At 59.7% G+C, this 56,481-nt stretch carries 53 protein-coding genes (2 of these 53 cut by a window edge); 20 read left to right on the forward strand and 33 right to left on the reverse strand.

Features of this window, described 5'->3' with window-relative positions; translation table 11 throughout:
• The 8 genes from KGA81_RS10515 to KGA81_RS10550 form a co-directional block, all read left to right on the forward strand.
• Nucleotides 1–1,208, forward strand: partial view of an NAD(P)/FAD-dependent oxidoreductase gene (locus tag KGA81_RS10515; protein ID WP_223545734.1) — the 3' portion only. 76 nt of this gene lie to the left of the window's left edge; the window shows 1,208 of its 1,284 coding nt (coding positions 77–1,284); its start codon lies off the left edge, out of view; it ends in the stop codon at nt 1,206–1,208.
• 362 nt (nt 1,209–1,570) lie between these two features.
• On the forward strand, nt 1,571–2,704 hold the full coding sequence (locus KGA81_RS10520) for a branched-chain amino acid ABC transporter substrate-binding protein (RefSeq protein ID WP_223545735.1): 1,134 nt from the start codon (nt 1,571–1,573) through the stop codon (nt 2,702–2,704).
• Nucleotides 2,705–2,944: 240 nt separating this feature from the next.
• A complete protein-coding gene (locus tag KGA81_RS10525) occupies nt 2,945–3,859 on the forward strand; it encodes an ABC transporter permease subunit (RefSeq protein WP_223545736.1) in 915 nt (304 codons plus the stop codon).
• A 3-nt stretch (nt 3,860–3,862) separates the two neighbouring features.
• Entirely contained in the window at nt 3,863–5,146 is a 1,284-nt protein-coding gene (gene livM, locus KGA81_RS10530; RefSeq protein WP_223545737.1) for a high-affinity branched-chain amino acid ABC transporter permease LivM, read from the forward strand.
• Nucleotides 5,143–6,018: an ABC transporter ATP-binding protein gene (locus tag KGA81_RS10535; RefSeq protein WP_223545738.1), complete on the forward strand. Its 876-nt coding sequence runs from the start codon at nt 5,143–5,145 to the stop codon at nt 6,016–6,018. Before livM ends, KGA81_RS10535 begins: the two co-directional genes overlap by 4 nt.
• The gene (locus KGA81_RS10540; RefSeq protein WP_223545739.1) at nt 6,015–6,731 is read left to right on the forward strand and encodes an ABC transporter ATP-binding protein; all 717 of its coding nucleotides are present in this window, start codon (nt 6,015–6,017) and stop codon (nt 6,729–6,731) included. The genes KGA81_RS10535 and KGA81_RS10540 overlap by 4 nt, the downstream gene beginning before the upstream one ends.
• Nucleotides 6,732–7,037: 306 nt before the next feature.
• On the forward strand, nt 7,038–7,286 hold the full coding sequence (locus KGA81_RS10545; RefSeq protein ID WP_223545740.1) for a hypothetical protein: 249 nt from the start codon (nt 7,038–7,040) through the stop codon (nt 7,284–7,286).
• A 376-nt stretch (nt 7,287–7,662) separates the two neighbouring features.
• A complete protein-coding gene (locus tag KGA81_RS10550) occupies nt 7,663–8,424 on the forward strand; it encodes an SDR family oxidoreductase (protein ID WP_223545741.1) in 762 nt (253 codons plus the stop codon).
• Between the two features lie 33 nt (nt 8,425–8,457).
• Here KGA81_RS10550 and KGA81_RS10555 read toward each other — a convergent pair whose 3' ends face one another.
• The 7 genes from KGA81_RS10555 to KGA81_RS10585 all read right to left on the reverse strand — a co-directional run bounded on the left by KGA81_RS10555 (nt 8,458) and on the right by KGA81_RS10585 (nt 13,638).
• The gene (locus KGA81_RS10555; RefSeq protein ID WP_223545742.1) at nt 8,458–9,591 is read right to left on the reverse strand and encodes an AGE family epimerase/isomerase; all 1,134 of its coding nucleotides are present in this window, start codon (nt 9,589–9,591) and stop codon (nt 8,458–8,460) included.
• A gap of 165 nt (nt 9,592–9,756) precedes the next feature.
• The gene (locus tag KGA81_RS10560) at nt 9,757–10,329 is read right to left on the reverse strand and encodes a HupE/UreJ family protein (RefSeq protein ID WP_223545743.1); all 573 of its coding nucleotides are present in this window, start codon (nt 10,327–10,329) and stop codon (nt 9,757–9,759) included.
• Between the two features lie 27 nt (nt 10,330–10,356).
• Nucleotides 10,357–10,971 carry an urease accessory protein UreG gene (ureG, locus tag KGA81_RS10565; protein ID WP_223545744.1) on the reverse strand — a complete coding sequence of 205 codons (615 nt, stop codon included), beginning with the start codon at nt 10,969–10,971 and terminating at the stop codon, nt 10,357–10,359.
• A gap of 23 nt (nt 10,972–10,994) precedes the next feature.
• Nucleotides 10,995–11,669, reverse strand: coding sequence for an urease accessory protein UreF (locus tag KGA81_RS10570; protein WP_223545745.1), 675 nt, complete (start codon nt 11,667–11,669; stop codon nt 10,995–10,997).
• Entirely contained in the window at nt 11,666–12,166 is a 501-nt protein-coding gene (gene ureE / locus KGA81_RS10575; RefSeq protein ID WP_223545746.1) for an urease accessory protein UreE, read from the reverse strand. The genes KGA81_RS10570 and ureE overlap by 4 nt, the downstream gene beginning before the upstream one ends.
• A 280-nt stretch (nt 12,167–12,446) precedes the next feature.
• Entirely contained in the window at nt 12,447–13,079 is a 633-nt protein-coding gene (locus KGA81_RS10580; RefSeq protein WP_223545747.1) for a TetR family transcriptional regulator, read from the reverse strand.
• A 172-nt stretch (nt 13,080–13,251) separates the two neighbouring features.
• Nucleotides 13,252–13,638 carry a hypothetical protein gene (locus tag KGA81_RS10585; protein ID WP_223545748.1) on the reverse strand — a complete coding sequence of 129 codons (387 nt, stop codon included), beginning with the start codon at nt 13,636–13,638 and terminating at the stop codon, nt 13,252–13,254.
• Between the two features lie 378 nt (nt 13,639–14,016).
• Between KGA81_RS10585 and KGA81_RS10590 the strand changes: the two genes are divergently transcribed.
• Entirely contained in the window at nt 14,017–16,086 is a 2,070-nt protein-coding gene (locus tag KGA81_RS10590; RefSeq protein WP_223545749.1) for an AsmA family protein, read from the forward strand.
• Nucleotides 16,087–16,155: 69 nt separating this feature from the next.
• Here KGA81_RS10590 and KGA81_RS10595 read toward each other — a convergent pair whose 3' ends face one another.
• The 3 genes from KGA81_RS10595 to KGA81_RS10605 form a co-directional block, all read right to left on the reverse strand.
• Nucleotides 16,156–16,845 carry a hypothetical protein gene (locus KGA81_RS10595; RefSeq protein WP_223545750.1) on the reverse strand — a complete coding sequence of 230 codons (690 nt, stop codon included), beginning with the start codon at nt 16,843–16,845 and terminating at the stop codon, nt 16,156–16,158.
• A 79-nt stretch (nt 16,846–16,924) separates the two neighbouring features.
• The gene (locus KGA81_RS10600) at nt 16,925–17,695 is read right to left on the reverse strand and encodes a hypothetical protein (RefSeq protein ID WP_223545751.1); all 771 of its coding nucleotides are present in this window, start codon (nt 17,693–17,695) and stop codon (nt 16,925–16,927) included.
• Nucleotides 17,696–17,892: 197 nt separating this feature from the next.
• Nucleotides 17,893–18,795, reverse strand: a complete 903-nt coding sequence (locus tag KGA81_RS10605; RefSeq protein WP_223545752.1) for a LysR substrate-binding domain-containing protein — start codon at nt 18,793–18,795, stop codon at nt 17,893–17,895.
• Nucleotides 18,796–18,916: 121 nt separating this feature from the next.
• Between KGA81_RS10605 and KGA81_RS10610 the strand changes: the two genes are divergently transcribed.
• The 3 genes from KGA81_RS10610 to KGA81_RS10620 all read left to right on the forward strand — a co-directional run bounded on the left by KGA81_RS10610 (nt 18,917) and on the right by KGA81_RS10620 (nt 20,848).
• Nucleotides 18,917–19,555 (forward strand): FMN-dependent NADH-azoreductase, encoded by a 639-nt coding sequence (locus KGA81_RS10610; protein ID WP_223545753.1) that lies wholly within the window; start codon nt 18,917–18,919, stop codon nt 19,553–19,555.
• On the forward strand, nt 19,556–19,861 hold the full coding sequence (locus KGA81_RS10615) for a DMT family transporter (protein ID WP_223545754.1): 306 nt from the start codon (nt 19,556–19,558) through the stop codon (nt 19,859–19,861).
• Nucleotides 19,862–19,957: 96 nt separating this feature from the next.
• The gene (locus KGA81_RS10620; RefSeq protein ID WP_223545755.1) at nt 19,958–20,848 is read left to right on the forward strand and encodes an esterase/lipase family protein; all 891 of its coding nucleotides are present in this window, start codon (nt 19,958–19,960) and stop codon (nt 20,846–20,848) included.
• A gap of 145 nt (nt 20,849–20,993) precedes the next feature.
• On the opposite strand, the gene KGA81_RS10625 is transcribed toward KGA81_RS10620, so the two are convergent.
• Nucleotides 20,994–21,869 carry a DMT family transporter gene (locus KGA81_RS10625; protein ID WP_223545756.1) on the reverse strand — a complete coding sequence of 292 codons (876 nt, stop codon included), beginning with the start codon at nt 21,867–21,869 and terminating at the stop codon, nt 20,994–20,996.
• 97 nt (nt 21,870–21,966) lie between these two features.
• Between KGA81_RS10625 and KGA81_RS10630 the strand changes: the two genes are divergently transcribed.
• The 3 genes from KGA81_RS10630 to KGA81_RS10640 all read left to right on the forward strand — a co-directional run bounded on the left by KGA81_RS10630 (nt 21,967) and on the right by KGA81_RS10640 (nt 24,386).
• Nucleotides 21,967–22,761 (forward strand): AraC family transcriptional regulator, encoded by a 795-nt coding sequence (locus KGA81_RS10630; protein WP_223545757.1) that lies wholly within the window; start codon nt 21,967–21,969, stop codon nt 22,759–22,761.
• A 64-nt stretch (nt 22,762–22,825) separates the two neighbouring features.
• Nucleotides 22,826–23,137: a PsiF family protein gene (locus KGA81_RS10635; RefSeq protein ID WP_223545758.1), complete on the forward strand. Its 312-nt coding sequence runs from the start codon at nt 22,826–22,828 to the stop codon at nt 23,135–23,137.
• Between the two features lie 235 nt (nt 23,138–23,372).
• Nucleotides 23,373–24,386: an AI-2E family transporter gene (locus KGA81_RS10640; protein ID WP_223463633.1), complete on the forward strand. Its 1,014-nt coding sequence runs from the start codon at nt 23,373–23,375 to the stop codon at nt 24,384–24,386.
• Between the two features lie 114 nt (nt 24,387–24,500).
• Here the strand turns inward: KGA81_RS10640 and KGA81_RS10645 are convergent, their stop codons facing one another.
• Nucleotides 24,501–25,775 carry an Hsp70 family protein gene (locus KGA81_RS10645; RefSeq protein ID WP_223545759.1) on the reverse strand — a complete coding sequence of 425 codons (1,275 nt, stop codon included), beginning with the start codon at nt 25,773–25,775 and terminating at the stop codon, nt 24,501–24,503.
• A gap of 298 nt (nt 25,776–26,073) precedes the next feature.
• On the opposite strand from KGA81_RS10645, the gene KGA81_RS10650 reads away from it, so the two are divergent.
• The 3 genes from KGA81_RS10650 to KGA81_RS10660 all read left to right on the forward strand — a co-directional run bounded on the left by KGA81_RS10650 (nt 26,074) and on the right by KGA81_RS10660 (nt 32,717).
• Complete coding sequence (locus KGA81_RS10650) at nt 26,074–27,021, forward strand: DnaJ C-terminal domain-containing protein (RefSeq protein WP_223545760.1); 948 nt, start codon at nt 26,074–26,076, stop codon at nt 27,019–27,021.
• Nucleotides 27,022–27,044: 23 nt separating this feature from the next.
• Nucleotides 27,045–27,350: a chaperone modulator CbpM gene (locus tag KGA81_RS10655; RefSeq protein WP_223545761.1), complete on the forward strand. Its 306-nt coding sequence runs from the start codon at nt 27,045–27,047 to the stop codon at nt 27,348–27,350.
• 285 nt (nt 27,351–27,635) lie between these two features.
• Entirely contained in the window at nt 27,636–32,717 is a 5,082-nt protein-coding gene (locus KGA81_RS10660) for an NEL-type E3 ubiquitin ligase domain-containing protein (protein ID WP_223545762.1), read from the forward strand.
• Nucleotides 32,718–32,761: 44 nt separating this feature from the next.
• Here KGA81_RS10660 and ureC read toward each other — a convergent pair whose 3' ends face one another.
• The 11 genes from ureC to urtA form a co-directional block, all read right to left on the reverse strand.
• On the reverse strand, nt 32,762–34,462 hold the full coding sequence (gene ureC, locus KGA81_RS10665; RefSeq protein WP_223545763.1) for an urease subunit alpha: 1,701 nt from the start codon (nt 34,460–34,462) through the stop codon (nt 32,762–32,764).
• Between the two features lie 169 nt (nt 34,463–34,631).
• A complete protein-coding gene (locus KGA81_RS10670; RefSeq protein WP_223545764.1) occupies nt 34,632–34,937 on the reverse strand; it encodes an urease subunit beta in 306 nt (101 codons plus the stop codon).
• Complete coding sequence (locus KGA81_RS10675) at nt 34,937–35,470, reverse strand: GNAT family N-acetyltransferase (RefSeq protein ID WP_223545765.1); 534 nt, start codon at nt 35,468–35,470, stop codon at nt 34,937–34,939. Before KGA81_RS10675 ends, KGA81_RS10670 begins: the two co-directional genes overlap by 1 nt.
• A 7-nt stretch (nt 35,471–35,477) precedes the next feature.
• Nucleotides 35,478–36,011 carry a GNAT family N-acetyltransferase gene (locus tag KGA81_RS10680; RefSeq protein ID WP_223545766.1) on the reverse strand — a complete coding sequence of 178 codons (534 nt, stop codon included), beginning with the start codon at nt 36,009–36,011 and terminating at the stop codon, nt 35,478–35,480.
• Between the two features lie 9 nt (nt 36,012–36,020).
• Nucleotides 36,021–36,323, reverse strand: coding sequence for an urease subunit gamma (gene ureA, locus KGA81_RS10685; protein WP_223545767.1), 303 nt, complete (start codon nt 36,321–36,323; stop codon nt 36,021–36,023).
• Between the two features lie 42 nt (nt 36,324–36,365).
• The gene (locus KGA81_RS10690) at nt 36,366–37,205 is read right to left on the reverse strand and encodes an urease accessory protein UreD (protein ID WP_223545768.1); all 840 of its coding nucleotides are present in this window, start codon (nt 37,203–37,205) and stop codon (nt 36,366–36,368) included.
• A gap of 30 nt (nt 37,206–37,235) precedes the next feature.
• Nucleotides 37,236–37,934, reverse strand: a complete 699-nt coding sequence (gene urtE / locus KGA81_RS10695; protein WP_223545769.1) for an urea ABC transporter ATP-binding subunit UrtE — start codon at nt 37,932–37,934, stop codon at nt 37,236–37,238.
• A 130-nt stretch (nt 37,935–38,064) separates the two neighbouring features.
• On the reverse strand, nt 38,065–38,934 hold the full coding sequence (urtD, locus tag KGA81_RS10700) for an urea ABC transporter ATP-binding protein UrtD (RefSeq protein WP_223545770.1): 870 nt from the start codon (nt 38,932–38,934) through the stop codon (nt 38,065–38,067).
• Nucleotides 38,931–40,010 (reverse strand): urea ABC transporter permease subunit UrtC, encoded by a 1,080-nt coding sequence (urtC, locus tag KGA81_RS10705; RefSeq protein ID WP_223545771.1) that lies wholly within the window; start codon nt 40,008–40,010, stop codon nt 38,931–38,933. The genes urtD and urtC overlap by 4 nt, the downstream gene beginning before the upstream one ends.
• The gene (gene urtB, locus KGA81_RS10710; protein ID WP_223545772.1) at nt 40,010–41,512 is read right to left on the reverse strand and encodes an urea ABC transporter permease subunit UrtB; all 1,503 of its coding nucleotides are present in this window, start codon (nt 41,510–41,512) and stop codon (nt 40,010–40,012) included. Before urtB ends, urtC begins: the two co-directional genes overlap by 1 nt.
• A 163-nt stretch (nt 41,513–41,675) precedes the next feature.
• A complete protein-coding gene (gene urtA, locus KGA81_RS10715; protein ID WP_090328640.1) occupies nt 41,676–42,941 on the reverse strand; it encodes an urea ABC transporter substrate-binding protein in 1,266 nt (421 codons plus the stop codon).
• A gap of 389 nt (nt 42,942–43,330) precedes the next feature.
• Here urtA and KGA81_RS10720 point away from each other — a divergent pair, with 389 nt between their 5' ends.
• Nucleotides 43,331–46,708, forward strand: coding sequence for a DUF4329 domain-containing protein (locus tag KGA81_RS10720; RefSeq protein ID WP_223545773.1), 3,378 nt, complete (start codon nt 43,331–43,333; stop codon nt 46,706–46,708).
• A gap of 138 nt (nt 46,709–46,846) precedes the next feature.
• Here the strand turns inward: KGA81_RS10720 and KGA81_RS10725 are convergent, their stop codons facing one another.
• The 10 genes from KGA81_RS10725 to cbiE form a co-directional block, all read right to left on the reverse strand.
• Complete coding sequence (locus KGA81_RS10725; protein ID WP_223545774.1) at nt 46,847–48,226, reverse strand: PepSY-associated TM helix domain-containing protein; 1,380 nt, start codon at nt 48,224–48,226, stop codon at nt 46,847–46,849.
• Nucleotides 48,227–48,373: 147 nt separating this feature from the next.
• Nucleotides 48,374–50,491 carry a TonB-dependent copper receptor gene (locus tag KGA81_RS10730; RefSeq protein WP_223545775.1) on the reverse strand — a complete coding sequence of 706 codons (2,118 nt, stop codon included), beginning with the start codon at nt 50,489–50,491 and terminating at the stop codon, nt 48,374–48,376.
• A gap of 103 nt (nt 50,492–50,594) precedes the next feature.
• Nucleotides 50,595–51,038, reverse strand: a complete 444-nt coding sequence (locus KGA81_RS10735) for a DUF2946 domain-containing protein (RefSeq protein ID WP_223545776.1) — start codon at nt 51,036–51,038, stop codon at nt 50,595–50,597.
• A gap of 21 nt (nt 51,039–51,059) precedes the next feature.
• The gene (locus tag KGA81_RS10740; RefSeq protein WP_223545777.1) at nt 51,060–51,539 is read right to left on the reverse strand and encodes a copper chaperone PCu(A)C; all 480 of its coding nucleotides are present in this window, start codon (nt 51,537–51,539) and stop codon (nt 51,060–51,062) included.
• 47 nt (nt 51,540–51,586) lie between these two features.
• Nucleotides 51,587–51,985: a DUF2946 domain-containing protein gene (locus tag KGA81_RS10745; RefSeq protein WP_223545778.1), complete on the reverse strand. Its 399-nt coding sequence runs from the start codon at nt 51,983–51,985 to the stop codon at nt 51,587–51,589.
• Nucleotides 51,986–52,084: 99 nt separating this feature from the next.
• Nucleotides 52,085–52,375 carry an addiction module antidote protein gene (locus KGA81_RS10750; protein ID WP_007994260.1) on the reverse strand — a complete coding sequence of 97 codons (291 nt, stop codon included), beginning with the start codon at nt 52,373–52,375 and terminating at the stop codon, nt 52,085–52,087.
• A gap of 3 nt (nt 52,376–52,378) precedes the next feature.
• On the reverse strand, nt 52,379–52,681 hold the full coding sequence (locus KGA81_RS10755) for a type II toxin-antitoxin system RelE/ParE family toxin (RefSeq protein ID WP_223545779.1): 303 nt from the start codon (nt 52,679–52,681) through the stop codon (nt 52,379–52,381).
• Nucleotides 52,682–52,882: 201 nt separating this feature from the next.
• Nucleotides 52,883–53,599 carry a cobalt-precorrin-6A reductase gene (locus KGA81_RS10760; RefSeq protein WP_223545780.1) on the reverse strand — a complete coding sequence of 239 codons (717 nt, stop codon included), beginning with the start codon at nt 53,597–53,599 and terminating at the stop codon, nt 52,883–52,885.
• A complete protein-coding gene (locus KGA81_RS10765; RefSeq protein ID WP_223545781.1) occupies nt 53,596–54,693 on the reverse strand; it encodes a cobalt-precorrin-5B (C(1))-methyltransferase in 1,098 nt (365 codons plus the stop codon). Before KGA81_RS10765 ends, KGA81_RS10760 begins: the two co-directional genes overlap by 4 nt.
• On the reverse strand, nt 54,686–55,897 hold the full coding sequence (cbiE, locus tag KGA81_RS10770; protein ID WP_223545782.1) for a precorrin-6y C5,15-methyltransferase (decarboxylating) subunit CbiE: 1,212 nt from the start codon (nt 55,895–55,897) through the stop codon (nt 54,686–54,688). The genes KGA81_RS10765 and cbiE overlap by 8 nt, the downstream gene beginning before the upstream one ends.
• A 214-nt stretch (nt 55,898–56,111) precedes the next feature.
• Here cbiE and KGA81_RS10775 point away from each other — a divergent pair, with 214 nt between their 5' ends.
• Nucleotides 56,112–56,481, forward strand: partial view of a hypothetical protein gene (locus KGA81_RS10775; protein WP_223545783.1) — the 5' portion only. Its footprint extends 305 nt past the window's final position; the window shows 370 of its 675 coding nt (coding positions 1–370); it begins with the start codon at nt 56,112–56,114; the stop codon falls past the right edge of the window.

Raw genomic sequence — 56,481 nt, forward strand, 5'->3', positions numbered from 1 at the left:
TCACGGTGGATGTCTGCGTCATCGGCGCCGGTTTTACCGGTCTGTCGGCGGCGGTACATCTGCTGGAGCAAGGCAAGACCGTTTGTGTGCTGGAGGCCCATCGCGCCGGTCACGGTGGTTCGGGGCGCAACGTCGGGCTGGTCAACGCCGGGATGTGGATTCCACCGGACGAGATCGAAGCCGGGTTTGGTACCCAAGTCGGCAGTCAACTCAACCGCATGCTGGGTGCTGCACCCTCCCTGGTGTTCAGCCTTGTGGACAAGTACGACATCGATTGCCAGTTGCGCCGCGAAGGCACGCTGCACATGGCGCACAATGCCCGTGGCGAAGCCGACTTGCGCAGTCGTGAAGAACAATGGAAACGCCGCGGGGCGCCGGTAGAGTTATTGACCGGTCAGGCCTGCGAACAAGCCACGGGCACGAAAAAGATCGCCGCTGCGCTGCTCGATCGCCGTGCCGGTACGCTCAACCCGATGGCCTATACCTCGGGGCTGGCCAGAGCGGCCATCGGCCTGGGCGGTCAATTGTTCGATCATTCCCCGGTCACCCGACTCGAACGTCAGGGCCAGCGTTGGTCAGTGCAAACCGCCCAGGGTTCGGTCATGGCCGAGAAAGTGGTGATTGCCTCCAATGCCTACACCGAAGGCGACTGGACGGAACTGCGGCGCAATTTCTTCCCCGGGTATTACTACCAGGTGGCTTCGGTCCCGCTGACCGAAGAGGCCGCTCGGCAAATTCTTCCCGGCGGCCAGGGTTCCTGGGACACCCGACAGGTCCTGAGCAGCATTCGTCGGGATAAAGACGGACGCCTGCTGCTGGGCAGTCTCGGTAATGGCAATCGGAAACCCGCCTGGTTTCTCAAGGCCTGGGCCGATCGGGTACAGCAACATTATTTCCCGTACCTAAAGCCGGTGGAATGGGAGTGCACCTGGACCGGTTGCATCGCCTTCACCCCTGATCATTTGATGCGCCTGTTCGAACCGGCGCCCGGTTTGGTGGCAGTCACCGGCTACAACGGGCGGGGCGTAACCACGGGAACGGTGGTCGGCAAGGCCTTCGCCGATTACCTGTGTAACGGAAATCCTCAATCGCTACCGATTCCTTTCGCGCCCATGCAGCCATTGGCCGGGGCGGGGTTGCGCAGCTGTCTGTATGAGGCGGGATTCTCGCTGTATCACGCAGGCCAGTGCCTGCGGATCGTGATCTGAAGGTTGATTTTTGCAGTGGGAAGCGGCGCTTTTTCGATCTGCGGCTAGCCTGTAGTGGTGCGGGTTGTAGCAGTCCCGCACCAGCAGTGTGCACTTCGGTGACGCACGTTGTTACAGGCTGGTTGCACGTCGTTTAAAGCCGCGGTTGCAATGATGGCGCAGGCGGGTTGCGCCTCAGAAAAATAATGGTTTTACCTTCCGCGGTCTAGACGGTTGCACGCCCAATGAAAATGGGCCCGAAACAGTCGAAATAACAAGAAAGCAGCGACTTTTTTCAGAATAAAAAACCGATGGCACGGCCCTTGCTCTGAGCATTCAGTGAAATCGCAGTGCCAATTAAAAAAACCATGGAGCACCACCTCATGTCCCAGACGTTTTACAAGAAAGGCTTTCTGGCCCTCGCAGTGGCAACTGCGCTGGGTGTTTCTGCGTTTGCCCAGGCTGACATCAAGATCGGCGTAGCGGGACCAATGACGGGCGCCAACGCGGCATTTGGCGAACAGTACATGAAGGGTGCACAAGCGGCGGCCGACGCGGTCAACGCAGCGGGCGGCGTGAACGGGGAAAAAATCGTACTGGTCAAGGGCGATGACGCCTGCGAACCGAAGCAGGCTGTGACAGTCGCCAAGGACCTGACCGAAAAGAAAGTCGTTGGTGTGGTAGGCCACTTCTGCTCCTCGTCGACCATCCCGGCCTCCGAGATCTACGACGAAGCCGGCATCATCACGATCACCCCGGGTTCCACCAACCCCAAGGTCACCGAGCGCGGCCTGAGTGCCATGTTCCGCATGTGCGGGCGTGACGACCAGCAAGGTATCGTGGCTGGCGACTATATCGTCGACATGCTCAAGGGCAAGAAAGTCGCCGTACTGCACGACAAGGACACCTATGGTCAGGGGCTGGCGGACGCCACCAAGGCTCAGTTGGAAAAACGCGGCGTGAAGCCTGTGCTGTACGAGGGGCTGACCCGCGGCGAGAAAGACTTCAGTGCCGTCGTCACCAAGATCCGTGCGGCCGGTGCCGACGTGGTCTACTTCGGCGGCTTGCACCCGGAAGCCGGTCCACTGGTTCGGCAACTGCGTGAACAGGGCCTCAAAGACGTCAAGTTCATGTCCGATGACGGCATCGTGACTGACGAACTGGTGACCACCGCCGGTGGCCCGCAGAACGTTGATGGCGTACTGATGACCTTCGGCGCCGACCCACGCCTGCTGCCAGACAGCAAGACTGTGGTAGACGCTTTCCGCAAGGCTGGCACCGAACCTGAAGGCTACACCCTGTACGCCTACGCTTCGGTCCAGACCCTGGCCGCAGCCTTCAACGGCGCCAAGTCCAACAAGGGCGAAGACGCTGCTGCCTGGCTGAAGAAAAACCCGGTCAAGACCGTCATGGGCGAGAAGACATGGGATAGCAAGGGCGACCTGAAAGTGTCCGACTACGTGGTTTACGAGTGGGACGCGACAGGCAAATATCATCAGCTGGAAAAACAGAAGTAAGGGCTGACTTGATCGGCTGAACCCCATTGATCCTTGTAGGAGCGAGCTTGCTCGCGAATGCGCCAGATCAGTCGACATCAATGTTGGCTGATACAGCGCTTTCGCTGGCAAGCCAGCTCCTACAGGGGGGCGGTGGTGGGCTACCTGATCGTGGCTGACATTGCTCCGACGTAAATCTGTATTTTCCTTAGAAGAACCGCACAGCCACCTGTGCAGGTTCTCATTGCGTGAGATTGCGTTATGGATGGTATTTTCCTGCAGCAACTGGTCAACGGCCTGACCCTCGGGTCGGTCTATGGCCTGATCGCCATCGGCTACACAATGGTCTATGGCATCATTGGCATGATCAACTTCGCCCATGGCGAGGTTTACATGATTTCCGCTTACCTCGCGGCAATCAGTCTGGCTCTGCTGGCATACTTCGGTATTGAATCCTTCCCTCTATTGATGCTCGGCACACTGATCTTCACCATCGTCGTCACGGCGGTGTATGGCTGGGTCATCGAGCGTGTTGCCTACAAACCCCTGCGTAACTCCACCCGACTGGCACCACTGATCAGCGCCATCGGCATCTCGCTGATCCTGCAAAACTATGCACAGATCGCCCAGGGTGCCCGCCAACAAGGCGTTCCGACGCTGCTGACCGGTGCATTGCGAGTAGACGTCGGGACCGGCTTCGTCCAGCTCACTTACACCAAGATCTTCATTCTGATTGCAGCGTTTGTCGGGATGGGCCTGCTGACCTATGTCATCAAGTACACCAAGCTCGGCCGCATGTGCCGCGCAACCCAGCAAGACCGCAAGATGGCCTCGATCCTGGGGATCAACACCGACCGCATCATTTCGTACGTGTTCATCATTGGTGCAGCGATGGCGGCCCTGGCCGGCGTGCTGATCACCATGAACTACGGCACGTTCGACTTCTATGCAGGCTTTGTCATCGGCATCAAGGCGTTCACCGCCGCGGTGCTCGGCGGGATTGGCTCGCTGCCTGGCGCCATGCTCGGCGGGATCATCCTTGGCATCTCCGAGTCGCTGTTCTCCGGCCTGGTCAACTCGGACTACAAAGACGTCTTCAGCTTCTCGCTGCTGGTTCTCGTTCTGGTCTTTCGGCCCCAAGGCCTGCTTGGCCGTCCTCTTGTGTCGAAGGTGTAAGCGATGTCTTCAACCACTGAAAAAACCATTGATATCAAAAGAAGTCTGGTTGACGCGATTCTTGCCGGCCTCGTGGCCCTGATTGTGTTCGGCCCGATTGTCGGCATCGTCCTCGACGGCTACGGCTTCAACTTGCAGCCCACTCGCGTGGCCTGGATTGTCGCTATTGTCATGGCCGGTCGTTTTGCCTTGAGCCTGTTCCTGCAAACCCCAAAGGGCCTGAGAGTTCTCGAGGGCTTTGAAACCACCGGCTCCGGGGTTCATGTACTGGCGCCTGATTACAAATCCCGGTTGCGCTGGGTCATCCCGCTGGTCATCGTGATTGCCGTGGTGTTCCCGTTTTTCTCCAACTCCTACCTGCTGGGCGTGGTCATCCTCGGGCTGATCTACGTATTGCTGGGGCTGGGTTTGAACATTGTGGTCGGCCTGGCCGGCCTGCTCGACCTGGGTTACGTGGCGTTCTACGCCATCGGCGCCTACGGCCTGGCGCTCGGTTATCAGTACCTGGGGCTGGGTTTCTGGACCGTGTTACCACTGGCGGCGATCACCGCCGGCCTGGCCGGTTGCATCCTGGGTTTCCCGGTGCTGCGTCTGCACGGTGACTATCTGGCGATCGTGACCCTGGGCTTCGGTGAAATCATTCGGTTGATCCTCAATAACTGGCTGTCCCTGACCGGCGGCCCGAATGGCATGGCAGCGCCATTGCCAACCTTCTTCGGCATCGAGTTCGGAAAAAGGGCGAAAGAAGGCGGGGTGCCGTTCCATGAGTTCTTCGGTATCGCCTACAACCCTGACGTGAAGTATTACTTCATCTACGCCGTGTTGTTCCTGGTGGTCCTGGCCGTGCTGCACATCAAGCATCGCCTGACCCGCATGCCGGTTGGCCGCGCCTGGGAAGCCCTGCGCGAAGACGAAATCGCCTGCCGCTCCATGGGCCTGAACCACGTACTGGTCAAGCTCTCGGCATTCACCATCGGCGCTTCGACTGCCGGGCTGGCCGGGGTGTTCTTCGCCACTTACCAGGGCTTCGTCAATCCGACGTCGTTCACTTTCTTTGAGTCGGCGCTGATCCTTGCCATCGTGGTACTCGGCGGCATGGGCTCGACCATCGGTGTCGTCATCGCGGCATTCGTGCTGACCGTGGCTCCGGAACTGCTGCGTGGCTTCGCCGAATACCGCGTGCTGCTGTTCGGCATCCTGATGGTATTGATGATGATCTGGCGACCGCGCGGCCTGATTCGGATCAGCCGCACCGGTGTGACCCCGCGTAAAGGAGTAGCGCCATGAGCGAAGTCGTACTCAGTGTCGAAAAGCTGATGATGCACTTCGGCGGCATCAAGGCGTTGAACGATGTCAGCCTGAAAGTCCACCGCAATTCGATCTTCGCTCTGATCGGGCCCAACGGCGCCGGCAAAACCACGGTGTTCAACTGCCTGACCGGGTTCTACAAGGCCTCCGGCGGCAAGATCGAACTCAATGTGCGTGGTCAGCAGACGAACGTCATCAAATTGCTGGGCGAATCGTTCAAGCCGATCGATTTCGTGTCGCCTAAATCGTTCGCCAGTCGGCTGTTCTACAAGGCGTTCGGCGGCACCCACCTGGTGAACCGTGCCGGGCTGGCGCGTACGTTCCAGAACATTCGTCTGTTCAAGGAAATGTCGGTGCTGGAAAACCTGCTGGTGGCACAGCATATGTGGGTCAACCGCAGCATGCTGGCCGGCATCCTCAATACCAAGGGCTACCGCAAGGCCGAAAGCGATGCGCTGGACCACGCGTTCTACTGGCTGGAGGTAGTGGACCTGGTGGATTGCGCCAACCGCCTGGCCGGTGAACTGTCCTACGGCCAGCAACGCCGCCTGGAAATCGCCCGTGCCATGTGCACCCGTCCGCAGATCATCTGCCTTGACGAGCCGGCCGCCGGCCTCAACCCCCAGGAAACCGAAGCGCTGAGCGCGATGATCCGGCTGCTGCGCGACGAGCACGATCTGACCGTGGTGCTGATCGAACACGACATGGGCATGGTAATGAGCATTTCCGATCACATCGTGGTGCTGGACCACGGCATCGTCATCGCCGAGGGCGGACCTGATGCGATTCGTAACGACCCGAAAGTGATTGCGGCCTACCTGGGCGCCGATGAAGAGGAAGTGGTGCTATGAGCAAACCCATCCTCGAACTCAAGGAACTGGATGTGTTTTACGGGCCGATCCAGGCCCTGAAGAAAGTCTCGCTGCACATCAAGGAAGGGGAAACCGTCAGCCTGATCGGCTCCAACGGTGCCGGCAAGTCGACCCTGCTGATGTCGATCTTCGGCCAGCCGCGAGCGGCGGACGGGCAGATCCTTTATCAGGGTGTGGACATCACCCACAAGTCGTCCCACTACATAGCCTCCAATGGCATCGCGCAATCGCCGGAAGGGCGGCGGGTGTTTCCCGACATGACCGTCGAGGAGAACCTGCTGATGGGCACCATCCCTATCGGTGACAAGCACGCCAAGGAAGACATGCAACGCATGTTCGAGCTGTTCCCGCGGCTCGAAGAGCGGCGCACCCAGCGGGCGATGACCATGTCTGGCGGCGAGCAGCAAATGCTCGCCATCGCCCGGGCACTGATGAGCCGGCCCAAGTTGTTGCTGCTGGATGAACCGAGCCTGGGCCTGGCGCCGATTGTGGTGAAACAGATCTTCGCGACACTGCGGGAACTGGCCAAGACCGGCATGACCATCTTTCTGGTGGAGCAGAACGCCAACCACGCCCTGCGGTTGTCGGACCGGGCGTACGTGATGGTCAACGGCGAAATCCGCATGACGGGTACCGGCAAGGAGTTGCTGGTCAACGAGGACGTGCGTAACGCCTATCTCGGCGGGCACTGAGTCTGCTTTGTTGTGCACAAGCCCCGGCGCGCAATCGTCGGGGCTTTTTTACATCTCCAATCCAGTTAATCCCCCTGTAGGAGCGAGCTTGCTCGCGAAGGTCTCTAGGGCAACGCGTTCATCCAGAATGTTCGCGTTATCGTTGACGCCCATTGCGAGCAAGCTCGCTCCTACAGGGTTCGGTGGCGGCATTCAGGGAGATTGTGGAAAACAATATTCCAAAGCTCGCGAAGCGCGACATAAAGCCGCTGCAAATAGTTGTTTTGTCACAGTTTTGACTTGTCCCCGTTTGCTGTGGAGCCGGCTGTGAATAACGTGGGAGTAGCTGGCTGGAGGCCTTTAAAGTCGTGGCTTGTAGAGGTGTGGTTGTTTTTTGAACAGGTGCTTTTGCGCAACTTCAAGGCTGCTTTGTCAACCTTTTTGTTCGGGACGAAAGTGCGTGGAATCGGCATGGGCAAGCCTGTGGATAAGTCTGTGACTAAACTCTGGAAAGACCCGGCTGAAGGCCGTGGTTACTGGCTTGGCGCCATCGCGGGTTTGACCCGTCAGTCATGAAAATGGCCATGGGCTACACAGCAGGTGGTTGAGGGTCAAGCAAAAAAGTTTTAAAACCCCACGCAAAGCCTTGTGGATAGCGGCCTGCAGCTTTTCCACTTGCCCCCAAAGACTGTGGACCGGCCTGTGGATAACGTGCGCGCACATGGCTACAGGCCACACTGGTCGAGGGTTTGCAAGGATTGATCGATTTTTATACAGAAAGTGCGATAAACGTAGGAGCTGCCGCAGGCTGCGATCTTTTCCACAGGCGCAGGGCAAGATCAAAGGGTCGCAGCCTGCGGCGCAAAGGTTGCCGGTATGAGCGTGGCCGGGCATGCTGCCCGCTGATTTTCTATTCCAATGGCTGGCGATCAGCCGAAGCAAGGAGAACACGATGTCCAACACCCTGTTTATTACCGGCGCGACTTCCGGTTTTGGTGAAGCCTGTGCCCGTCGTTTTGCCGAGGCCGGCTGGAAACTGGTGCTGACTGGTCGTCGTGAAGAGCGCCTCAATACGCTGTGCGCCGAGCTGTCGAAGCAGACCGAAGTCCATGGCCTGGTGCTCGATGTGCGTGATCGCAAGGCGATGGAAGAGGCGATTGCCGGTCTCCCGCCATCCTTCGCCAAACTGCGCGGGTTGATCAACAACGCCGGCCTGGCCCTGGGCGTCGATCCGGCCCCCAAGTGCGACCTGGACGATTGGGACACCATGGTCGATACCAATGTCAAAGGCCTGATGTATAGCACCCGTCTGCTGTTGCCGCGCCTGATCGCCCGCGGTCGTGGTGCCGGCATCGTCAACCTGGGGTCCATCGCCGGCAACTATCCGTACCCGGGCAGCCATGTGTATGGCGCGACCAAGGCGTTCGTCAAACAGTTCTCCCTGAACCTGCGCTGCGATTTGCAAGGCACGGGCGTACGGGTCAGCAACATCGAGCCGGGCCTGTGCGAGAGTGAGTTCTCGCTGGTGCGTTTTGCCGGGGACCAGGAGCGTTACAACGCCACTTACGCCGGTGCCGAGCCGATTCAGCCGCAAGACATCGCCGAGACCATTTTCTGGGTACTCAATGCGCCTGCGCACATCAACATCAACAGCCTGGAGCTGATGCCGGTGAGCCAGACCTGGGCCGGGTTTGCTATCGAGCGTAAGTCTTAATTGCGGCGAGGGGCTTGCCCCCTCACCACAAGGTCAGCCGAGATATTGCACCAACCCGCGATAGCAGGTTGCCAGGTGATAGGGCGTGGTCGACGGCATGTCGCGGCGGCTGACTTCACCCTGTTCCTCACGGCATTCGTACCAGCCGCCGGCATGCAGCCAGCGCTGCTGCAACGCCTGTAACTGGCGCAGCACATCGGCTTCGCTGTGCGGGCGCAGCGTCAATGCGCGCAGGTATTCAGCCTGGGCCCAGATACGCTGCGTGGCGTCCCGGACGCCGCCATCCGGTCCGAAGTCGAGCATCGCCCGCACAGCGCCAGTCGGCTGATCGACGCCCATGTGCTCGGTAAAGGCGAAGGCCCGCTCCAGATCGGCGTGCAGCGTCGAATTACATAGCAGCGGCGAGGATTCCAGCAGGAAATACCACTCGAACTGATGCCCCGGTTCAAACCAGTTATCCACAGACCCCAGCGGCTTTTCCATCAACACACCGTGTTGCGGATCGATGAAGCGCGCGTGCATGGCTGTGCATAACTCGACGAGCGCCTGTTGCACGTCGAGGTCTTCACGGACTTCCAGTGTGGCGAGGAATGCTTCGGCCAGGTGCATCAGCGGGTTTTGCAAAGGGCCGCTGTCCAGAGATGCCCAGTCGCGGTCGAGCGTGGCTTCGTACAGACCGTCGTCGGTGGCGAAACGCTGTGCAATCACCTCCAGCGAGGCGTTGAGTACCGACTCCACCAGCGGCTCGCGAACCTTGTCCCAGTAATGGGCGCAGGCGAACAGGATGAAGGCGTGGGTGTAGAGGTCTTTGCGCGGGTCCAGTGGCGCCCCTTGTGCATCGACGCTATAGAACCAGCCGCCATGCTCGGCATCGTGGAAGTGCCGCTGCAACGAGCGGAACAACGCGGCGGCACGCTCTTCGGCGCCCTGCACCTGACCGATCAGGCTGGCAAACAGATACAGCTGTCGCGCACAGGCCATGGCCCGGTAGCGTTGCGGTGGCAGCGGTTGGTGTCCGGCATCCAGCGCTTCATAAGGCAACGCCATGTCGGCGTTCCATCCCGGGCCTTGCCAGAGCGGCACGATGACGTTCAGGAAGTGCTGTTGCACCGAGGCGAACAGGGCGGTCAATTCAGGCTGAGAGGCGGAGCGGGAAACAGGCGGCATTGGCTGGCGTCGTCACGGCAGGGGCGATTGCGCGACATGTTAGCAGGCCTGAGCATCGCGGTGTCTGTCAGGCCGCCTTCGCGGGCAAGCCCGCTCCCACAGGATTCGCGCAATACCTGTAGAAGCGGGCTTGCCCGCGAAGAGGCCTTCACAGACGCTAGAGAATCAACCCGCCAGCAACCACACCCCGGTCGCCGCCGATGCCGCACCCGCCAGTCGAACCAGCGGTGCTGCGGCCCGCGGCAACACCCGCACCAGCGCATAACCTGCTGCATGCAACGCTGCTGTGGCCGCTACGAAACCAGCGGCATAGGTCCACGGACTGGACATGTCCGGCAGTTCCAGCCCATGGGCGACCCCATGAAACAGCGCAAACAACGCCGTCGCACCCACCGCCATCACCAACGGCGGACGCACTGCTAACGCCACCGCCAGGCCTAACGCCAGTACCGATGCGGCAATCGCGCTTTCCAGTGCTGGCAGGTTGAGCCCTTCAAAACCCAGTATCCCGCCGATCAACAGGGTGCCGACAAAGGTACACGGCAGCACCCAGCGTGCGGCACCTTGTTGCTGTGCGGCCCACAGACCGACCGCGAGCATCGCCAGCAAGTGATCGAGACCGCCAAGCGGATGGCTGATGCCGGCGATCAAGCCGTTGTCGCCGTGCCCCGGATGGGCGAAGGCCAGGGCCGGAGTCAGCAACAGAGTCAGAGCGCCGAGAATGCGTTTGAGTGTCATGGATAAGCTTCCTTGTTGAAGTCGTGATCAGGCCGCGTTCAGCAAACCCTGGCGTTCGATGAAGGCGATGATCTGTTCCAGACCCTGGCCGGTTTTCTGATTGCTGAAAACGAACGGCTTACCATTGCGCATGCGCTGGGTGTCGGTGTTCATCATCTCCAGCGAGGCACCGACCAGCGGCGCGAGGTCGATCTTGTTGATCACCAGCAGGTCGGATTTGCAGATCCCTGGTCCACCCTTGCGCGGCAGCTTGTCGCCGGCCGAGACGTCGATCACGTAGATCGTCAGGTCGGACAGTTCCGGGCTGAAAGTCGCGGAAAGGTTGTCGCCCCCGGACTCCACGAGAATCAGGTCCAGCCCCGGAAAGCGGCGATTGAGTTGATCCACGGCTTCGAGGTTGATCGAGGCGTCTTCGCGGATGGCCGTGTGCGGGCAGCCGCCGGTTTCCACGCCAATGATGCGTTCCGGCGCCAGGGCTTCGTTGCGCACCAGAAAGTCGGCGTCTTCGCGGGTGTAGATGTCGTTGGTCACCACGGCCAGGTTGTAGCGCTCGCGCAGGGCCAGGCACAGGGCCAGGGTCAGGGCGGTTTTGCCGGAGCCGACCGGGCCGCCGATACCGACACGCAGGGGTTGTGTGTTCATGTGACTCTCCAAAATAAAAGGCCCTAGGAACGGAACAGACGACTGTATTGGCGTTCATGGGCCATGCACGCCAGGGACAGGCCGAAAGCGGCGCTGCCGTAATGAGCGGGATCGACTTGAGCGGCGTTCTGCTGGGCTTGTTGAAGTAGCGGCAACAAGTCGCTGGTCAGGCGCTGGGCGGCTTGCTGACCCAATGGCAAGGTCTTCATCAATACTGCCAACTGGTTTTCCAGCCAGCTCCACAGCCATGCGGCCAATGCATCCTGCGGGCTGATCTGCCAGGCTCGCGCGGCCAAGGCCCAACCCAGGGCCAGATGGGGCTCGCTGCGTTGTTCAAGGAAGGCACGGGCTCGCTCGTCAAGCTCCGGCAAGCCATTGAGCAATTGCTGCAACGAGTAGCCCATCTGCCGGCTCTCCTGATGCAGCTCGCGGGTTTCGCGACTGGCGCGGTGTTCCTCGCAGCGTTGCAGCAATTCGTCCCAGTTTCCCTCGCTGGCGGCCACGCAATGGGCGAGCAACAGCGGTGCTTCGAAACGCGCAAGGTTCAGCAGCAACTGATCACTGATCCAGCGTCGCGCACTGTCGGGGTCGTGAACCCGGCCGTTGTCCACCGCCATTTCCAGCCCTTGAGAGTAGCTGTAGCCGCCAATCGGCAATTGCGGACTGGCCAGGCGCAACAGCGCCCAGGCCGGGTTCATGGGCGGACGCCGAACTGGTGCAGTTTCGGTGCGTAGTTGAAGTTTTCATCGCCGTGGCGCGAATGATGATGGCCGCCGCCGTAGGCGCCATGTTCCGGCTGGAACGGCGCCTCGATGTTCTCGGCATGGGCGCCGAGTTGTTCGAGCATGGCCTTGAGCACGTAATCGTCGAGCAGGCGCAACCAGCCGTCGCCGACTTGCAGGGCGACATGGCGATTGCCCAGGTGATAGGCCGCGCGGGTCAATTCGAAGGCATTGGCGCAGGTGACGTGGAGCAATTGTTCGGGGCGGGCGCAGACACGCACGATCCGCCCGTCTTCGGCTTGCAGGCATTCGCCGTCATGCAACGGTGGCTGGCCGCGCTGCAAAAACAACCCGACGTCTTCGCCCTCGGCACTGAAACAGCGCAAACGGCTTTTGCTGCGGGCTTCGAACGTCAGGTGTAGTTCAGCGGCCCAAACGGGTTGAAGGTCGATTCTGCGATGAATCACCAGCATCGGAAGGCTTCCAGCAATGGACAATGCTCAGGCTAGAGCAAGGGGCTTGCCAATCGGGGGAAGGCGTAGGAAATGGCTGTCGGAAGTGTGGGGCGCACTTGTGTGGGTTGAGTAATCGGGTGAAGTTGGTGCGCTGTTTCCGATTTACGCACCAAGATGATGCGACGCGTTTCAGTGTGGGCGCGAGCTCGCGATGGCGGTGGAACTGTCACATAGAGAGTGGATGTCATGCCCTCATCGCGAGCAAGCTCGCTCCCACAGGGATTTCATCCACAGAAAGTTACTCGGTGCTGCCAAGCCCTTGCCAGTGCTTGAGTCCGATAAAGACAAACCGCAGTTGCTGGGTGATTTTTGCCTGGGGTGTCAGGTGCTCGGGCAAGGCTTCGGCGGGCGGGTCGATAATGTCCGGCAGGGTGGCGAACACGCTTTTGACAATCAGGTCCGCCATGACACTCAGGTCGGCGATGTCCAGATGCTGCAGCTTCGGCATCAGTGACAAGTCCGCCGCCAGGTCCGAACTGATGTCTTCACGCAGGCGGCCGATGGCCTGGCGCACCGGCAGCGAACCGCCGTATTGCTCGCGGGCGAGAAACAGGAACTGCGAACGGTTGGCGCTGACCACGTCGAGAAAGATCCGCACCGAGGCATCGATGATGCCGCCCATCACGAATTCGTTGTGTCGTACCAGGCGAATGGTTTCGCGGAAGGTCTGGCCGACCTCGCTGACCAGCACCAGGCCCAGTTCATTCATATCGGCAAAATGGCGGTAGAAACCGGTGGGCACGATACCGGCGGTTTTCGCCACTTCACGCAGGCTCAGGCTGCCGAATCCTCGGCCGCCATCCATCAGATGCCGGGCAGCATCCATCAGAGCGTTACGGGTTTGTTGTTTCTGTTCGGCGCGAGGCAGCATCGCAAGAGTGTTTTCTGGACAGGGACGCGGCGCACTCTAGCAAATCGGCTTTGCCGGCGTCGAACGACTGTGGAGGGATCGAGCAGGGAAGTGTGGCATCTATCAAGCGGACCGCTGAAAAGTCAAAAGCCCAATCCGGGGATTGGGCTTTTTTTCAGGACGGCCATGGGGCTTAGCTCGCGGCGCTGTTGCGTTCGATCACACGGTCACCACCGCCTTCGGCGAGGGTTTGACCTTGTGGGGTGCGATCCGAACCGCCTTCAGCGAGGGTTTGGCCTTGAGGAGTGCGATCCGAACCCCCTTCAGCGAGGGTTTGACCTTGAGGAGTGCGATCCGAACCGCCTTCAGCGAGAGTTTGGCCTTGTGGGGTGCGGTCCGAGCCATCCTGAGTGATCAGGCCTTTTTCTTTCAGGCGATCATTACCGCCTTCGGCGACGGTCTGGCTGAACACCGAGTGGTTTTGTTTCACTTGTGGCGTGGCCTGATCAGCGGCTGGCAGGGCAAAGGCAGTGCTGGCCAGCATCGAGAGGGTAAGGCTAAGCAGTAATTGGCGTTTCATGATTGTTTTGCTCCTTGGGAGGGCGAAAAAGTGGGTACGAGAACAATGCTACTCTCGATAAGTCGATATGAAAGTTCATAAACGCAATGGTAATAATCAATGGAATTGATTGTTTGCTGCGAAGGCTCTAGGCCGGACGTTTCCTGCGATCTACCTGGCGCCGATTTGGGTATTTTCGACTCACTAGAGACATGCAAAAGTGCGGGGTAGGTAACGCTGATTGACTATATGGTCACGGTGTGACTGGTCGGAATCTGTCTACCGATTAAACCTGCCGGATTTTTATCAGTCCTAGACTTCATGGCGAGCCGCTTGCGGCTCACCGTTTCACATGTGCGTCGCAGTCGGGGCGCCCGGTCGTATCAGGAGCCCTGTGCAATGACGCGCACTCAAAAGACATTTGTCTGGACCCTTTCCTCTTTCCTTACCTTGTTGGCGGTGCTGGTACTGATCATCGTGTTCTTCGATTGGAACCGGATCAAACCGCCGCTCAACGCGAAAGTTTCCGAAGAGCTGCACCGCACTTTTGCCATCAACGGCAACCTGTCCGTGGTCTGGCGGCCCGAACCCGATGAAAGCGGCTGGTGCGCCTGGGTGCCGTGGCCCCACGTAGTGGCCGAGGACCTCAGCCTGGGCAACCCGGACTGGTCGAGGCAACCGCAGATGGTCACCCTCAAGCGAGTAGAACTGCGTATTTCACCCTTGGCAATGCTGGCGCAGCGGGTGGTGATCCCGCGTATCGACCTCACCGAGCCGAATGCCGAGCTGCAACGCCTGGCTGACGGGCGCGCCAACTGGAGCTTCCAGTTCGATCCCAAGGACCCGAACGCCGAGCCTTCCAGTTGGGTGGTGGATATCGGCGCGATCGGTTTCGACAAGGGCCACGTCACCCTCGACGACCAGAGCCTGAAGACTCAACTCGATGTGCTGATCGACCCCTTGGGCAAACCGGTTCCGTTCAGCGATATCGTTGGCGACAAAGCGGCGAAAACCGCACAGGAAAAGGGCTCGTCGCCCCAGGATTATGCGTTCGGCCTCAAGGTCAACGGCCAGTATCACGGCCAGAAACTCGCGGGCCAGGGCAAGATCGGCGGGTTGTTGGCGCTGCAGGACGCGACACGGCCGTTTCCGCTTCAGGCTCAGGTGAAGATCGCCGACTCCAGCGTCGAATTGGCCGGCACCCTGACCGATCCGCTGAATCTCGGCGCCCTGGACCTGCGTCTGAAACTGGCCGGTACCAGTCTGGGCAACCTCTACCCGCTGACCGGCGTGATCCTGCCGGACACGCCACCCTATGCTACCGACGGCCACCTGATTGCCAGGTTGCACGAGGCCGGTGGCGCGGTGTTCCGCTACGAGGAATTCAACGGCAAGATCGGCGAAAGCGACATCCATGGCAATCTGACCTACGTGGCCAGACAGCCACGGCCAAAACTCAGCGGCTCGCTGTTGTCCAATCAATTGCTGTTCGCTGACCTGGCACCGCTGATTGGTGCCGACTCCAACGCCGAACAGAAGGCCCGAGGCGGTGACAGCAAACAACCGGCCGATAAAGTGCTGCCGGTCGAAGAGTTCAAGACCGATCGCTGGCGCGATATGGACGCCGATGTCGAGTTCACCGGCAAGCGCATCGTGCACAGCGAAAAACTGCCGTTCAATGACCTCTATACCCATCTGCTGCTCACCGATGGTGTGCTCAGCCTCGAGCCGCTGCGCTTCGGCGTGGCCGGGGGCAAGCTGGATGCGCAGATTCGCCTGAACGGCCACACCGATCCACTGGAAGGCCGGGCCAGGCTCACGGCGCGGGGCTTCAAGCTCAAGCAGTTGTTCCCTGGTTTTGAACCGATGAAAACCAGTTTCGGTGAGCTCAACGGCGATGCTGATATCAGCGGGCGTGGCAATTCGGTGGCCAAACTGTTGGGCAGTGCCAATGGCAATCTGAAAATGCTGATCAACGATGGCGCCATCAGTCGCGAATTGATGGAGCTGGCGGGCCTGAATGTCGGCAACTATGTGGTGGGCAAGATCTTTGGCGACAAGGAAGTGAAGATCAACTGCGCAGCCGCCGATTTTGGCATCCAGTCCGGCCTGGCGAGTACCCGCTTGTTTGTATTCGACACCGAGAACGCCATCGTCTACATCGACGGCACCGCGAACATGACGACTGAACAGCTGGACCTGACCATCACCCCGCAATCCAAGGGGTGGCGCCTGATTTCATTGCGTTCGCCGCTGTATGTGCGCGGCAAGTTCATCAAGCCCGATGCCGGGGTCAAGGCCGTGCCGTTGATGCTGCGTGGAGCCGGGATGGTGGCGCTGGGCGTGATCGCCGCACCGGCGGCAGGTTTGCTGGCGCTGGTGGCACCGAGTGGGGGGGAGCCGAACCAGTGCGCGCCATTGCTGGAGCAGATGAAGGCGGGCAAGGCGCCCAAGACCGTCAATAACTGAAGGTTGCCGGTGAGCAGTGTTCAAGCGCCCCGATTCAGGGCGCTTGAACGGCCTGCGAGGCTTGAATTTTCATCTCAAGTCGGTAGGCGCATGGATTTGCAATAGCTCCGTTTCCATCCTGTTACCCAGTTTCTTGAGGACGTCATCCCTTACGCGATTGTATTGGCGTCCATCCAACACGCTACTCATTAGCCAAATGTTGGTCTTGTGTTCGTTGGTGCTGTTAAAAACCGGCTGCTCGAGAATATCTATAGTAATCTCTTGGTCTGTTTTGAACGCCACTTGCAGGGTTACCACGGTTTTATCGTTGCGAATAATCGTCAGCAGAACAGCCGTTGAAACCAACGTATCCGGAGTGGTGTTGGTCACCGTAGCGTTTTGCTGAAGTTTTTCGACGATTGTCCTGGCCGCTGGCGAATCACTCTGGAGATTGACCAGTTGAACCAACGCATTAGCCAGCGCTTGCCGCTCATTTTGTGGCAGGGCACTCCCGGCGCTTTGTTCGACAATATTCAAAAGACTACTGTTTTCAAACTCGAGTTGCTGGGTCTCCCTGCTATTGACAGTCCAGGCAATTTTTTGAACGGTATCTATATAAGTGGGCCAGGAAACTTCACGGGTTTTGCTTTTTTGTGCTGCCACCAGCTCGCCTAACAGGCTGGACGCTAGAATATCTTTTTTAAAGCTGTCCGTATGTGAGCCGCAAAAAATCGTTATGTTGCCATTGATCAACCAAGTATCAATTGCTGTTTTTTTCATGTTTTTACCTATGCGCAGGTGGGCGCAAGAAATTGTTTAAATCGGCGCGCTATGGCCGATTTAAACAAGTCGGTCGCTGTTAGAAGTCAGGCAGGTCTTCAATGAACTTCTTGCCGCTGTCGCTGAATTTCCTGTACAGATCACCACGCAGGCCGGAAAAAACTTTATTGTCCAGGTAAGTGCGCACAGCGCCCGTTTTTATCGTGGTGGACTGGCGGGTCGACTTCCAGAACAGGATGCCGCGGGTGCTTTCCCTTGCATCCAGGGAGATGCAGTTGAGGACCATGTTCGCTTGCCCGTTCTTATCAAGCCAGACGGGTGCGATATCGAATTTTGCCTGAGTGCCCAGCTTAGTGTTGCGGTCAAAAATCTGAATGGCACCGGGATTTTTCTGCACCTCCTCAATGGCCTTTTTCGCAACATTAGCCAGCACTTGAGCGGCATTGGCGCCAATCAGTCCTGCTGCCACTTCCAGGGCCACCTGATCCATCGTCAGGCCAACTCGCTTGATTGTGACTTCCTGGATGTTCCTGTTTTGAGTCACCCAGCCCAGTTTGCTCAGACCATCGACATAGTAGCGATACCATTCGAAAAGTTGTGCATCTGCGGGGAAAAGTTTGGTGGCCGCGTTTTGCATGACCAGTTTGCACAAGTTGACGTCGTCGATGATTTCCTGTGAAACACCCGGCAGGAAGGCATCGATGGTGTCAGGCATGGCACTGGCGGTTGGTTTGTTAATGTCGTGCTCAGGCTTTTCGGAAAATTCAGCCGGTGAAAATAACGAGCGCTGCGCGATGACTGGCAAGGTTGGCAGGGAATCAATAAATTCGAGTCGTTGTTCAAGTAGCATGAAAGTAATCCTTTACTTGTTGATGTGAACAGCCGGTTGGCTGTGGCTGTTAGAATAAGTTCATTCGTTTTAATGTCTAGCTGGGGTTTGTAACTTCAGGTTTTATTTGTATTTGGTGTTTGTGGTTTTTTAATTCATGGCAGGAAGCTTAAGTTGTCGTTCAACTTGAAAGTACTTGAGCGGGTGTCGAAGCCCGATCAGCGCACAGCATGCCCGGACAACAAGGCCTCTTCACGCAGCCACGCAAAAAACGCCCGAACCGGTGGATGTCGCTCACGCCCCGGCACACACAGTGCGCTGTAGCCGGCGCCATCGACCTGGATTTCCCCCCGGTACGGCAACAACAGACCACTGGCCACGCTTTGCGACACCAGAATATTGCTCGCCAGCACCAGGCCTTGGCCGGCAATCGCCGCTTGCAGGGCGTAATGCTCTTCGTCGTATTCGCGCACGGCGGGCCGGCCGCTCAACCAGGTTTCGCCGGATCGCGCGCACCAGGCCTCCCAACCGTGGGCATAGAGTCTGGAGTTGTGCCAACGCACACTGATCAGCGTAGGTGTGCGACTCGACGCCAGGGTCACTTGTTCGGGCGACCCATAGACGCCGAAGGATTCGTCGAACAGGCACAAACCGTACAGGTTGGGGTAATCATCAAGGCTATAGCGCAGCACCAGATCGACACTGGCGTCCTGATGCAGGTCGATGACTTCGCAGTGGGTATCCAGGCGCACATTGATGTTCGGGTGCCGAGCGTAGAAGCGTCCCAACCGTGGCACCAGCCACAGGGCGGCGAAGGCGGCGGTTGTGGAGACCGTCAGGCTGGCGCCGCTGCGTTGCGGGCGCAAGGTGTCGACGCTTTGAGCCACCTCCAGAAAAGCCCCGTGCAGGCTGTGGAACAGCCGTTCGCCGCATTCGGTCAGGCGCACCTGACGTGGCAGGCGTTCGAACAGCGGCACACCGAGCCAGGTCTCCAGAGAGCGGATCTGATGGGACACCGCCGTCGGGGTGACTGACAGTTCTTCGGCGGCAGCCTTGAAGCTCAACAGGCGTGAGGCGGATTCGAAGGCGCGCAGGGCGGTCAACGGCAAAGAGGCAAACATTCAACACTCCATGGATGAAATTAATTCATCCAGATTGATTTCTGCTCATTTGAACGAGGACGGTGGCGAGTTTCAAACTGCACGCCACAAGCCGTTTCAGTTTAGCCCTGAGGAGAGACAGATGAGTAGAATTCTTGCTGTTCACGCCAGCCCCCGTGGTGACCGCTCGCACTCCCGCCGTTTGGCCGAAGTGTTTCTGTCGGCCTGGCAGGCCCGCCATCCACACTCACAGTTGACCCGGCGCGAAGTCGGTCGGGCGCTGATTCCGCCGGTCAACGAGGCATTCGTGGCCGCCGCGTTTTACCCCGAACCCGACGCTCGGCCGCTGTCGATGCAGGCTGACCTGGCGCTCAGCGACGAATTGGTTGGCGAACTGCTTGGCCACGATGTGTTGCTGATATCCACGCCGATGCACAACTTCAGCGTACCCAGCGGCCTTAAGGCCTGGATCGATCAGATCGTGCGCGTCGGGGTGACCTTCGATCACACCCTGGACAATGGCGTGGCTCAATACCAACCCTTGGTGCAGGGCAAAAAAGCCCTGATCGTCACGAGCCGTGGCGGCTTCGGTTTTGGCCCGGGCGGCGAACTGGAGGCCATGAACCATGCCGACACGCTACTGCGCACGGTGCTCGGATTCATCGGCATCACGGACATCACCGTGGTGGCTGTCGAGGGCGAAGAGTCCGCCGAGCGCACCTTCGAAATCTCTGCCGCCGAGGCTGAGCAGCGCTTGTTGGCGCTGGCCGGGGAGTTCTAGATGGCCTGGCTGTTTCTGCTGGTCGCCGCCGGGTTCGAAGTCACTTTCGCCATGGGCATGAAGTACGCCGAGGGCTTCACCCGGCCCTGGCCTTCGCTGATCACGGTGGCAGCCGCTGTGGGCGGGATCTACTTCCTGACCCTGGCCATGCGCGAGTTGCCGGTGAGCATTGCGTACCCGATCTGGACCGCCTTCGGTTCGCTGGGCACGGTATTTCTCGGCTTCGCGTTGCTGGGCGAAAGCCTGACCGTGATCAAGCTGGTCTCGGTCGGGCTGATCGTGGCGGGCGTGGCGGGGTTGAAGTAGGGCGGATGACATAGACTTGTCATCTTCGCTGGCGATGCTTGGCGGATGTCTTGCATCCCGCCTTGCGTCACCACCCGACCATCAGGATGTCCGCCCATGTCGCAAGGTTCTGCCCCGCGCTACCCGTTGGTGCTGGTCCCGGGAATGCTCGGGTTCATCCGCCTGGTGCTTTATCCCTATTGGTACGGGATCGTCGCGGCGTTGCGCCGTGGTGGTGCCGTGGTGTTCGCGGTGCAGGTCTCGCCGCTCAACTCGAACGAAGTGCGCGGCGAGCAACTGCTTGTGCGTATCGACGAAATTCTGCGGGAAACCGGGGCCGCCAAGGTCAACCTGATCGGCCATAGCCAGGGTTCGCTGAGCGCCCGTTATGCAGCGGCCAAACGCCCGGACCTGGTGGCATCGGTGACCTCGGTGGCGGGGCCGAACCACGGCTCGGAGCTCGCCGATTACCTGCATGAGCATTATCCCCATGACAGTGTCCGTGGTCGTTTGCTGTGTTTTTTGCTGCGGATGGTCGGTGCGTTGATAGCTTTGCTGGATACCGGTTACCGCGGGCCGAAGCTGCCGGTGGATATCCGTGCATCCCATCACTCCCTCACTACCGCTGGCGTGGCGCTGTTCAACCAGTGTTATCCACAGGGCTTGCCTGAAACCTGGGGCGGTCACGGTGCCGAGGAGGTCAACGGCGTGCGCTATTACTCCTGGTCCGGCACCTTGCAACCGGGCATTACCGATCGCGGGGGCAATCTGCTGGATGGCACCAACCGCAGTTGCCGGTTGTTCGCCAAAACCTTCATCCGCGAAGCCGGGCATTGCGACGGCATGGTCGGGCGCTATAGCTCGCACCTGGGGACGGTGATTGGCGACGAATATCCGCTGGATCACTTCGATATCGTCAACCAGTCGCTGGGGCTGGTGGGCAAGGGGGCCGAACCGATCCGGTTGTTTGTCGAGCATGCGGCGCGGCTGAATGCGGCCGGGCTGTAGACCGCCCTGTGGCGAGGGAGCTTGCTCCCGTTCGACCGCGCAGCGGTCGCAAACCGATCATTGAGTCTTGGGTGAATGAATAGGGGCTGCTGCGCAGCCCAACGGGACGGTGCGGCGATCCGACAAGCTCCCTCGCCACAAAAAACTAGGTGCGCCCCAACACCGTCGTCCAGCGCTCGGAAACAATCACCCCACCCAAGGTCAGCACCCCGCCCACCAGGTGATATATCGCCAGCTGTTCGTGCAGCACCACCGCCGCAATCAATGCGGTAATCAACGGCAGCAAATTGAAAAACTGCGTGGTCCGGCTCGGCCCTAAACGTACCACGGCCTGCATCCACGCCAGCGGCGCGACCATCGAAGCCAGCAGGCAGGCGTACAGCACCAGTGGAATGTTTTGCAGGGTCGGGCCGACTTTCGGTGAAGCGAGGAACAGCGGGAACAGCACCACCACGGCCACCAGCACCTGCAGGTACAAGAGCACCAGTGGCGGCAGTTTCAGCTGCCATTTTTTCAACAGGGTGCTGTAGACCGCGTAGGCCAGGGTGGCGATCAGCATCATCGCGTCGCCCAGGTTGACCCCGTGTTCCAGCAATGCGCCAAGGCTGCCGGACGACACCACCACCAGGACACCGGCGAATGACAGCACCGCACCGGCCAGGGCCCCCATGGTCAGGCGCTGGCCGAGGCTGATGATCGCCATGGCGAGCGACATCAGTGGCATCAGCGACAGGATGATGCCCATGTTGGTGGCCGAGGTCAGGCCCGCGGCGAAGTACGCCAGGCTTTGATAAACAGCCATGCCCAGTACACCGAGGACAAAGATCTTGCCCAATTTCGGGCGGATCAGCGGCCAATGGGCGAGCACCGGTTTGAGCATGAAGGGCGTGAACAGCAACCCGGCCAGCAGCCAGCGGTAGAAACCGATCTCGGCGGGGAAGATCGCCCCGGCCGACATTTTGGTGATCACGGTGTTGCCGGCCCAGATAAGAATGGCCAGCAGGGGGTAAGCGTATTGCATCGGGAAAAGCCAGAACGTTAATGAGGGGCAATTATCCGCTTGTCTGGATGCAAGCCTATACTTCAATCCAGACAACCGGCCCTTGATGACGGACAGCATGAGCAGTAAACACATCGACCTGCTGGATTTCAGCGAACTGCCGTCGGCGGTGTACTTCCGCTATGCCGATTTCGACGCCCACGAATACGCCGCGCCCCACCGGCATCCCTGGGGAACGCTGGAATACGCCGCCCACGGCGTGCTGCACATGGACGTCGAGGGCAACCGCTTCATGTCGCCGCCGCAATACGCGGTGTGGGTGCCGCCACAGATCGAGCACAGTTTCTACAGTCGCCAACCGGTCAACTACCGCGCGGTGTGCCTGGCCCCCAAGGTGTGCGCCGATCTGCCGCCGCGAGCCTGCACCCTTGCCATCAGCGACATTCTCAAGGCGATCCTCAAGGACTTCGCCGCCCGTGACGTGAAAATTCCCGAGCAGGCTGCGGACCAGCGTCTGGCCCAAGTCCTGGTGGACCAACTGCAACAGGCACCGGTGCACGAGTGCTACCTGCCCTACGCCAGCAGCCCGGGACTGCTGGGGATTCTGGAGTCATTGCAGGCCGATCCGGGGGATAACCGACCGCTGTCGGAATGGGCCGCACGCATTCATGTCAGCGAGCGCACCCTGGCACGGCAGTTCGTGCGGGAACTGGGCATGAGTTTCGGCGAGTGGCGCCAGCGCCTGCGTTTTCTGGCAGCGATCGAAGCGCTGGATAGCCCGCGCAGCATTCAGGAGATCGCCTTCGACATGGGCTACAGCACCGGTTCGGCGTTTATCGCGATGTTCCAGCGTCAGGCCGGTTGTACGCCGGAGCAGTATCGACGCAGCCATGTGGAGAGCAGGAAGGTGTAACAGGGGTTGTCTACACTCCAGTACAAGGCCGCGCTCCTCGGCGCGGCGACAAGGAGAAAACTTCATGACGATATTGCGTGTTCCTTTGTTGATGATCAGTTTGCTGCTCTGCTCCCAGGGCTTCGCCGCCAACACAGCCCAACAGGAGAAGATGACCACCTGCAACGCCGACGCCACTGCGAAGAGCCTCAAAGGCGACGAGCGCAAAGCCTTCATGAGCACTTGCCTGAAGGCCGCACCGGCGGCAAACGATGCCGGCAAGGCCTTGACGCCGCAGCAAGAGAAAATGAAAACCTGCAACGCCGACGCCGCCACCAAGGCTCTCAAGGGTGACGAGCGCAAGGCGTTCATGAGTGATTGCCTGAAGAAAAAATAAGATCGGCTCAAGGACAGTCGTGGCTGTGCTGGCCCCATCGCGAGCAAGCTCGCTCCCACATTTGTCCGGCGTACTCAGTTCCACTCTGGGAGCGAGCTTGCTCGCGATGGGGCCGCAGAAGGCGCTGCAAAAAATCCTGAACCACCACTAAGGTCGACCCACACAATCCCTAGTGCTCGCACTCGATCGCTGGCAGACTGCCAATCCTTTTTACGCCGTTCGTTTTTGAGGCTGTATGCCAACGTTTTCTCAGCGTCAAGTTTTGCTGGTCATCAGCTGGGTCATCATTTTTGGCGGGCTGCTGCTGGTCATCCCGCTGCGATTGCTGCCCAGCCTGCTCGCCGGGTTGCTGGTATTCGAGCTGGTCAACATGCTCACCCCGCAACTGCAACGGTTGATCGAAGGCCGGCGCGCGCGCTGGTTGGCGGTGGCGTTGCTGGGGACTCTGATTGTCAGCGTGCTGACGCTGATCTTTGCCGGCGCCATCAGCTTTCTGCTGCACGAAGCGGAAAACCCTGGCGCTTCCCTCGACAAGTTCATGGGTGTGGTCGATCGCGCACGCGGGCAACTGCCGCCGTTCATCGACGCTTATCTGCCAGCCAGTGCCGCGGAGTTTCGTGTGGCGATTGGCGAGTGGGTGAGCAAGCACCTCAGTGATTTGCAACTGGTGGGCAAGGACGCGGCACACATGTTCGTGACGCTGCTGATCGGCATGGTGCTCGGCGCGATCATCGCCTTGCAGCGCGTTCCGGACCTGACCAAGCGCAAACCATTGGCCGCCGCATTGTTCGAACGTCTGCACCTGCTGGTCCAGGCGTTTCGCAACATCGTGTTCGCCCAGATCAAGATTTCCCTGCTCAACACCGTCTTCACCGGGATTTTCCTGGCGGTGATCCTGCCGCTGTTCGGCATCAAGCTGCCACTGACCAAAACCCTGATCGTGCTGACGTTCCTGCTCGGCCTTCTGCCGGTGATCGGCAACCTGATGTCGAACACCCTGATCACCATCGTCGGCCTGTCGCTATCGATCTGGGTTGCCGTGGCGGCACTGGGTTATCTGATTTTTATCCACAAGCTCGAATACTTCCTCAACGCGCGCATCGTCGGCGGGCAGATCAGTGCCAAGTCGTGGGAGTTGCTGCTGGCGATGCTGGTGTTCGAGGCCGCGTTCGGCCTGCCGGGAGTGGTGGCGGGGCCGATTTACTACGCGTATCTGAAGAGTGAGTTGAAGCAGGTGGGGATGGTTTGATCCGAAAGATGCAGGCTCTGGTCTGACGCTTTCGCTGGCAAGCCAGCTCCTACAAGGGCGACGCAATCCTGTAGGAGCTGGCTTGCCAGCGAAGGGGGCACCACTGAAACCGGATCAGCTCATCGAGCCATAGCGCTTGGCCGCTTCAATCGCCAGACCGCTACCGATACTGCCAAAGATATTCCCTTCCACATGCCGTGCATTCGGCAACATCGCCGAAACACTGTTGCGCAGCGCCGGAATCCCGCTCGAACCACCGGTGAAGAACACCGTATCGACCTGATCGACCCGCACTTCTGCGTCTGCCAGCAGTTGAGTGACGCTGGCTCGCACCCGCTCCAGCAGGCTGTCGATGGCCGACTCGAACAGTGCACGGCTCAAGTCCACGCTCAGGCCCGCTTCAATGCGATCAAGCGGCACGTGACGGTTGTCGGCGTGGGTCAGCTGGATCTTGGTTTCTTCCACTTCCATGGCCAGCCAGTGCCCGGCGCGCTCTTCGATCAGCTTGAACAGGCGGTCGATACCACCGGTGTCCTCGATGTCGTAGCGCATGCTGCCCAGGGCCAGTTGGGACTTCTGCGAGTACACCGAGTTGATGGTGTGCCAGGTCGCCAGGTTCATGTGGTGGCTGGTGGGCATGTAGGCTCCGCTTTTCATGCGGCTGCCGTAGCCGAACAGCGGCATCAGGCCTTGCAGGCTGAGCTGCTTGTCGAAGTCGGTTCCGCCTATGTGCACACCGCCGGTGGCGAGGATGTCCTCGTGACGGTTATCCACACCCCGACGCTCCGGCGACAGGCGCACCAGCGAGAAGTCGGAGGTACCACCGCCGATGTCGACGATCAGTACCAGCTCTTCTTTCTCGATGGTCGACTCGTAGTCGAACGCTGCGGCAATCGGCTCGTACTGGAACGAGACTTCCTTGAAACCGATCTTGCGCGCCACGTCGACCAGAGTGTCTTCGGCTTCCTTGTCGGCCATTGGGTCATCGTCGACAAAAAATACCGGACGACCCAGCACCACTTCTTCGAATTCCCGACCGGCGGACGCTTCGGCGCGGCTCTTGAGCTGGCCGATGAACAGCCCGAGCAGGTCCTTGAACGGCATCGCCGTGCCCAGGACGCTGGTGTCGTGCTTGATCAGCTTGGAACCCAGCAGGCTCTTGAGCGAGCGCATCAGGCGGCCTTCGTAGCCTTCCAGGTATTCGTGCAGCGCCAGCCGGCCGTACACCGGGCGACGTTCCTCGATATTGAAGAAGACCACCGACGGCAGGGTGATCTTGTCGTCCTCCAGCGCGATCAGCGTTTCCACGCCGGGGCGCAGCCAGCCGACAGTGGAGTTGGACGTGCCAAAGTCGATACCCAAGGCACGGGCTGGAGATGCGTTGTTCATGTCTTTCAGGTTCCGGTTAAAAAACGGCCGCGCAGTGTATGTCAGAGCGCGCCAGATTCGAAGGCCGGTTATCTGCTAATTCTTCGCAGACAATGTCTTGAAAGATGGGACATCCCCCCCAAACTACCCTGCATAAACCGGACAGCCGCGGGAGTGCTCGCAAGAAGCCCCGCCTGCTGCCGATAAACTTCTGCGCTGCCGCCCGGTCACAAACTTGAGGTCGGTCAAACCAATGGCTGCAAACAAGCGCATGCTGTGGCCTGTGGCGCGATTCTGATAACGGATGGTGATTGCCTCGATGAACTTCAAAGACTATTACAAGATTCTCGGTGTGGAACCGACCGCGGACGACAAGGCGATCAAGGCCGCCTATCGCAAGCTGGCGCGCAAATACCACCCCGACGTCAGCAAGGAAAAGGACGCCGAGGCCAAGTTCAAGGACGCTTCTGAAGCCTATGAAGCGCTGAAAAGCGCCGACAAACGCGCCGAGTACGATGATTTGCGCCGCTATGGCCAGCACGGCCAACCCTTCCAGGGACCACCGGGCTGGCAGAGCCGCGGCGGATTCGGTGGTGGCGGCCAGGACACGGGCGATTTTTCGGACTTTTTCAGTTCGATATTCGGCAATCGTGGGCCAGGCTTTGGTGGTGGTGGACAGTCGCGTCGCAGCACCGGACGCCGAGGGCAGGATGTGGAAATGGAGCTTGGGGTTTTTCTCGAGGAAACACTGTCGAGCGAGTCGAAGAAGGTCACCTTCCAGGTACCGCAATACAACGCGGCCGGCCAGCATGTGAGTAACACCAGCAAAAGCCTGAACGTGAAGATCCCCGCCGGCGTGACCGACGGCGAGCGCATTCGCCTCAAGGGGCAGGGCGCTCCGGGCGTGGGTGGCGGCGCCAATGGCGACCTGTACCTGACGATCCGTTTTGCCCCGCACCCGAAATTCGATGTCGAAGGCGAGAACCTGATCATCACCTTGCCGCTGGCACCGTGGGAACTGGCACTGGGTGCCGAAGTCGCCGTGCCGACCCTCACCGGCAAGATCAACCTCAAGGTTCCGGCGGGCAGCCAGAACGGCCAGCGCATGCGCGCCAAGGGCCATGGCCTGATGAACAAGGCCGGTGAGCGCGGTTACCTGTTCGTACAACTGAAGGCTGTCATGCCGAAGAAGTCCGACGATGACATCAAGGCCCTGTGGCAGGAACTGGCGAAAAAAGCCGCGTTCGATCCCAGAGAACACTTCTGAACCCAGACATGGAGTAGCCCGTCATGAGCAGCCCCCTGATCGTTCAACTGGACCTGGCAGAATTCTGTGAGGCGGCCGACTTGTCGGACGTCCATGTGATCGAAATCGTCGAGCACGGCATCCTCGAACCTCAGGGCGCCCAGCCCAAGGACTGGCGTTTCAACGATTATGAGCTGGCCCTGGCCAAACGCGCCGTCAAGCTGCGGCGCGATCTGGAGCTGGAATGGGAAGGCGTCGCCCTGGCGCTGGACCTGCTTGAAGAGGTCCAGCAGCTGCGGGCGGAGAATCGAATGCTCAAGCAGCGGTTGGGGCGGCTGCTGGTCGAGTAAGAATTCTGGTGTTTTTGTGTTGGCTGGCAGGTTGCTTTCGCGAGCTTGTTCACGATGAACGATAACGCGGTCCCTGCGCCTCATACTGTCCTGGGGAACAATGCCGCCGATAAAAACAGGCACATTCGTGGTTGTGTGGTGCGGTAAATAGTTATTTTCGACACCTGGATTTTCGAATGCACAGGGCTGTTTCTGTACATTGAACCAACGATTATTTGCGCTTTTGTTCACGGGACAAGCGCATAACCATAGAGACCCAATCAATGGTTTGAAGGTGTTCAAGACATGCCTGAATTGCAAGGAAGCAATCCAACAGGGCCGTCAAGTCCGGCAAAAAAGGAAGACAACGGGGTTCATCACCAACGGATAAAACCGTTGATCCCCAAGGCGATTACGGAAGCACCACGGGCCAGGCTCCTGACGGCGCTGGATGTACGGCCGCCGTTCCCCTCCTGGTATCTGAAAGCCCGACCGGTAGACCGCGACTATCTCAAGCAACTCATCGACGAGCGCTGGCGCCTGCAAGGGCGGCTGGACGAATTGCTTGGCGATTTACAGCACGACATCAAGGCCTTCGCCGAGCCGTTGCTCAAAACCCTGTTGCTCTCGAACTTCAACGAGCATGGCAATCCGAATGACCTGCAATTGCGCCTGTATGTGCCGAACAAAATCGCCGGTGTAATCGATACCCAGGCCAGTACTATCCGTCGCTCCACGCTGCTCGAAGCGGCGCTACACAACTTCGAAAAGGATGAAACCCGTGATGATGCGTTTCGCAGCGGCTCCGCGGTGTTACACAAGGACTTTCGTGGCGACCTGCACGAGAACAAGGTCATCACCCCGCAAAAATTTGCGGCACTGTGCCGCCGCCTCGATATAGGCGGGCAATACCAGACCCACATCAAGTCATTGCTCACCCCCGCAGATGCCAATGCCGCTCGCCTGCTCAAGGAGCGTTCGATCGCCAGTGACAAAGCGGCCCTTAAACTGGCATCGATGACGGCGTATCTCAAGGGCGATATCGGCCTGTACGGTTACGCAACGATCGGCGCAGTGATCGACGGCAAGTCTGATATCCAGTGGCATGGCCATCCGCTGCAAAGTCATCGTTTGTCGTTAATGGGCTGCCGGATGACCGGCGTTGTGCTGTTCAGCGCGGTGGCCGAACCAACGGCGGTCAAAAGGGCCATTGATGGCCTGACGCCTGATGCACGCAAGCAATGGCTTGACTTCTCCCTGCGGGCAGCGCCCTCGCTAGCCAGCGGCTTCGATACCTTTCGCCTGCTCAAGGCTTTTTTTTCCAACGGCCCGAAAGGCGTGGTGGAAGAGATGCTGCACAAGGACGAAATCTACAGCCAGAATCGGCTGAGCGGGCATCTGATCGCCTGGGTACCGGATGATCCGGATCATCCGCTGAAGGAATACGCCTCGCTCACCGACTTCATGAAAACGTTGATCGGCCAACTGCGTGAAAGTGACTACCAGGTTTTTTTCAATCGTTTTGTCGCGCAGAAAGACAAGGCGATTTTTTTCAGCCGGGTCAATGAACGGCTCAAGACCATCACCTGGCAACAGCGTGAACCGCTGGACATGGGGCCATGGTGGCGAGAAACGCCGGTCGAAAACCCGGATGCGCAACCTGTCACTCATCTGATCAGCGACGAGCTGTGGGACCGTCTGTTTCGTGAGCGTCGCGACAAAGCCATCGCCGATGCCCGACTGATCGCGGTGCCGACCGATGACGAAGACGCCAACGCTCGCTGGAAACGCCTGAGCGGTTATCTGGACGTCGCCTGGAACCTGTTCAACTTTGGCGTAATGCTGGTGCCAGCGCTGGGGCCGGCCATGCTGGGCCTGATGGCCGCGCAATTGCTGGCGGAACTGGTCGAGGGCATCGAAGACTGGAGTGAGGGTGACGTCGAAGAGGGCGCGGCGCATATCAACGGTTTTTTGATCAATGGTGCGCAATTGGCCCTGATGTCCATGGGGCACGTGTTGCCCAAAGGCCCCACGCCGATCAGACCGTCACCCCTGATCGACAGCCTTGAACCGGTGGAACTGCCCAACGGAAAAACGCGTCTGATCAAACGCGATCATGGGCCTTACGAGCACCGCCTGGCGCTGCCCGAAACCGCAACGCCCGATGACTTCGGCGTCATCGAGCATGACGGGCGCAAAGTGCTGCCGCTGGAGAGCAAGCAATTCGTGCTCAAGGAGGATCCGCTCACGGGACAGCCCCGACTGCAACATCCCAAGCGGCCAGATGCCTATCAACTGAACATCGAACACAACGGTGCTGGTGCCTGGCACACGGAATTCGAAAAGCCGATGGAATGGGGCAAGGGCAAGCTGTTGCGGCGCCTCGGTCCATCAGTGGACGGGATCAGTGACGAGATGCTGAATCAGGTGCAGCAGGTCAGCGGTGTCGACGAAGGCGTGCTACGTCGTATGCATGTCGAAAATGAGCCACCTGCGCCCTTGCTCATGGACACGCTGAAGCGCTTCAAGGCTTACGCGGACGCTGACAAGCTCAGTGCGCAAATCCTCAATGGTCAGGTGCCACAGGAACTGTCGGAGAAGGTGACGGGGTTTGTTACTTCATTACCTGGCTGGCCAGAATCCAGGGCCCTGGTGCTGGAAGCCGATGCCGCTTCGGGCCGACCATCACTGAATTTCGGTGCAGCTGAGGCTACGCCTGAAAATACTCTCAACATTTCCCGGGCGGATGTTTGCGGAGGCCGCCTGCCGACACGAGTGGTTGACGCCCTCAGCGAGACGCAGTTGCAGGACTGGTTCGGCAGTGAAGTTGCGAAAGAACGCTCGGCGCGTATTGCCGAGCTGCAAAAACGCATCGCCCGCCAGGCGCAAGACAGCAAAAAAACACTGTTCGATACGTTGTACGAGGCCCGTGAAACCACCAGCGATGCGCGGATAAACCTGCTGAAGCGGGATTTTCCGGACCTGTCGAACGCCACCGCACAAGCCCTGCTGGAGGATGCCACTGAAGCCGAGTTGTTGAAATTGACCCGAGACAGACGGATCCCGTTGCGCTTGCGCGAAATGGCGCGCAAGTCTGTGTTCGGCTTGCGCTTGAGTCGCGCCTACGAAGGGCTTTATCTAGACGAATTGAGTAATGCCGACACCGGCCGACTGGTCCTGCATACCCTGGCAAACTGGCCGAAATGGCCAACGGATATGCGCATCGAAGTCCGCGATTTTTCCTTCACCGGTGCACTGCAAGACAGCGTTGGTCCGGTCGATGCCTCGGTGCGCAAGGTGTTGGTATTGCGCGAGGACGGGCGCTATGAAGCTTACGACCATGAGGGTGGCCATCTGCAGGGAGCGGACGATCTGTACGGGGCATTGCTGCATGCCTTGCCCGATGCCGAACGCAAAACGCTGGGGTATGAGATCAATCAGGGAGCCCAATTGCAGCAGGCGGTTAAACAAGCGCCACTGTCACACGACACGTTCTCGAAAACCCTGTTGGATCATCCGATACGCAAGCCCGAATACGACCCGCAGATCATGCGTTTGCGTGGCGGAATGCGAGCTTACAGGATGCGCTCACAAGATCCGGATCTTTTGCGAAGGCGTATAAGCTCACTTCTTCCAGGTCTGGATGACAGTCAGGTTCAGGCGCTTCTGAACTCTTTTGGTGCGTTGGCAGATGAGCGAATATCCGAGCTGGAAGCCGAGTTCAACCTCTTCATTGAGTCAATGAGTAATTGGGTCAAGCAATCTGCCCGGCGTGTTATGCCCGACGGTCGCTCGGAGTGGGACTCCAGAAACGAAATCTACGTGAGGCTCCTCAGATGCTGGCGGCGCACCGGCCGAGCGGGTGTTGAGGCACCAGGTATCGTGGCGCCGCAAGCTTTGAATCTGGATGGATTTCCTTTGGACAGGCATTTGGCGACAATGCCTGAACTGACGGCCAATTTTGATCACGTCACCGAACTCAGCCTGAACAATGTACGACTGCGTGATGAGCATGTCCGATTCCTGCGGCCATTCCGGCAATTGCGGCAGTTGAACATGACGCAAAACAGATTGACCCTGTTTCCTCAAGAGATCGGCAATCTGCGCCGGCTGACTCATCTGGTGCTCAGCGATAACAACATCTCCCTGGACAGCGAAGGGATCGCCCGCCTGCGAGGACTGACCCGCATGCACCTGTTGCGTCTGGATAACAACCCGTTGCGCTTGCCGCCTGATATCAGTCGTATGCCCAACTTACAGGCGATTACCCTTAACCATTGCCAGCTCAATACCTGGCCCACGGGTTACTTTGGCCGGAATCGCCCGCGCAGCATTTATCTGAACCTTGAGTTCAATGTGCTCACGCAAATTCCCGAAGTGGCGCCCGGTTCCTTCCGTGCGGAGTTGCTGGCGCGTACGTTCTTTACTCGCGAAGATGGCTGGATTTCACCCGAGAACCTTGAGCGGGTGCGCACGTACATCGAATCGATCGGCCTGGACCCTGATCGAGCCTATCCCCCACGCGGCGTACTCGACAGCTCCGAATGGGGAGAAGGGCTGAGCAACGCAGAGTGGAATGCGAAACAGCCCATCTGGGACAACGTCGAAGACGAGTATGGCTCGCTGCCGTTTTTCAATGAAATCCGGCGGCTGACCGAGTCCTATGATTTCAAGGCCGACGACAAAAGTTATCGTATCGAACTCACCGCCAAAGTGTGGCGCATGCTCGAGGCCATGGCCGAAAGAACCGAGCTGCGGGAAAAACTGTTTGCCGAGGCGACCAGTACCACCAACTGTGTCGATGGCGGCACTCAGTTGTTCAATGCCATGGGCGTCGAGGTATTGGTGCACGAGGCCCGCTCATTGGCCAATCCGGCGCTGGTGGAAGCCGAGTTGCTGAAACTGGCGAGGGGCAAGTCGCGTCTGGACGAACTGGGCAGGATTGCCCGCGAGCGTGTCGCTGAGCGCTTACGGGCCGGAGAAACCTTTTATCGCCCCGGAACCGAAGGTGGAACCATCGATGAAGTCGAGGTGCATCTGGCTTACATGACGGATCTGGCGGAACGCCTGGATCTGCCATGGCAAGCGCGAGGCATGCAGTTTCGGGCTATTTCCAAGGTGAGCAAGGAGATGATCGAGGCTGCCTGTCAACGTGTGCTGGCCCTGGAGGAAGGGGACTTGCTGACCGAGCGGATCCTTGAGCAACCGATCTGGCAAACCTTCATGGAAACGACCTATCGGCAGGAGTTCGATGCCCTCAAGCTGAGGCTGGAAAACGCTGAGGATGAAGACGTATTCCAGGCCATCAAGGCGCTCGAAAAAACGTTGACCCGGCAGGCTCTGGGCCGAGCCAAACTGGACAAGGTGAACACCACAATCGGTAGCTGACCCGCAAGCCCCGAACGCATGGCGTCCGGGGCTTCTTGCAATGCTCAGAACAGGAAGTAGCGCTGGGCCATTGGCAGGGTTTGCGCTGGCTCACACCACAGCAACACACCGTCAGCCTTGACCTGATAGGTTTGAGGATCGACGTCGATCTCCGGCAGGTAATCGTTGTGAATCAGATCGGTTTTCTTCACGTCGCGACAACCTTTGACCACGGCGATTTTCTTCTTCAGACCTAAGGTTTCCGGCAAGCCGGCCTGCTGCGCCGCCTGGCTGATGAAGGTCAGGCTGGTGGCGTGCAGCGAACCGCCAAAGCTGGCGAACATCGGGCGGTAATGCACCGGTTGCGGCGTCGGGATAGAGGCATTGGCGTCGCCCATCAGGCTGGCCGCAATGGCGCCGCCCTTGAGAATCAGCGTCGGTTTCACGCCGAAAAACGCCGGGCGCCAGAGCACCAGATCCGCCCATTTGCCCACTTCGACCGAACCCACTTCATGGCTGATGCCGTGGGTGATCGCCGGGTTGATGGTGTATTTGGCGATGTAGCGTTTGGCGCGGAAGTTGTCGTTGCCTTCACCGTCGCCGGGTAGTGGGCCGCGTTGTTTTTTCATCTTGTCGGCGGTCTGCCAGGTACGGGTGATGACTTCGCCGACGCGGCCCATGGCCTGGCTGTCGGAGCTGATCATCGAGAACGCGCCGAGGTCGTGGAGGATGTCTTCGGCGGCAATCGTCTCGCGACGAATGCGGCTTTCGGCGAAGGCCACGTCTTCGGCGATACTCGGGTCCAGGTGGTGGCAGACCATCAGCATGTCGAGATGTTCGTCGATAGTGTTGCGGGTGAACGGCCGGGTCGGGTTGGTCGAGCTCGGCAGCACGTTGGCAAAACCGCAGGCCTTGATGATGTCCGGGGCGTGGCCGCCACCGGCACCTTCGGTGTGGTAGGTGTGAATGGTGCGGCCCTTGAAGGCGGCGAGGGTGGTTTCGACGAAGCCCGACTCGTTGAGGGTGTCGGTATGGATCGCCACCTGCACGTCGTACTGGTCGGCCACATTCAGGCAGTTGTCGATACTCGCTGGCGTGGTGCCCCAGTCTTCGTGCAGCTTGAGGCCGATGGCGCCGGCCTTGACCTGTTCGATCAACGGCTCCGGCAGGCTGGCGTTACCCTTGCCGGTCAGGCCAATGTTCATCGGGAAGGCATCGGCGGCCTGGAGCATGCGCGCCAGGTGCCAGGGACCTGAGGTGCACGTGGTCGCATTGGTGCCGGTGGCCGGCCCGGTGCCGCCGCCGATCATGGTGGTGACGCCGCTCATCAGTGCTTCTTCTATCTGTTGCGGGCAGATGAAGTGGATGTGGGTATCGATGCCGCCGGCGGTGAGGATCATGCCTTCGCCGGCGATCACTTCAGTGCTGGCGCCGATGGCGATGGTGACATTGGGCTGGATGTCCGGGTTGCCGGCCTTGCCGATCGCCGCGATGCGCCCGTCCTTGAGGCCGACGTCGGCCTTGACGATGCCCCAGTGATCGATGATCAGCGCGTTGGTGATCAGGGTATCGACCACCTCGGCGGCCAGTAGCTGGCTCTGACCCTGGCCGTCACGGATGACTTTACCGCCACCGAATTTCACTTCTTCGCCGTAGGTGGTGAAGTCCTGTTCCACTTCGATCCACAACTCGGTATCGGCCAGACGCACCTTGTCGCCGACGGTGGGGCCGAACATGTCGGCGTAGGCTTGTCTTGAGATTTTCATGCGCATGCCTTGGGATTCAATTGATTTGGAGACCGCTCGCTGTGCTCGCTTTCGCTGGCAAGCCAGCTCCTACAGGGGGAATAGATTTCGCCGCAATAGCGGTGTTGGAATGCGATTCCCTGTAGGAGCCGGCTTGCCGGCGAAGGGGCCGGTACTGGCGCTGCGTGACTTAGAGATCGCCCATGATCCGCCCGGCAAAGCCGAACACCCGGCGATGCCCGGCCAGGTCCACCAACTCGACCTCGCGACTCTGCCCCGGTTCGAAACGCACCGCCGTGCCGGCGGGGATGTTCAGGCGCATGCCGCGACTGGCGTTGCGGTCGAACGACAGTGCGTCGTTGGTTTCGAAAAAATGGTAATGCGAGCCGACCTGGATTGGCCGGTCGCCGCTGTTGGCCACCTTGAGGCTGAGGGTGCGCCGGCCAGCGTTGAGCTCGATCTCGCCGGACTGGATCTGGTATTCACCGGGAATCATCAATGGGCTCCTTGGAGAATCTTGTAGTAGAGGGCCGTCGGCTTGTAGCGGCCGCTCGGGTCACAGGCGTAATCGGGAATTTCACCGGCGCGGGTATAACCCAGCGATTGGTAGAAGTCTTCGGCGGGCGAGCCGGCTTCGGTGTCGAGATAAAGCATGCCGCGCTTGTGCTGCAAAGCGACCGCCTCCAGAGCGCTCATCAGTTGCTGGCCGAGGCCGCGACGCCGCGCATGTTCGCGCACCAGCAACTTCTGCACTTCGGCACGGTTCAGGCCGTTGGCTTTCGGGCACAGACTCAGTTGCACACTGGCCTGCACCTGCTCGTCCTTGACCACCACCCACAGCAACACTCTGCCCTTGTTCAGGCTGTCCTGGACCTCATCGAAATACGCGTGGGCCTGGGTCGCATCGAGATCAGCCATGAAGCCGACACTGGCGCCATAACCGACGGCATCGAGCAGCAGGTCGATCAGGCCCTGACGATAATGCGCAAAGCTTTCAACGTTGACGCGTCGCAGTTGGGCGGGGTTCATCGAGGGATTACTCCTGGTTGATGCCTGGCGGTAGTGCGCCGGGATTCAGGGTCAGTTGCATGAAAGTCAGGTCCAGCCAGCGACCGAACTTGGTGCCGACCTGCGGCATTTGCCCGGTGGTGATAAAGCCGATGCGTTCATGCAAACGAATGGAGGCAGCGTTACCGCTTTCGATAGCCGCGACCATCACGTGCTTGCCGCAGCCTTTGGCGCGTTCGATCAGCGCTTGCATCAGTTGCGGGCCGAGGCCGTTGCCGCGCTGGTCGCTACGCACATAGACCGAGTGCTCGACGGTGTGGCGGAAACCGTCGAATGGCCGCCAGTCGCCGAACGAGGCGTACCCGAGCACCGTGTCGTCGGCATCGACAATCACCAGAATCGGATAAGCCTGGGATTGCCGGGCGCTGAACCAGGCCTGGCGGTTGTCGAGGTCGACCGCATGCTCATTCCAGATCGCCGTGGTGTTGAGCACAGCGTCGTTGTAGATGTCACGGATGGCCGGCAGATCGGCATGCACGGCATCGCGGATGTGGTAAGTCATGGCGCGGCCTCAGGCGATGGGTTGGTGGACGGTGACCAGTTTGGTGCCGTCGGGGAAGGTGGCCTCGACCTGGACTTCCGGGATCATTTCCGGGATTCCTTCCATCACTTGTTCGCGGGTCAGCAGGGTGGTTCCCAAGTGCATCAGCTCGGCCACCGTCCGCCCGTCGCGTGCGCCTTCAAGCAGCGCGGCGCAGATGTAGGCCATGGCTTCCGGGTAATTGAGTTTCACGCCGCGAGCCAAACGTCGCTCGGCCACCAGGCCGGCGGTGAAGATCAGCAACTTGTCTTTTTCGCGTGGGGTCAGGTCCATCGTTGAGAATCCATATTCGGCAGTTGAAAGATCTTGAATTTGTCAGGTGTTCCATATTCGGGGTGGGACGGCATCGCGGCCGAGCAACGCCGGCCTGAGCAATCGCCACAAATCAATCAGCCAGCCCCGCGCCAACAGCGCCTCACTGGCCAGGCATCGGGCAACCAGCAACCCCGGCAGCTGGGTCAAATCCCCGCGCACATCGTTGGGCAGCGAGCGGCAGGTTTCCAGCAGTTCGCTATCGACCTCACCCGTCACCAACAACGTCGCAAACACCGGTTGCCCGTCCAGCCCGATAGGCGAATCGAGCAAGCCGTCCGCCCCGACAACGCGCTGGCGTTCATGCCAGAGCAACTGGCCGTCGCGGCGGATATCCAGATGTGCCTGGAAGTGCCCAAGGTCGAAACGCTCGCCACTGGCTGGCCGGCCCAGGGCCACGACGTCCCAATAGAACAGCCGTGCATCGCCTTCAAGGTCGATGCAGGTGCTGAGTTCAGCCTGGGCCGCGCTGAAAATGATCGTCTCCTGGGGTAGCCATTCCAGTGTCGCACCGGCTGCCACCTTCAACTCCAGCCGCTGATAGGCGGGGCCGGCGGCGCGATACCACTTGGCCGCGCCGGGGCTGGTGATCTGCGCCCAGGCATCGCGCTCGACGCGGGCTGAAATATCCAGCCGATCACCGCCGGCAATCCCGCCTGGCGGGTGGACGATGATGTGTTGGCAGACTCCAGGCCCTTCGGCATACAGATGCTTTTGTACCCGCAGCGGACCCAAGTGGCGGCGCTGGACCGGACGTGTGCTATCGCCGAAGCGGGCGTAACCCAGCTCCAGCTCGGCGTGCCAGCTCGGGGTGAACAGCGTTGTCTGGGCTGTTGAATTCATGATTTTCAATTATCGTCAGGACGCTACAGATTAGATCGTAACCAGACCGCGCACACCTTCGGCCTCCATATTCTCTCCGCGACCCTGTTGCACGATCTCGCCTCGGGACATCACCAGGTACTGGTCAGCCAGTTCGGCGGCGAAATCATAGAACTGCTCCACCAGCAGAATTGCCATGTCACCCCGTGCGGCGAGTTTTTTGATCACGGCACCGATCTCCTTGATGACCGACGGCTGGATGCCTTCGGTAGGCTCGTCGAGGATCAGCAGGCGAGGGCGGCTGGCCAGCGCCCGGCCAATGGCCAGTTGCTGTTGCTGGCCACCGGACAGGTCGCCGCCGCGCCGTTGCTTCATTTGCAGCAGCACCGGGAATAGCTCGTAGATGAAGGCAGGGACTTCCCTGGCTTCGCTGCCGGGAAAGCGTGACAGCCCCATCAGCAGGTTTTCTTCCACGGTCAGGCGGGCGAAGATTTCCCGGCCTTGCGGTACGTAAGCGATGCCGGCATGCACACGCTGGTGCGGCTTGAACGTAGTGATCGGTTTACCTTCCCACTTCACTGCGCCTTCCTTGGCCGGCAGCAAACCCATCAGGCATTTGAGCAGGGTGGTCTTGCCTACGCCGTTACGCCCGAGCAGGCAGGTGACTTCGCCGACCTTCACGTCAAATGTCAGGCCGCGCAGGATGTGACTTCCGCCGTAATATTGGTGCAGTTTGTCGACTTGCAGCATGTTCGAACTCTCCTCAAATCCCTTGTAGGAGCTGGCTTGCCAGCGAAAGCGGTAGGCCTGTCAACTTTGATGTTGACGGTGATGACCTCTTCGCTGGCAAGCCAGCTCCTACAGGTTCTGTATTTGCAGGTCAGCGACCGAGATACACCTCGATCACCCGCTCGTTGTCCTGCACCTGCTCCAGTGACCCTTCGGCCAGCACGCTGCCCTGATGCAGCACAGTTACGTGGTCGGCAATCGAACCGACGAAGCCCATATCGTGCTCGACTACCATCAGCGAGTGCTTGCCGGCCAGACTCTTGAACAGCTCGGCGGTGAATTCGGTTTCGGCGTCGGTCATGCCCGCCACCGGTTCGTCGAGCAGCAGCAATTGCGGGTCCTGCATCAACAACATGCCGATCTCCAGGAACTGCTTCTGGCCGTGGGACAGCAGGCCCGCCGGGCGATTGACCGACGAGGTCAGGCGAATGGTCTCCAGCACTTGGGCGATGCGGTCTTTCTGCTCGCCGTTCAAGCGCGCCCGCAGGCTGGCCCAAACGGATTTGTCGGTTTTCTGCGCCAGTTCCAGGTTCTCGAACACCGTCAGGGCCTCGAACACCGTCGGCTTCTGGAACTTGCGACCGATACCGGCCTGGGCGATCTGCACTTCGCTCATTTGCGTCAGGTCCAGGGTTTCGCCGTACCATGCCTTGCCGTGACTGGGGCGGGTCTTGCCGGTGATCACGTCCATCAGCGTGGTCTTGCCCGCGCCATTGGGGCCGATGATGCAGCGCAGTTCGCCGACGCCGATGTACAGATTCAGATTGTTCAGCGCGCGGAAGCCGTCGAAGCTGACACTGATGTCTTCCAGGGTCAGGATGGTACCGTGGCGCGTATTCAGGCCTTTGCCGGCACGTTGGCCGAGGCCGATGGCATCGCGGCTGCTGCCGGCGTCCTTGTTGGGCTCCACAGGAAAAAACGCGGGTTCGAGCATGAATTCAGCGGTTGCAGTGACTCTCATTGCTCACCTCTTTTCTTCAAAAGTCCGATCACGCCTTTGGGTAAATACAGGGTCACGACGATGAACAACGCGCCGAGGAAGAACAGCCAGTACTCGGGGAACGCCACGGTGAACCAGCTTTTCATGCCGTTGACCACGCCGGCGCCGAGCAGCGGACCGATCAAGGTGCCGCGCCCGCCGAGAGCCACCCAGACTGCCGCTTCGATGGAGTTGGTCGGCGACATTTCGCTCGGGTTGATGATGCCGACTTGCGGCACGTACAACGCACCGGCCAGACCGCACAACACCGCGCTCAATACCCAGACGAACAGCTTGAACCCACGCGGGTCGTAGCCGCAGAACATCAGGCGGTTCTCCGCGTCGCGCAGCGCCGTCAGGACCCGGCCGAACTTGCTTTGCGCCAGGCGCCAGCCGATGTACAGGCTCGCCATCAGCAACAGTACCGTGGCGAAAAACAGTACGGCGCGGGTACCTGGTTCGGTGATGCCGAAACCTAGAATCGTGCGGAAGTTGGTGAATCCGTTGTTGCCGCCGAAGCCGGTTTCATTGCGGAAGAACAACAACATGCCGGCGAAGGTCAGGGCCTGGGTCATGATCGAGAAATACACGCCCTTGATCCGCGAACGAAAGGCGAAGAAGCCGAACACCAACGCCAGCAACCCCGGCGCCAATACCACCAGGCACAGGGTCCAGAGGAAGCTGCTGGTACCGGTCCAGAACCATGGCATTTCGGTCCACGACAGGAAGGTCATGAACGCCGGCAGGCCATCGCCCGAGGCCTGGCGCATCAGGTACATGCCCATGGCATAACCACCGAGGGCGAAGAACAGGCCGTGGCCGAGGGACAGCAGGCCGGCATAACCCCAGACCAGATCGAGCGCCAGTGCGACGATGGCGTAGCAAAGGATCTTGCCCACCAGCGTTAGCGTGTAGGCGGAGACATGCAAAGTACTGTCCGCCGGTAATAGCGACAGCAGCGGCAATGCCAGCAACAGAACGAGGATCACCGCACCTACGGCAATCGAGACTTTGGGGCCGGCTTTTTGGGTCGCGGTAACGAGCAGGGGCTGGTTCATCAGTCGATCACCCGTCCTTTGAGTGCGAAGAGGCCTTGCGGACGTTTCTGGATGAACAGAATGATCAGCGCGAGGATGAGGATCTTGCCGAGCACGGCACCGATCTGCGGCTCGAGAATCTTGTTGGCGATCCCCAGGCCGAACGCCGCCAGCACGCTACCGGCCAACTGACCGACACCGCCGAGCACCACCACCAGGAACGAGTCGATGATGTAGCTCTGGCCGAGGTCCGGGCCGACGTTGCCGATCTGGCTCAGGGCCACGCCACCGAGGCCGGCGATGCCCGAGCCGAGGCCGAAGGCGAGCATGTCCACGCGCCCGGTGGGCACGCCGCAGCAGGCGGCCATGTTGCGGTTCTGCGTAACTGCCCGCACGTTCAGGCCCAGACGAGTCTTGTTCAGTAGCAACCACGTGAGCACCACCACAAATAGCGCAAAGGCAATGATGACGATGCGGTTGTACGGCAGCACCAGGTTCGGCAGCACTTGAAACCCGCCCGACAGCCAGGCCGGGTTGGCCACTTCGACGTTCTGTGCGCCGAATACCAGACGCACCAGTTGAATCAACATCAGGCTGATGCCCCAAGTGGCGAGCAGGGTTTCCAGCGGGCGGCCATAGAGATGGCGAATCACCGTGCGTTCAAGCACCATGCCGATGGCGGCGGTGACGAAAAATGCCACTGGCAACGCGATCAGCGGATAGAACTCGATGGCCTGCGGGGCGAAGCGCTGGAACATCAACTGCACCACGTAGGTCGAGTAGGCGCCGAGCATCAGCATCTCGCCATGGGCCATGTTGATCACACCGAGCAGGCCGAAAGTGATCGCAAGTCCGAGGGCGGCGAGCAGCAGAATCGATCCCAACGACATACCGCTGAATGCCTGGCCGAGCATCTCGCCGACCAGCAGTTTGCGTTTGACTTGAGCGAGGCTGGTTTCGGCAGCGGTATGCACATTCGCGTCGGTTTCGACGCCCGGCTCCAGCAGGTTTTCGAGGCGTGTGCGGGCCAGCGGATCGCCGGTTTCGCCGAGCAGGCGCACAGCGGCGAGGCGCACGGCCGGATCTGCGTCCACCAATTGCAAGTTGGCCAAGGCGAGACTCAATGCCGCGTGAACACCTTCGTCCCGTTCGCCAGCGAGCTGCTGGTCGAGGAATTTCAACTGCGCCGGTTTGGCGCCTTTCTGTAAATGCTGCGCAGCCACCAGACGAGTTTTGGCGTCGGCGGCGAGCAACTGATGGCTGGCCAGCGCGGTGTCGATCAGCCCCCGCAGGCGGTTGTTCAGGCGCAGGGTTTTCGGTTGGCCGTCGAGGGTCAACTCGCCTTGTTGCAGGGCGTTGATCAACTCGATACGGGCAGGATCGGGCTGCGCGGCCCAGGTTTCCAGTAATTTGGCCTGCTGCACGGGATTGGCGGCGACGAAGTCTTCGGCGTCACCGGCGTAAGTGGCCATTGGCAACAGCATTGCAATGGTCAAGATGAAGCGATAAAGGGCGGTGGGCATAAATAGTCGCCTTGACGCGGACATTGTGGGAGCGAGCTTGCTCGCGATAGCGGTCGTTCAGTCACAGTGATGTTGAATGTGCCGCCGTCATCGCGAGCAAGCTCGCTCCCACAGGGAATTGTGTCGGGCCACAGAATTACGTTCAGGCCCGACATCCAATGACTCAGTTGCTCTTCACCGCATACTCCGGCTTCTTGTCGTTACCCGGGATGAACGGGCTCCACGGCTGGGCGCGGATTGGCCCTTCGGTCTGCCACACCACGTTGAACTGACCGTCGGCCTGGATCTCGCCGATCATCACCGGCTTGTGCAGGTGGTGGTTGGTCTTGTCCATGGTCAGGGTGTAACCGGACGGCGCGGCAAAGGTCTGGCCGGCCAGGGCTTCGCGGACTTTGTCGACGTCGGTGGATTTGGCTTTTTCAGCCGCTTGCGCCCACATGTGGATGCCGACATAAGTGGCCTCCATCGGGTCATTGGTCACCGCCTTGTCGGCGCCCGGCAGGTTGTGTTTCTTCGCGTAGGCTTTCCAGTCATCGACGAACTTCTTGTTCACCGGGTTCTCGACCGATTCGAAGTAGTTCCACGCCGCCAGGTTGCCCACCAGTGGCTTGGTGTCGATGCCGCGCAGTTCTTCTTCGCCGACCGAGAACGCCACGACCGGAACGTCGGTGGCTTTCAGGCCCTGGTTGGCCAGTTCCTTATAGAACGGCACGTTGGAATCGCCGTTGACGGTGGAGATAACCGCGGTCTTGCCGCCCGCCGAGAATTTTTTGATGTTGGCGACGATGGTCTGGTAGTCGCTATGACCGAACGGGGTGTAGACCTCTTCGATATCCTTGTCGGCCACACCCTTGGAGTGCAGGAACGAACGCAGGATCTTGTTGGTGGTGCGCGGGTAGACGTAGTCAGTGCCGAGCAGGAAGTAGCGCTTGGCGCTGCCGCCTTCCTCGCTCATCAGGTATTCAACGGCAGGGATCGCCTGCTGGTTCGGCGCGGCGCCGGTGTAGAACACGTTTGGCGACATCTCTTCGCCTTCGTATTGCACCGGGTAGAACAGCAGGCCATTGAGTTCTTCGAACACCGGCAGCACCGATTTGCGCGACACCGAGGTCCAGCAGCCAAACACCACAGCGACCTTGTCCTGGGTAAGCAGTTGGCGGCCCTTCTCGGCGAACAGCGGCCAGTTCGACGCCGGGTCGACCACGACGGGTTCCAGCATCTTGCCGTTCACGCCGCCCTTGGCGTTGATTTCGTCGATGGTCATCAGTGCCATGTCTTTGAGCGACGTTTCGGAGATCGCCATGGTGCCGGACAACGAATGCAGAATACCGACCTTGATGGTCTCGGCGGCCTGGACAGTCCAGGTCATGCCCATCGCGGCGATGCTTGCCGAGAGTGTGAAAGCCTTGATCAAACTGCGACGCTTCATTGTGCGATCTCCATGAACGTTAAAGTTTTTTATGGTTGGCAGATGCGGACGACTGAAGGTGTGTTTTGCAAGGGCTGTGCCCGGTCGGGCAAGGGCAAGGAAATGTCGTATCAGAGCGGTTGCGCGGTGTGGACAGCGCACCATGAAGGATCGCGACTGGCGCGTTGGTGCGAAGATGCGCGCCACATTGGGGCGCAGATATTGTCTCGCACTGCAGGAGCGAGCTTGCTCGCGAAAGCGAATTGTCCGTCACGATGATGTTGGGATATAGCAGCGGCCGAAAAGGTGATCTACCAGGAAACCCTTGCGGTAACTATGTACCGCAGCAAGTTTTTCCAGACTGGCAGAGTAAGGGGGACTGAAGACAACACTTTTTACAGGAGCTATTCATGGATGATCAAACTAGCGGAAGGGAATCGCCGTCACACCAGCCGATTCCGGTTCCCTCACTTAGCCGAGCGTTTCTTTCGGCAGACGACGCTGCGCGTTTTGCTCATGAGCAGGTCGGTATTCGGCGTGACCGCGAATATGTCGCTTGTATTTTCAGGCGCAATGATCAGCGGTTCGTGGTGACTGAACCAATAGAGCGGGGACGGGGCTGGCATGATCCCCGTGAACTGTATCCGGTGAGCGAAAAGGGCTCGCCGGTATATCCCGAGAATCACGTCCTGCACGGTTTCTTCTGCTCTCACGTGGCACTGTCGATGCTCGACCCAGTGCATGTGCATATCTTGAATTGGACACGTGATGATGCTGCGAAAAGCTTGATGATGTTCAGTATCGACGAGTTGCGCCACGTACTTGCAGACGATGTACCGGTCTACCTGTCGGGAGCGGAGGACAGTTTGATCATGTTCAAACCTGACAGCACCCGCTCCGCTGCGTTACTTGAACAACTGGGTACACCGAAAGCGCCCGGCGAACTGGCTTTGAACTATGAGAAAGGTGTCGTCAAACCCGGCAAATTGGCCAGGGAAACGGCCGCTTGTGGGGACTTGCAGGTCCTTGTCAGCAATGGACGCTGGAAACCCGGGAAAATGACGCAGGACATCATCGTTGGTCCGTGGGAACGGACAGTGCCGGAACGAGTAGCTTTTGGTGCGATTTTCCAGTCGGCGGATGAGGCCGCGCTCGACCGCCATTCAGTCTATGCGGGCAATTCGGATGTGGAGCAGACCTGGTTTGGATTTATTCTCAAACAAAAGGGTAAACAAGAATATATCGCCTCCGAATTGGTCCCCGTCAGTGTCAGTGATACAAGAGACAAGCTTTTTTCTCTGAGAAGTTTGTTCGCTAGAACCAGCGTACACCAATACATTTATCCGGAATCGTTCCAGGTCCATTCATATTTTTACGTGCGTCAATCAGTCAAAGCGTTATCCAGTCCGGCAAACAAGTGGCTGGCGGAAAACTTCATCGTGCCTACCGATTTGTTTGTCGTGCTCTACAACTCAAAAAAATATCCCAACGTCGAAACGAACTCGAGCATTCCCCTCTATATATCGAGTCAGGATGGAGCGCTTCTGAAATATGTCGCCCACAAGAACACCAAGCTTTTCGATAACGACACTCCAAACATGGGGCTGGAGGATATTCAAAGCAAACTGTCCAATGGTGCGATGACGTCAACCGGTTTTGTCAGGGAGGTTGCCAACAGCGGTGAGTTGCAGGTATTGCGCACCAGTCTGTGCTGGGACAGGCACGGTGCGGTAGGCAGATTCTGGATGCCGAGCATGAACCTGCAACGTCGCATGCTTGGTCCGGTCTTCACCAACGCCAATGACGCCGCCATTTACGCCCGGGAGCAACTGCCTTCAGGCAGTGCAAGGGCATTTGGTGGCTTGATTCTGCAGCGCCCTGATGGTTTTTTTGTGGCAACCGTCCCGATCGTGATTTCCCGCGAGGATTTTGATGACGAGTGGGTTTTTCCGAAAGAAAGCCGCACTTACGGTCAGTTTCCGGCAGGCTGCAGCGTCGTTGCCCGTTATCGTTCGCGGGTACTTCGAGAGTTGCCCATCGTATTGTCGGAAGTCGACAAACAGGTCTATCGCAATATGCTTTCGGTGAATGTTGCCGCAGGTAAACCCCGGCAGATCGACGATTATCTGTTTGCTCCTGACGGATCGATAATCCGCTATCGGATGGGCTTTTGGACACAGTTCATGAATGATTTGGCCGTTGCACTGTCCGAAGGACCCGCGGCTCCCGGTCGGGAGATTGCAAAAGTTAAAGAAAAGCTCAATTCGGGCTGGCTGACACCCACCAGTTGGGTGAAAACACTGGCAAGGCGCGGTTCTCTGCAAGTGGTCGTGGGCAGCGCTCTCTGGGGGCCGGCTCGAGCAGTAACAGAGTTCGAGCCATTTGCGGTGGCCCCCGCAACCACTGGATATACCAAGGCCGTGGCTGAGCCGGCTTACAGCCCGGTGTTCGTTGAAGAAACGGGGGCTGCACGCTTCGCCCATGAGCGGGCGGGGAACCGTTACGCGTTGAGTTTTGGATTCATCCTTCGCTACGCCCGTGGGGGGGCCTTTATCGCGAGTTTGCCCATCGCGGTAGAGGATTCAAAACTGGCCCCTGACCGCGTTTTTCCTGCAACCTTTCTTTCTTCACTCGTCACCCAATACATCACCCGCGGGCTCTATCTGTGTGCTGCGCAGGTGACGCAAATCTTGCCAGATCATGACTATCGACACTTTTTTTCGCCTATGGATGTGAATCTCGCGCGGGAAAGTGTCCGGACCCCCCAAGGGTATAGACCGATTTATTTTTCCTGCGCCGATGGTGCCTTGCTGCGATTGCAGCTTAATTCTTTCGATCCGAAGCCGCACACGGACCGATTCGGCCAGATCGAACTACGCGACAACCCGTTTGCGACGTTTGAGCAGGCGTTGAGTGACTGGGGTGATATCAATGAAGGCACTTTCAGGCTGGACAGTTATATTCGACGAATGGCCCGGTTTGGAACGCTGGAGGTTCTGTTGGCCAGCAGCTACTGGTCTCGCCTCGGTGTAGTGGGCCAGGACTGGACCCCGCGTATGTCCGTTGCGCCCGCCAATGAGCGATGGGCCGACAATCCCGAGCTGGCCATGGGGCCTGTGTTCCACCATCCCGACGATGCCGCCCGCTACGCGCATTCACGAGCGGGAAGTACTGATGACCAGGCGTCAGTGCATGCCAGTGCGATCCTGGCTCAGTCCAGCACTCATTCATACATTGCGCTGGAGCCTTTGGCCGATCCGGGGTACCCCGATGACATCGCTGACCGCATCTTCCGCACGGCAAGCGATGTCTCAACGACGTCTGGAAATCGCCCGCCACGAATTCCTGACGGTTACCGGTTTATGGCGGGGCATCAACTCTTTCCGGCGTCTGATACACACTTGGCCGATAACTCCGCAGAGGCCTACACGAGCTTCCCGTCACCGAGCTTGATTTATGCACATACACATGCCTTGAAAGCCAAAGGGTTTGATATTACGGCTTACTATTATTCGACTCGCTATGGCGCACTGCTCAAGTACACGCCGAATTATTCGTCAGTAGAAAAGAAATTTCTGCAGACGAGTCAGCTGCCACTTGTCGACGGTAAGTGGATCACCGTATCGTCTACCGAAGAGTTTATTTCCCGGCTGGCCGAGATCGGCAATCTGGAGGTGTTGCTTGCCGCGTTTTATTGGCGTCAGGCCGGGCATCTGGCGCGCGATTGGAAGGTAACACGCCAACAAGGCCCCGATGTTTTCGAGAAGCCTGCACGGGATGAGTTGTAGGCCAGGCGCGAGCCTGGTCTTACCGCTGCTGTTGGGGCTGATCAGCCTGACGAAGGGGCCCGAAAGGACACCCTGAATGCGAGAGGAAGACGCGCGGGGGAGTTTACTGCCCATTGAGCTCCGCGCATCTCGCCTGTTTCAAGATGAAGACGAAGCCGATTCAGTCTGCCGGGTAAAACGCGACAGCAGCACGCGATCCAGCACCCACACCGCCACCAGCGAAACCCCCACCAATGGAAAGGCCACCGCGATGGTGAACATGATCACCATCGCGGTTTTCCATTTCGGCAGGTCGTGGCGAAGCGGCGGCACGCCAAGTTTTCCTTGGGGGCGGCGCTTCCACCAGATCACCACGCCGCTGACCGCGCTGAGCAAAATCATCAGGCAGATCAGCAACACGACGATCTGGTTGAACGTGCCGAACATCTTGCCTTCGTGCAGCATCACGCCGATTTCCGTGGCGCGGGCGACGGTGCCGTAGTGCTCGAAACGAACATCGGCCAGGACCTTGCCGGTGTATTGATCGATGTGCAGCGTGGCGTCGTTGCGCGGGTCGTCGGCGAACACGGCGATGGTGAACACGCCGGTCGCGGTGGTCGGCAGGGTGATGCTGTAACCCGGTTCGACCTTGCGTTCGTTGGCGATGTTTTGTACGCCTTGCAGGCTGATGGTCGGCGTGGCCGGGCCGGCCGATGCACCGTCGTGGGCCATGTGTTCGGCGTGGTCGCCGGACATCGGCATTGGCGTGTTTTCCATGGCCCACGGCACGGTCTGGCGGGTGGCTGAGTTGAGGCTACGCGCCTCGATATCGGACGTCGGCACGTCATCCCACATAGCCGCCGGGAACACGTTCCACACTTCGGCGTATTGCTTGCCCCAGAAGCCGGTCCAGGTCATGCCGCTGAGCAGCATCACCAGCAGCAGGGACGCGCCCCAGAACCCGGTGACGGCGTGCAGGTCACGCCACAATACGCGACCACGACTGTTCAGGCGCGGCCACAAGATGCCTGCCGCCTGACCCCGCGGCCACCACAGGAAAATCCCGGACACCACCAGCACCACGCCCCAACCGGCGGCCAGTTCGATCAGACGATCGCCAACAGTGCCGATCATCAGCTCACCGTGAATCGCTCGGGCAATGGCTTGCAGATTCTTCTTGGCGTCTTGCTCACCGAGGATGTCGCCGTGGTAGGGGTCGACGAAAACGTTCAGCTCCTTGCCATCGTTGAGCACGACAAACTGCGCGCTGCGCTCGGCGTTGACCGGCGGCAGGTACTGGGTGACCTGGCCTTGTGGATAAGCCGTTTTCACCCGTGTCAGCAGGTCGTCGGCCGGGACGGTGTGATGACCGGCCGGAACGTTGAGCAGGCTGTTGTACATCAGCGAGTCGAGCTGCGGTTTGAACAGATAGAGGGTGCCGGTCAGGGCCAGCATCACCATGAATGGCGCCACGAACAATCCGGCATAGAAATGCCAGCGCCAGGCCAGGTTGTAGAAATTCACTTTGGGCTGTTTCATCAAGCGTGCTCCGCATTGGCGAATCAAATTGTTTTTTTAAAGATCGCAGCCTCGTTTCACTCGACAGCTCCTACAGCATTTACGTGCTCCAATGGAGGAGCTGTCGAAGGCTCGGGCCGCGTTCGGACGATCTTTTGATTTTTCTTTTTAGAAACTCATGTCCACCTTGGTCCAGAGCGTGCGCCCCGGTTCCTTGATGGCTTGCGGGTCATTGGCGGGGTAGCCGAAACCGGCGTTGCCGGCCAGGTTCAAGTGTTCGGCGTAAGCCTTGCCGAACAGGTTGTCGACGCCGCTGCTGACCTTCCAGTTGCTGTTGATCCGATAGGCACCGTTGAGTGAGAACACGCCGAAGCCCGGCGTCTTGTCGAAGTCCTTGCCGACCACGTTGCCCTTGTTCAGGTCGATGCGGTTTTGCGCGGCGACCACTCTCCACAGTGCGCCGGCGCTCCAGTTGTCTTCGCTGTAGGTCAGGCCGAAACGGGCATCCAGTGGCGGCATTTGCGGCAACGGATTGCCATCGCTGCGGTTCTTGCCCCAGGCGTAGGCCAGGGTCGCGTCGGCGTTCCAGTTGTCGGTGAAGTTGTAAGCGGCGCCCAGTTCGCCGCCCATGATTCGCGCGTCGATGTTTTCGGCTTGCGAGGTCGTACCCATCATTGTCGGGGTGTAGTTGAACAGGATGTAATCGCGCACCTGCCCGACGTAAGCCGAGGCCCAGGCTTCGAGGTCTTCGGTCTTGTATTGCAGGCCGAAATCGAGCTGGGTGGTTTTTTCCGGTTTGATCGAATCGAAGGCATTCACCGAACCGGCGGGGCCGGATTTGGGTGAAAACAGCTCCCAATAATCCGGGAATCGCTGGGTGTGACCGAGGCCTGCATACAAGGTGGTCGGGCTGTCGGCAAGGTCATGCTCGTAGCGGATGAAGCCGCTCGGCAGGGTATCGGCGCGGGTGTCGTCGGCAGTTGGATTCGGGCGGGTCATCATGCCCGAGCCGGTGGTCTGCCGAAAATCCTTGGCCGAGGCGCGGTCCAGGCGTGCGCCGCTGATCAGGCGGTCTCGGTCGGCGGCGTACCAGGTCATTTCACCGAACACACCGTAGTTATGGAAGTCGGCATCCTTGGTGTACGGCAGGTCCTTGTAGGTGTCGACACCCATGGCGCTGCGCTGGCGATGTTCGTTGGTCTGTGCGTCGATGCCGCTGATCAGTTGCACATCGGCCCAGCGCCATGTGGCCTTGATCCGCGCGCCGAGGGTGCGGCGGTCGACGTTGGAGGCCATGGGGCCGGCCATCATGCCGGTACCGGACGGCGTGCGCAGGGTGTAGTTGTCCATCACGTGGTCGGCGTAGTTGTAGTAGACCTGCGCTTCGACCGTGTCCAGCACCTCGCCGAGGTTGGACTGCTCGAAGCGCAGGCCGAGACTCTCACGCAGGAACTGTGATCCGTCCATGCTGCGCCCGGCGTACCGGGCTTCACCATCGCCACGCCCGGCGGTCAGCTCCAGCAAGGTGTCGGCATTCGGCGTCCAGCCGACGGCCACATCGCCGTTCCATTTTTCATAACGCGACGCGACCGTGTCGTTGTTGCCGTCCTGGTAGTCGTCGGAGTGCGCGGTGTTGCCGATGACCCGCACGTAACCCGACTGGCCACCGGCGGCAGCGTCCACCAGTTTGTCGAAGCGGCCGTAGGAACCGGCCAGCACGCTGGCGTTGACCCGTGTGCCGAGTTCGCCGAAGTGCTCCGGTTCGCGGTCGAACAGGATAGTGCCGGCCGAAGAGCCAGGCCCCCACAGCACGGTTTGCGGGCCTTTGATCACGGTGAGTTTGTCGTAGGTTTCCGGCGAGATGTAGGAGGTCGGGGCGTCCATCCGCCCCGGGCAAGCGCCGAGCATCATGCCGCCGTTGGTGAGGATGTTCAGGCGTGAACCGAACATGCCGCGCAGCACCGGGTCACCATTGGTGCCGCCATTGCGCACCATGGCGAAGCCCGGGATGGTTTTCAGGTAATCGGCACCGTCGCTGGCCGGCACCGGTTGGCGCGGGTCCTTGGGGTTGGTGACGATGGTCAAGGGTGAACTGGGGGCAACGGCGGTAATCACTGTCGGGCTCAGTTCTTCACTGTGATCGGCATGCTCATCGGCGAGTGCAGAGGGCGCCAGCAATGCACCGCACAGGATCGCGGTGGCATGCCTGAAACGAACGCCGGATTCATTCAGGGCATAAGAGGCTTGGGCAGGGCTCAAGCACGGGACAGCAGAAAACCTGGACATGACAATTTCCATCGAGCAGTCGTAAACGACACGGTCGGCAGCCTGAAGCTGTCCCTGTGGGAGCGGGCTGTCTTGCGGACCGTGTGAAATCGGAAGTGAGTGTTTACGCGACGACGGGCGGGGCGCGGGTACGGGCGCCGGGAAAGAAGGTTTGCCGGGCATGGCCCAGGCGTGGGGAGGGCGTGGTGAATGTGTTGACGGGCGAGATGACGAAGTTGGCGAAAGACACGCCACCGGTCAGCGCCGGGCAATTGAACAGCAGGCTGCAATAGCCGCACTTCTCCCAGAGCACATGCTGACCCGGGGCCGGTGGGCAATGCTCGGCGGCGGTTTGCGTGCCGTGGTCGGCATGCTCCATCGCCGACATGTCCATGCTCATGCCCGTAGGCATGCTCATCGACATGGCGCGCGAATCCATCGGCATCGACTGAGAGATCAGCGGACCGATAAAGATCATCAGCATGGCGAACAGGCTGATCCAGCTGCCGCGTGTCAGGCTCAATGCTTGACTGCGTGGCCTGGATGACCTGGCGCTAAGCGGGCGCATGGGCGTTTTCAGCTCAGGCGATCAAGGCTTGTGCACGTGCGCTTGCATGGTATCCGGCGCCTGCTTCTGCACCGCGACTTCGACCGTCACGTCACCGGACTTCTCGAAGTGCAGCGTCATGGGGAAGCGCTTGCCGTCAGTGAGCAGGCTGCGGTCCTTGAGGTCCAGCAACATCACGTGATAGGCCATCGGCGCGAAAGTGACCTCGTCTCCGGCGGGCACTTCCACATTCTGTACGTGCTGCATTTTCATCATGTCGCCTTGCATCACGTGCTCATGCAATTGCGCTTCGCCCGCAATGGGGGTGTCGACGCTGAGCAGGCGGTCGTCGGTCGTGCCTTTATTGCTGATCACGAAATACGCCGCAACGGTGGGCGCATTGGGTGGCAACTCCTGGGACCACGGATGAGCGATTTCCAGTTCGCCGACCTTGTATTCGTGGGCATTGGCAAAGCAGGCAGGCAGCAGCAACGCAGCCAGAACGATGAGTTTGTTCAACATGGCAGTTCTCCGGAACGATTTAAAACGCAGTCAATTGCGAGAAAAAATCACACCAGAGGGGAAGCCCGGGGGTTGAGACTCGGCCATTGCTGGCGCGGTGACGGGCTTTCGAGGGAGGTGGCGGGCAGGCTTCGGTTGGATTCGAAGCGGGCGAAATACAGCTGTGGCGAATGCCCTGGCAACGCCACCAATGGCGCAGAACCGGAGCAGCACCAGCAATGCTGCATGTTGGAATGATCGTCGTTTTTCGGGGTTTTCTGTTCAAGGTCCCCGATGGAAATCGCCACCATTCTGGTGCCGCTGGAACTGCAGAAGCTGCCCCACAACAACTGTTCGGCAGGTGTGTTAGCCGTTTGTGCCATCGCTCCGGACACCGGCATGGCGAGCATGTTGAACAGCACTGCGAAGCAGGCTATCCAGGCAATTGCAAGCCGTTGTCGGGACATGGGACAAATCCGTTTGGGTGGGTGATCAGGCGCGGGCTATTTAGCCTGATCAGGGCCGATAAGTAAAAAGACGGTGTGCGGTTTGGTGTCGCAGCGTAATCAGACAGCGATGGCATGCAAGCGCAGACCCAAGGCTTTCATGACTTTCATGATAGTCGCGAATTCCGGATTGCCACTACTGCTCAGCGCTTTGTAAAGACTCTCGCGCCCCAGACCGGCATCACGGGCGATTTGTGTCATGCCCTTTGCTCGGGCGATATCGTTGAGCGCTGCACGTATCAGCACGCCGTCTCCGGCGTCTTCTTCAAAGCAGGCATCCAGATACGCCGCCATTTCCTCCGGCGTTTTGAGAAACTCGACGGCATCAAAACGGGTAAATTGTTCGGCCATGATTTACTCCTCATTACCGATATTGTGTGCCATTTGAATAGCACGTTTGATATCTCGTTTTTGAGTCGACTTGTCACCCCCGATCAACAGCAAGTAAATCACCTCATCTCTACGAGTGAAGTACATCCTGTAGCCTGGGCCGTAGTGAACGCGCATCTCATAAACCGCAGCACCTACAGATTCACAATCACCAAAATTTCCATACTCGGCTGCCCGGAGTCTGGCGATTATTCGAGCTTTGCCAGTGGTGTCCCTCAGTGAGTTGAGCCAGTCAGCAAATACTTGGGATCGCTCAAATTCGACCATATTGAATCGTATTCCTTGGGATACAGGGTGGCAAGCGGCACTTTCCTTTGGGCGAGACCATTCATCCCTGTGGATGTTGGGTGCGCTTGATTGGTTCAGGAGGAGGTGAACTATAGGATTGAGGCCCTAGAGTAGATAGCCAGCTATGTCTGGGATTGTTGCCAGTGGAATCACAGGATTTAACAGGTCTCAGGAATAGTCCTACATCTGTAGGGCATCCAGCATATCTGCCACCGAGCCAAACTCCTGTTCCACACTTGGCAATTCGGGGCGCTTCAGGACAATCACCGGCACCCCACGCTCACGCGCCACTTCCAGCTTCGGCTCGGTGGCCGTGCTGCCGCTATTCTTGCTGATCAGCACGTCGATGTTTCGCCGTTCGAACAACTCACGTTCATCGTCGATCAGGAATGGCCCCCGTGCGCCGATCACTTCGCAGCGCTCGTTGCCCGGATACAGATCCAGTGCGCGCAGGGTCCAGAATTGCTCCGCCGGAATTTCATGCAGGTGTTGCAGAGGCTCCCGCCCGAGGGTGAACAGCGGTCGTCGGAAGGGCTTCAAGGTGTCTATCAGTTCGGCCCAATCGCTGACTTCCCGCCAGTCATCACCCGCCTGGGCTTGCCAGGCCGGACGCCGTAGCGCCCAGCAGGGAATACCGCTCAAGCGTGCGGCGGTCGCAGCGTTCTGGCTGATTTGGGCGGCGTAGGGGTGAGTGGCATCGAGCAGCAGATCGACGCCTTCATCGCCAATGAAGTGCGCCAGGCCCTCGGCACCACCGTAGCCACCGACGCGAACCTGGCATTGCAGATCGGTCGGTACCCGACCGACACCGGCCAGGCTATAGATATGCTGCGGCCCCAGCGTGCGGGCAATGGCCATGGCTTCGGTCACGCCACCGAGCAACAGGATGCGCTTCATTGAAAGGCTCCCGCATGGCCAACGATCCCGCCCTGGCGATCGATGGCAAAGACTTCCACCTGAACCTGCGCCGGTACCACGCTGCGGGCAAAATCCAGGGCGTGTCGGCAGACTGCATCCCCCAGGGCGACCCCGGCTGCAGCGGCCATGGCCAGTGCCTGCTGGCTGGTGTTGGCCTCGCGGATGCTCTGCTGCAACGCCGCATCGGCGCCGACCTGCGCCGCCCATAGCGCCAGTTGCGGCAGGTCAATGCTCGAATGGCGACTGTGCAGATCCATGTGCCCGGCCGCCAGTTTGCTGATCTTGCCGAAACCACCGCACAGGCTGAGTTTTTCCACCGGTACTTTGCGCAGGTGCTTGAGCACGGCGCCAACGAAGTCGCCCATTTCGATCAGGGCGATTTCCGGCAGGTTGTAGACCCGGCGCATGGTGTCTTCGCTGGCGTTGCCGGTGCAGGCAGCGATGTGCAGGTAACCGTTGGTTTTCGCCACGTCGATGCCCTGGTGGATCGAGGCGATGTAGGCCGCACAGGAAAACGGCCGGACGATGCCGCTGGTGCCGAGTATCGACAAGCCGCCAAGAATGCCCAGGCGCGGGTTCATGGTTTTCAATGCCAGCACCTCGCCGTTCTCGACATTGACCGTGACCTCGAAGCCGCCGCTGTAGCCGAGTTCGTCGGCCAGCCGGGCCAGGTGTTCGCTGATCATTTTGCGCGGCACCGGGTTGATCGCCGGTTCGCCGACACCCAGCACCAGCCCGGGCCGGGTCACTGTGCCCACGCCGCGACCGGCCTTGAAGCGAGTCCCGGGTTCGCTACTCAGGCGCACCTGGGTGTAGAGCAGGGCACCGTGGGTCACATCCGGATCGTCGCCGGCATCTTTGAGGGTTCCCGCTTCGGCGCCGTCCTCGGTGAGGCGACAGAACTCCAGGCGCATCTGCACCTGTTTGCCCTTGGGCAACACGATCTCCACCGCGTCGGCCGATGTACCACCCAGCAGCAGGCGTGCGGCGGCGAGGCTGGTGGCCGTGGCGCAACTGCCGGTGGTCAGGCCGCTGCGCAGTGGTGCGGGGTGTTCGGCGGTTTCGTCACGCATCGAAAGGTTTCGTCACGACCAGCAAGGTAATCGGCAAGGCCTGGCGCCAAGTGTCAAAGTCGCCCAGCGGTTGTGCTTGTGCGATATGAATGCGCGTCAGCTCCCCGCCGTGTTGCTCGCGCCAGGCCATCAGGGTCATTTCACTTTGCAGGGTGACCGCGTTGGCGACCAGCCGGCCACCGGGTTTGAGTTCGGCCCAGCAGGTGTCGAGCACGCCTTCGCGGGTGACACCGCCGCCGATGAAAATCGCATCCGGCCGTTCCAGCCCGGTGAGGGCCAGCGGCGCACTGCCGCGAACCAGTTGCAGGCCGGGAACGCCGAGCGCATCGCGGTTGTGTTCGATCAACGTTTGTCGGACAGCATCCGCCTCGATGGCCAGTGCACGGCAACTGGGGTGCGCGCGCATCCATTCGATGCCGATCGAGCCACTGCCGGCGCCGACGTCCCACAACAGTTCGCCAGGGACCGGGGCCAGGCGCGCGAGGGTGATGGCGCGCACATCGCGTTTGGTCAGTTGGCCGTCGTGCTGGAAGGCCGAGTCCGGCAGGCCGGCCAGTCGCGACAGCCGCAGCGTGTTCGGCTCGGTAACGCACTCGATGGCGATCAGATTCAGGTCGGCGATCAACGGATCGTTCCAGTCGCTGGCGATACCGTCGATACGCCGCTCGGCTTCACCGCCCAGGTGTTCCAGCACGGTGAGACGGCTAGGGCCAAAGCCACGTTCGCGCAACAGGGCCGCGATAGCGGCGGGGCTACGGCCGTCGTTGCTCAACACCAGCAAGCGCACGCCACTGGACAAGTGGGCGTTGAGTGCGGCGACGGGCCGGGCAACCACCGAAAGGGTGACTACGTCCTGCAAGGGCCAACCCATTCGTGCTGCGGCCAGCGAGCAGGAAGAGGGAGCAGGCAGAATCAGCATCTCCTCGCTGGGCAATTGCCGGGCGAGACTGGCGCCGACGCCGAAGAACATCGGGTCGCCACTGGCCAGGACGCAGACGGGTTCGCCACGGTGCGCCAGCAGCGACTCCAGGCAGAAGGGACTTGGCCACGGCTGGCGCTCGCCGCGTATGCACGGCGGGAGCAAATCCAGATGTCGCTGGCCGCCGAAGATCTTCGAGGCGCGCAACAGTGCATGCCGGGCGTTTTTGCCCAAGCCCTTGAAACCGTCTTCGCCGATGCCTACTACCGTCAGCCAGGGTGTCATGCCGTTCCTCAATCACGCGTTCCACGTTGTTGGGCGGCATGATAGCGCGGGTTCCTTGAGCTGACTGCCTTCTCTTCCCTGACAAAGATGGCCGGACATGAAATGTTGATGATGTTTTTTTAGCCGGGATTTTTTTGTTGTTAGGGTGGCAGTCGCCTGGGTGCGCAAGTCCTCAGGTTCAATCAACCCATGCCAGGAAGGCAGGTAACCCATCATGGACACAACCTTTAATGACCCACATCGCAGCGCCGGTTCACCTCGGGGGCTGGATGCCGCTGTGCTCGACAACACTTTGCTGGCCTATTTTCACGGTCTGTCCCGAGAGGACAAGCAGTACATCAAGAACAGCATGCGCTGGGCGGAAAATCGTGCTGATCTTCGTCATGACCGCGAGCGGGATCCGGCGCAATGGTTCGAGCTCTATTCAGGGGGGCTCTGGTCGGTCGGCTGGAGCCTGGAGCATCAACCGGTGATCGTCATCGATAGCCACCACACAGGCAGTCTGGTGGACACCTGGTCCAACGCTTTGTCGACGCAGGTGAGCCGAGCGAAATTGAGCCTGATCAAGCAAGCGTTCGGCCAAC

The sequence above is a fragment of the Pseudomonas sp. A-B-19 genome (assembly GCF_019947515.1).
Classification (GTDB): Bacteria; Pseudomonadota; Gammaproteobacteria; order Pseudomonadales; family Pseudomonadaceae; genus Aquipseudomonas.

Coding starts and splice junctions, on each gene's coding strand:
- KGA81_RS10520 (WP_223545735.1), top strand. CDS start 1,571: ATGTCCCAGACGTTTTACAAGAAAGGCTTTCTGGCCCTCGCAGTGGCA.
- KGA81_RS10525 (WP_223545736.1), top strand. CDS start 2,945: ATGGATGGTATTTTCCTGCAGCAACTGGTCAACGGCCTGACCCTCGGG.
- livM (WP_223545737.1), top strand. CDS start 3,863: ATGTCTTCAACCACTGAAAAAACCATTGATATCAAAAGAAGTCTGGTT.
- KGA81_RS10535 (WP_223545738.1), top strand. CDS start 5,143: ATGAGCGAAGTCGTACTCAGTGTCGAAAAGCTGATGATGCACTTCGGC.
- KGA81_RS10540 (WP_223545739.1), top strand. CDS start 6,015: ATGAGCAAACCCATCCTCGAACTCAAGGAACTGGATGTGTTTTACGGG.
- KGA81_RS10550 (WP_223545741.1), top strand. CDS start 7,663: ATGTCCAACACCCTGTTTATTACCGGCGCGACTTCCGGTTTTGGTGAA.
- KGA81_RS10555 (WP_223545742.1), bottom strand. CDS start 9,591: ATGCCGCCTGTTTCCCGCTCCGCCTCTCAGCCTGAATTGACCGCCCTG.
- KGA81_RS10560 (WP_223545743.1), bottom strand. CDS start 10,329: ATGACACTCAAACGCATTCTCGGCGCTCTGACTCTGTTGCTGACTCCG.
- ureG (WP_223545744.1), bottom strand. CDS start 10,971: ATGAACACACAACCCCTGCGTGTCGGTATCGGCGGCCCGGTCGGCTCC.
- KGA81_RS10570 (WP_223545745.1), bottom strand. CDS start 11,669: ATGAACCCGGCCTGGGCGCTGTTGCGCCTGGCCAGTCCGCAATTGCCG.
- ureE (WP_223545746.1), bottom strand. CDS start 12,166: ATGCTGGTGATTCATCGCAGAATCGACCTTCAACCCGTTTGGGCCGCT.
- KGA81_RS10580 (WP_223545747.1), bottom strand. CDS start 13,079: ATGCTGCCTCGCGCCGAACAGAAACAACAAACCCGTAACGCTCTGATG.
- KGA81_RS10585 (WP_223545748.1), bottom strand. CDS start 13,638: ATGAAACGCCAATTACTGCTTAGCCTTACCCTCTCGATGCTGGCCAGC.
- KGA81_RS10590 (WP_223545749.1), top strand. CDS start 14,017: ATGACGCGCACTCAAAAGACATTTGTCTGGACCCTTTCCTCTTTCCTT.
- KGA81_RS10595 (WP_223545750.1), bottom strand. CDS start 16,845: ATGAAAAAAACAGCAATTGATACTTGGTTGATCAATGGCAACATAACG.
- KGA81_RS10600 (WP_223545751.1), bottom strand. CDS start 17,695: ATGCTACTTGAACAACGACTCGAATTTATTGATTCCCTGCCAACCTTG.
- KGA81_RS10605 (WP_223545752.1), bottom strand. CDS start 18,795: ATGTTTGCCTCTTTGCCGTTGACCGCCCTGCGCGCCTTCGAATCCGCC.
- KGA81_RS10610 (WP_223545753.1), top strand. CDS start 18,917: ATGAGTAGAATTCTTGCTGTTCACGCCAGCCCCCGTGGTGACCGCTCG.
- KGA81_RS10615 (WP_223545754.1), top strand. CDS start 19,556: ATGGCCTGGCTGTTTCTGCTGGTCGCCGCCGGGTTCGAAGTCACTTTC.
- KGA81_RS10620 (WP_223545755.1), top strand. CDS start 19,958: ATGTCGCAAGGTTCTGCCCCGCGCTACCCGTTGGTGCTGGTCCCGGGA.
- KGA81_RS10625 (WP_223545756.1), bottom strand. CDS start 21,869: ATGCAATACGCTTACCCCCTGCTGGCCATTCTTATCTGGGCCGGCAAC.
- KGA81_RS10630 (WP_223545757.1), top strand. CDS start 21,967: ATGAGCAGTAAACACATCGACCTGCTGGATTTCAGCGAACTGCCGTCG.
- KGA81_RS10635 (WP_223545758.1), top strand. CDS start 22,826: ATGACGATATTGCGTGTTCCTTTGTTGATGATCAGTTTGCTGCTCTGC.
- KGA81_RS10640 (WP_223463633.1), top strand. CDS start 23,373: ATGCCAACGTTTTCTCAGCGTCAAGTTTTGCTGGTCATCAGCTGGGTC.
- KGA81_RS10645 (WP_223545759.1), bottom strand. CDS start 25,775: ATGAACAACGCATCTCCAGCCCGTGCCTTGGGTATCGACTTTGGCACG.
- KGA81_RS10650 (WP_223545760.1), top strand. CDS start 26,074: ATGAACTTCAAAGACTATTACAAGATTCTCGGTGTGGAACCGACCGCG.
- KGA81_RS10655 (WP_223545761.1), top strand. CDS start 27,045: ATGAGCAGCCCCCTGATCGTTCAACTGGACCTGGCAGAATTCTGTGAG.
- KGA81_RS10660 (WP_223545762.1), top strand. CDS start 27,636: ATGCCTGAATTGCAAGGAAGCAATCCAACAGGGCCGTCAAGTCCGGCA.
- ureC (WP_223545763.1), bottom strand. CDS start 34,462: ATGAAAATCTCAAGACAAGCCTACGCCGACATGTTCGGCCCCACCGTC.
- KGA81_RS10670 (WP_223545764.1), bottom strand. CDS start 34,937: ATGATTCCCGGTGAATACCAGATCCAGTCCGGCGAGATCGAGCTCAAC.
- KGA81_RS10675 (WP_223545765.1), bottom strand. CDS start 35,470: ATGAACCCCGCCCAACTGCGACGCGTCAACGTTGAAAGCTTTGCGCAT.
- KGA81_RS10680 (WP_223545766.1), bottom strand. CDS start 36,011: ATGACTTACCACATCCGCGATGCCGTGCATGCCGATCTGCCGGCCATC.
- ureA (WP_223545767.1), bottom strand. CDS start 36,323: ATGGACCTGACCCCACGCGAAAAAGACAAGTTGCTGATCTTCACCGCC.
- KGA81_RS10690 (WP_223545768.1), bottom strand. CDS start 37,205: ATGAATTCAACAGCCCAGACAACGCTGTTCACCCCGAGCTGGCACGCC.
- urtE (WP_223545769.1), bottom strand. CDS start 37,934: ATGCTGCAAGTCGACAAACTGCACCAATATTACGGCGGAAGTCACATC.
- urtD (WP_223545770.1), bottom strand. CDS start 38,934: ATGAGAGTCACTGCAACCGCTGAATTCATGCTCGAACCCGCGTTTTTT.
- urtC (WP_223545771.1), bottom strand. CDS start 40,010: ATGAACCAGCCCCTGCTCGTTACCGCGACCCAAAAAGCCGGCCCCAAA.
- urtB (WP_223545772.1), bottom strand. CDS start 41,512: ATGCCCACCGCCCTTTATCGCTTCATCTTGACCATTGCAATGCTGTTG.
- urtA (WP_090328640.1), bottom strand. CDS start 42,941: ATGAAGCGTCGCAGTTTGATCAAGGCTTTCACACTCTCGGCAAGCATC.
- KGA81_RS10720 (WP_223545773.1), top strand. CDS start 43,331: ATGGATGATCAAACTAGCGGAAGGGAATCGCCGTCACACCAGCCGATT.
- KGA81_RS10725 (WP_223545774.1), bottom strand. CDS start 48,226: ATGAAACAGCCCAAAGTGAATTTCTACAACCTGGCCTGGCGCTGGCAT.
- KGA81_RS10730 (WP_223545775.1), bottom strand. CDS start 50,491: ATGTCCAGGTTTTCTGCTGTCCCGTGCTTGAGCCCTGCCCAAGCCTCT.
- KGA81_RS10735 (WP_223545776.1), bottom strand. CDS start 51,038: ATGCGCCCGCTTAGCGCCAGGTCATCCAGGCCACGCAGTCAAGCATTG.
- KGA81_RS10740 (WP_223545777.1), bottom strand. CDS start 51,539: ATGTTGAACAAACTCATCGTTCTGGCTGCGTTGCTGCTGCCTGCCTGC.
- KGA81_RS10745 (WP_223545778.1), bottom strand. CDS start 51,985: ATGTCCCGACAACGGCTTGCAATTGCCTGGATAGCCTGCTTCGCAGTG.
- KGA81_RS10750 (WP_007994260.1), bottom strand. CDS start 52,375: ATGGCCGAACAATTTACCCGTTTTGATGCCGTCGAGTTTCTCAAAACG.
- KGA81_RS10755 (WP_223545779.1), bottom strand. CDS start 52,681: ATGGTCGAATTTGAGCGATCCCAAGTATTTGCTGACTGGCTCAACTCA.
- KGA81_RS10760 (WP_223545780.1), bottom strand. CDS start 53,599: ATGAAGCGCATCCTGTTGCTCGGTGGCGTGACCGAAGCCATGGCCATT.
- KGA81_RS10765 (WP_223545781.1), bottom strand. CDS start 54,693: ATGCGTGACGAAACCGCCGAACACCCCGCACCACTGCGCAGCGGCCTG.
- cbiE (WP_223545782.1), bottom strand. CDS start 55,897: ATGACACCCTGGCTGACGGTAGTAGGCATCGGCGAAGACGGTTTCAAG.